Raw genomic sequence first — 57,671 nt, 5'->3', positions numbered from 1 at the left:
ATTTATTCCATTTGGGAACATGCCGCCATGTTTCCAAAGATTCGTGAAACTGGAAGGTCCAGAGCTAGTAGAAAAGCCTTTAAAAATCATGAAAATACCAACTACAATCAATCCGATGATGGCGATGACCTTAATTAAGGCAAACCAAAATTCCATTTCTCCAAAAAGTTTTACGGTCGTAAGGTTCATAATCAACAGGATAACCAAAGCTATTAATCCCGGCATCCACTGTGGTACACTTGGAAACCAAAACTGAAAATAGAGACCGACTGCAGTTAGATCAGCCATTGCAATCGAAATCCAGCAAAACCAGTAGGTCCAGCCAGTAATAAATGCAGCCATATCCCCTAAATAGTCTCTAACAAAATCAACAAATGAATGATAGTTTAAATTGGTTAAGAGCAGTTCGCCAAGTGCACGCATAATTAAAAAGCAAATGGCCCCTGTAATCATATAGGCAAATAAAATTGAAGGTCCTGCCAAATGAATTGATTTTCCTGCACCAAGAAATAATCCAGTTCCAATCGCACCGCCAATAGCAATAAGCTGCACGTGCCTGTTTTTCAGGCCTCTCATCAATTTCTCTTCCTGCAAATGGTTCCCCTCTTTTCCCAAATTTTTTGCTTAATTCTTGAACTAGACCATATAAACTCAGCAATTTTTACATCGTTTCTTTACTAATTTGCGCTCCTCCTTTTTGAAAATGCGCTAATACACAATCAGAGATAAAAGCTATTAACATCTCAAAAATAGAAATCTCTTTTTTTATGACTTAATGGTGTGCTGGATTACAGGTATTTGTTTTCAAACAAAAAAAGGACAGAAGAAGGCAATTGTTTCTACCCTCTCTGTCCTTTTACCTGAAAGTTTATCCCACGAAAAAATGGATCCCCTTTGGTGGCATATAAAGAAATATGCGCTCTCCAGAGTTACGTCATGTACTGGTTCTTTTTACCTGAGAGATTTATTCCAAGGGTTTTATGGAATTTGCTCCTTCGGCGGTGACATCTGTCACTCTCTCCCAATACAATCAACCGTACAATATTTGATTGTTTTTATGTAGAGATATTTAATAACTTTGTAAAACATATACAATAATCTCAAGTTAATAATGAAAGCGCATTCATAATATTATATTCTCACAAGCTCACTTTTTTGTCAATTAAATTGTAAAAAATATTTAGAATTTTCTCCTTGTGGAATTATAAATGAAGATTCTACAAAAAAAGCACCCGAAGAAAAATTCAAAAGAATTAAACTCAGAATGCTTGTTAACATATGTTTATTTAAAATTATCTATCTTAGCCGCAATTTTCTTAGTCTTCGTCAGCAATCTTTAATACCATTTTACCCTTAGCTTTACTGTTTAAAATCTGAATCTGTGCTTGGGCTGCTTCTTCCAGCGGCAGTATGGTTCCAACGAATGGCTGCAAACCTCCATTTTTCAGGGCAGCTTCAATGGCAGTTAAACTTTCATTAAATTCATCCATTGGGGCATTCCATACAGCCATGCCGAGAATATCTGCTTCTTTTGCCATTGTCAGACGGGGATTGAAATCCAATGATCCGCGGTTGCCGATGACTACTATGCGGCCGTACTTATTAAGCATTTTTAAATCTTCTTCAAGATTTACATTTGCCAGCATCTCAATAACCACATCAACGCCTCCGCCATCTGTTATGGCAGAAATCTGTTCCAAATAGCCTGTTTGATTGTGATTAAGTACAGCATCTGCACCAAATTTCTTTACCAATTCCATGCTCTCTTCTGTCCCGGCAGTTCCGATGACCTGTGCCCCTGCATATTTAGCCAGCTGAACAGCTAAAATTCCTACACCGCCGGAAGCTCCATGGACTAATACGGTTTCTCCTGGTTTTAAATGAGCACGGTGAAAAAGTGCCCGGTAGGCAGCCGTAACCGGAACACCCAGTGCAGCTCCTTGCTCGAAGCTTATGGATTCTGGTAATTTATGTACAGCTTCGGCATCACAAACCACTTTTTCTGCATATGTTCCAGTTTTTCTTTTGGCTAAATTGGAAGCGACGAATACACGATCACCCATTTTAAGCCTCGTGACACCCGGTCCAACCTTATCTACCACACCTGCGCCGTCAAATCCAGGGACATATGGAAATTCTGGAGTGAAGAATGCGTAACCGCCTGCACGGATATAAGTTTCAGCAGGATTTACCCCAGCATAATAAAGCTTAACCCGCACCTCATTTTCTGCTGGTACAGGCTCTTCTATTTCTGCCAGCTTTAATACTTCCGGTCCTCCAAAGGACGACATTTGAATAGCTTTCATTGGACTTCCCCCTTTTAAAATTTTATTCACTTCATCTTTATCATAAAACAGTTCTGCAGGTTAATAAAGTGCCAGGCACTCCCCAGTATGACCCCTGGAGACTGGAGCAATCGATAGGCATTTTGGGGAGATAAGTAAACAAAAAGAGAGCCCCAAGAGTAATAATTTCGGGGCTCCCTCCATTTTTATTCAGGCTTTTATGACCATCATTAAATCACCTTTGATTCATATGATTTATAAAGATAGCGCTCAATAAACTCGGCTAATCCATCATTTTCGTGGTGTCCTGTAACAAAATCAGCTGCGGCTTTGACCTTTTCACCAGCGTTCTCCATTGCCACACCAGTACCGATATGTCGAAGCATCTCGATATCATTGGGTCCGTCTCCAATAGCTGCCGCTTCATTTGGGCTGATTCGATATGCGCGAAGTAAGTTTTTTATAGCAGACCATTTGGAGACATTAGGGGCAATAAGTTCAAACCCGTTATTCCAATTGATGATTTCTGCTTCCTTTTCAAACAGAGCGGAAAATTCTGGACTCGGTACACCTGTTAGAACACAATATTTAAGAACATCTTGATAATTTGCCTGTCTTAAATCCCCAATATACCGCGGCGGCATTTGCCCAACTTTTGTCCAATAATCGATTTCTTCATTTGTTTTCTTACAATAGATTCCATTTGCAGTATGAATAATAACATTACAAGGATTTTCAGCAGTCAGATGGTGGAAGCGTTCTTCGTTCAATCGCACGGGTTTCATTTGTATAGTTCTTCCTGTCTCTGCGTCGTGAATAGAGGCACCATTCAAACAAATCATTGGGGTTTTTAATCCAAGTTCTTTATGGTAAGGAACCGTTACTTCGTAGTGCCGGCCAGTGGCCAGAAATACTTTAACACCCTGATTCATGAGTTTATAAATGGCTTCCATGTTTCGGCGGGAAATAGTGTTTGAGGCTTTCAGGAGTGTACCATCCATATCAATAAATACTGCACGCACATTCATTTTTACTGCCCCCTCATTTGTTGGTAAAGCAATCATATCATCTGAATGTTAAAGCCTTGTAAATTCAATGTGCAAATTAAATAAATTTTATTAGATGAACAAATAAAAAATGACTTCATTGATAAGACGGGATAACTGTTGCGTCAGTCTTTTAAGCTGGCACAGCAGAGCACTTTTTCACATTTCGAGTCCGTTTTTGGTATAAACTTAGGTTAGTAACTATTTTTACAAAGGCGGGGGAATTGATGGAAATCGTTCAAGCTGCAATGGAAGATGTAGATGGTGTTTCAAGTTTATTTAATTTGTATCGGATGTTCTACCAACAAGAATCAGATTTAGAAGGTGCCAGAACTTATATAAAACAACGGATGGAAAATAAAGATTCCGTCATTTTTGCAGTGAAAGACAGCCAAAATTATGTTGGTTTTACTCAGCTTTATCCTGCATTTTCCTCTATATCTATGAAAAGAGCTTGGATATTGAATGATTTATATGTAGTGACAGAAGCCAGAAAACAGGGTATAGGAGAAATGCTCTTAAACAAAGCAAAAGAATATGCGATTGAAACAGGTGCTAAAAGTCTTAGTCTAAGTACAGCCTTAGATAATGATTCTGCTCAAAGATTATATGAAAAACTGGGATATAAAAGAGACTCGCAGTTTTATCATTATGAATTAGTTTTAACTGAATAGCCCTTGAAATTGCTTCTCCGGGGAGCCGGCTGCCGGTTGCAGCCGGTTTTTCTCACTAAACCACAAATTCCATAACAGGAACAAGGTCACAAATGATGCCCCACATGTTACAGGGGACGGCTAATCATACCTTACCTGCTCTTCCCCCTCAATAATTAACTCAAGTTCATTATAAAAATTGAGTTCCAGCGGTGCTGGCAGCTGTTCCATTATTTCTTTAATTTCCGTAAGAGTTTCTGCCTCTTCGATTGTCGTCGGCGGCTGCTCTAAATGCTGATACCAAACTTTTAATTCATCAATAAACTCATAAAAATGCCTTTCAAACCGTTCGGCACATTCCTCGCTATCCTCTTCTGAAGCTGTCTTCATTATTTCCCAATCTCGAAGGGCCGTTTTCAGTTTTTCTTTCACATGATTGATCACATAATCACTTCCTCTTTTATTTAATGTTTGTTTTATTCATTTTAAACAAAACATTACTTAATTTAATAGGGATATGCAATCCTTTATTAGAAGGAATGTCCTTATACGCTTTTTTAACCATCCTGTTCAGCAAAAAAAGCATACATAAAAAAAAGACCGTCAATCCTACATGGTTAACCCCTTCTTAATAACAAAGGATAATATAATCATGAATCAAGAGAACCCACCGTTACTTAACCAAGCACTTCTCCCCTTTTTCGTCAAACGGGTGCTTAAAATCAAATGCAAAAGGAGTAGTCCCATTCTTACTATAATAGTTGTATCTCTTGAAAGCCTCCTCCCAAGATATATCCTGGAGTTTCTCTGTCCACCATAGTACATATGAAAGGTGTTTCTCTTGATAAGGCTCCATCCATTTGCTTCTATCTCTCAATGCTTCCCTATGCTTTCCCGAATAAGTAAAACGATATAAAGATTGAAGGCTTTTCCAAACCGTTAGTGTAAGAACAGGGAACCCCTCACCCTTTTTTGCTTCTTCAGGAATAGGGATTCCTTCAGGTGAAAAGGCCTCTATAAGCTGCCCAGACTTCATTGCCTGACGAAATACTTCATTTCCTACATCAAAAAATTCACGAGAAGCTGGGTGATCATAGGGGTGATTCAGCCTGCCAACAGTATAGATTGAAACTAATGCCATAAATGACCCTCCACTTTCGGTTTTTACTATTTATATTCAAATCAGCTGGGATTTCATAACTAATTCTTAATCAAGTAAAAATCCATATTATTTGAATATATTTAGATAATAGTTTTGGCATAGTACTATTCTTCAATTTTTATAGTTAAATCCAATAGGTTCCAAAGAAAAAATGTTACAATAATTCTAAAAAAGGAGCGAAGATAAAATGAAATTAAAAATTTTAGATCCCATTTTTTCGATTGTGAAAATTCCCCCAACAGAGGCGATACCTTCTTGGGCAGCCTCAAGTGATGTCTTTTCGATCACCCGAACAAGCGAAGAACTTTCTATTGTATGCCCAGCGGAATGCTTACCGGCTGATGAAGAATTTAAAGAAGTAGAAGGTGGTTGGAAGTGTATAAAAGTAGAGGGTGTTTTAGATTTTGGATTAACCGGCATATTAGCCTCTTTAGCTAATCCTCTAGCGGAAAATCAGATAAGTATTTTTGCCCTTTCTACTTATAATACCGATTACTTGCTTGTTAAAAATCATTCGATTGAAAAAGCAAAGTTCGTGTTAGAAAAGGAAGGACATTCTTTTAATAATATTTAATGGTATAACCTGATGGAGTCAATTTTAAGGTGATACTTAAAATAAGCAAAAATCACCTCCAAAAGTGGACATACAAAAGTCCCCTAAACTACGAATAAAAACTTCTTTATAGTTGAACCCAAATACAAAAAAGGGTACAGAAAATCCCTAAGTTATATTTCCTAATCCCACAACTTAGGGATTCACTTTAAATAATGGGTTTTTTTCAAACCAATTTTAGTTCAAAATTTTTAGACACTCTTTTCTCCAAGGGGGCATTTTGATTTCCAGTTCCTTACAGAATACAGCCTGGATACTCTTTTCTTCATAAGCTGTCATCCGTTTATATGCATATCCAAGCTGGTTCTCAGCTTAAAACCTGCCTGCCAATGTATTTCATTTATTTTTATACCCTTCCATTCTTCTTTGTCATATTTTGATTTTATGGCAATAAAAGACGGCGGATTGCAGCGGCTGCGCCTGCTTCGTTATTCGTGGTTGTTACCTGATCTGCAATGTGCCTAACTTCTTCCGGTGCGTTCCCCATCGCAATTCCCATCCCGGCATGGGCAAGCATCTGGAAATCGTTATAGTTATCACCAATAGCAGCAACCTGTTGCATGGATAGCCCCAATTTTTCCGTTACTTTTACTAGGGCAGCGGCTTTTGATGTATCTTTCGTGGAAATTTCTAAGTTAAAATAATTGAAACTGCTGCTAACCTCCATATTTCCTACCTGTTCCATTATTTTTTCGGCAAAATCATGGAGCGGCTTTTCACTAAAGACAGCAATTTTTGTGATTTTCGGGTTATAGTTTTGAAAATAATGATCAAAATCATCAACAACCTTGATTTCGCATTGATTCCGGTAACTTCTGCAAAGCTCTATTTTCTCTTCTGACTTTTCAAAGATAGGAATATTGTTTTCAATCCAATGCTGATTCCATTTATTCTGTTCGGGGATCAACAGTGTATCCATTTCATAGAAATGGGCGTATATACCTTCCTCATAGCATAGTTTCCAAAACGACCTTAATGTGTTCTGTGGAATGGCTCTATGTTCTACTACTTTTCTATTTTCATCAAGGATTACGGCACCATTGTATGCGACAATCGGTTCACCTGCCAAACCAAGGGTCCTGGAAATCCAAATAGTTGAAAGCGGCGAGCGCCCGCTGCAAATGACCACTTTCCCGCCTTGACGGCGGTACTCCTGAATTGCTTCGATAGTTTCTGCACCGATCTGTTTCTGACTTGTTAATAATGTTCCGTCTAAATCTGTTGCTAATAGGGGATACTTCATTTTTCCCATCTCTCCTTATTTCAGATTTCTCCTCCATTCTAAAAGAAGGATTCTAGCGTAAAATAATCCGAAAATCCAGCCGCTGGATTTATAAAACTTTGTCTGCCGAAAATACTGGATTTTTCTACTCTATTTTTCTATTCAAACATGGTCTTCACTTATTGCATTTTTTTGAAATTTTTCTTACCGCAATCCTGAAGAACAGCTGCTTAAAGCTACCAATTTTTTACGCTAATACAGAAAAGAACCGGCTTATCCCGGTTCTTTTTTTCAATTGGACTTAACTCTCATGACCGTTTTTTCAGTGAAAAGCGCCTAGCTATCTCACTTCGCAATCAAGCAAACTATCTTTTCCATTTATTACGACGCACTTAGCTCTTTCCTTAGATACTTAAAGAAAACATCCGTTACAAATTAGGCAAGAACCAAATTTAGTAATTCTGATTCGGCTCTTTTCACTTCACCCTCGGAAACTGCGTCCATCTGCTTCACAATATCATAATTCGTAATCACAACAGGGATAATGGTGCTTACCGCTTTTTGCTTAATCAATTCAAGGGAAAAACTGGTGAGTTTGGTTCCTGCCGAAACTTTGTCCCCCTCTTGAACATACGTTTCAAATCCTTCTCCCTTCATATTGACCGTTTCAAGACCGATATGGATCAATATTTCCAAGCCCTGTTTGGATCGAATTCCGATGGCATGCTTCGAAGGGAATACAGAAATAATTTCTCCGTCAACCGGTGCAGCTACCACACCTTCTGCAGGTTCAATTGCAATCCCTTCACCTAACATTTTTTCAGCAAATGTAGGATCCGGCACTTGTTCGAGAGGGACGACTCTGCCAGTGACTGGAGCTATTATAGTCTCCTGTTTTTTAGACTGTGAACCAAATAATTTTTTAAACATCTAAGTAACCCCTTTACTTTACTGAGTTTTCCTGTTTCATAAGAGAAGGATACTGGTTGGAGGAACCGTATCCTTCTTGTTTCTATATTCTGTCCGTTCTTTGGATTTCTTGGACCTGCCTATATTTAAATTATTCGCTTTTTGCGTTTTTCTACTTGAAGCAGTCCTGTTACCCTCCCCAAAACCCTTCTCACAAGCTAGTTTAGTCTGTAAAAGGGTTTCCAGCATCCATTTTTTTCGATTTTATACTCAATTATGGACGTGGATGAATTTGATTTGATGACACGGTTTCAGATACGTAAGCAAGGGAAGATCTTCTTCTACTACTTTTCCGACAACATTGACCCTTGGGTCTGCAGGCAAGTCACGCAGTGTAATTTGTACCTCGCCACGGTACCTGCCATAGAGGTCATTATCCCTGGTAATTGTACCTTTGAACCGGGCATCTGTTTGTTCAGGTGGCACATGTGCTGAACTCCGGGTATTCATAAGACGAAGTACATCCCTAGAAAGATCAGGGCGAAGCTGAAACTCACCTTCTTGAAATCCCTCAATCCGGATCACGGCACAATTTTGGCTATATTCCATCAGCCGTTCAAGGAGAGCTTCGCTAAAACCCGGATCACCTATATAAACATCCTTAACTCCTGCGTGAAATATTTCAACCGCTGCGAGAAATGGATTAGCAGCCCGGTGTTTTTCTAAAGTTGGCAGTCCGCTGAACAGCGGACCACGTTTTTCAGTATTTCCTGGAATATAGGCGCTGACAGGAATTCCATACTTGTTAAAAAGGTCTGTCTGACTTTGAAAGAAAGCTTCCGAAAGACCGGTGTCTGGTCTCGGGTAAAAATTATGCCAGGCTATCAGCTGTCCGGGTTTCAAGCCGGCAGCAAAAAGCCTTTGAAGTTCATCCTCGAATAGGACGCTGGCGTTCAAGGCAATCTTAAATTGTTTTGCCAAGCTGATAATTTGATCCTCATCAAAACCATCATCTAATCGAAGACCCATAACACCTAATTTTTTTAGATAAAATAAGTTTTCAATTCCTAAATGGTCGGGAGTTCTTCTCGAGACATCGGCATAGACCTCGATACCGGCTTCCTTCGCTGCCTGCAGCAGAAGTTTGGCACGTTCCGCCAAATCTCCTGACTCCTCTGGAATGTGAAGCGAGGTAAACGCCCGCTTCACACCTTTTTTTCCGGCAAGTGCAATTCTTTCCTTGGCTAATGGATCATTTAAATAAAAGGAAATCCCGATCAATCAAACTCACCGGCCATATCATCTTTGAAGCCAAACAGATAAGTAAACGCGAAACCGGCAGCATAAGCAATTAACACCCCTAATAAATACGGAAGCACTCCACCAGCCTTAACTAAGAATGCCAGCGGTAAACCAGAAACGCCTATTGCCAGTGTGGCAACATGAAATGCCGCTTGGAAGGCCCCGCCGACGCCGGCTCCAAGGCAGGCTGTCAAGAATGGACGCCCTAATGGAAGGGTAACGCCAAAGATAAGCGGTTCTCCAATACCGAGGATACCGGATGGCAGCCCGCCGCCGATAGCTCTTTTTAAACCTTTTTTCTTCGTTTTGAAGTATATTGCAAACGCTGCGCCGACTTGTCCTGCACCGCCCATTGCCAGTATTGGCAGCAGCGGATCATCACCAAGCCGATTAATTAACTCAAGGTGAACCGGTGTTAATCCCTGATGCAGCCCGGTAACAACGAGAGGCAGGAACGTTGCTCCAAGAACAAATCCTGAAACGATACCACCTGCGTTAAGCAAAGCAGTTAAGCCTTGGGTAATAATATCCGAAATGAAACCTCCGATTGGCATGAAAACAAGATAAGTGACAATACCGGTAACCAATAATGCAACCGTTGGCGTTACAATAATATCAAGTGACTGCGGCACGTATTTGCGAACACGTTTTTCAACCATGGCAATAAAGATGGCCGCAAATAATGTCCCAATCAATCCCCCGCGCCCCGGTACTAAAGCGTTTCCAAACAACTCAATGGTGGAAACAGCTGGATTCAAGATCAAGATTCCGGCAAGTGCCCCTAGTGCCGGGGAACCGCCGAATTCTTTGGCCGCATTGATTCCGACGATAATACCAAGATAGCCGAACAACCCTCCGCCGATGACCGTTAAAATTACAGCCAGCTGTGAATCAGCTGCCAGCCAGCCTGCTTGAATGACGGCTTTTGAAATACCAGTAATCAATCCTGATGCCACAAGGGCCGGTATCAATGGAATAAAAATACTAGAAATTTTACGTAAAAACAGTTTAAATGGTGTGGCATTCTTTTTATTAATCTCAGCTTTGGTTTCTGCCGCTTTCTCTTTTAAATTAAGACCGCCGGAAGCATCCACTAATTGCCCGAACTCATCGGTTACCTTGTTCACTTTTCCAGGACCAATAATAATCTGCAGTGTATCCGCTTCCACCAATCCCATGACTCCGTCAATTTTCTTAATTCCCGCCTTATCAACAATGGACTCGTCTTTAGGTTTAATCCGAAGCCTTGTCATACAATGGTAGTAATTGTCAACATTATCCGGCCCACCTAATTTTTCAAGAATCTTTTCAGCTAAAACTTTATTTTCTCCAGCCATTACATTTCCCCTCTTTTCTGTTGTTACGTTTGTAAAAGCTATTTATAATAAAAACCTGAGACAGAGAAATAACTCTAAAGAAACAGGATTGATTTTTCCGCCGGTTATTTCCCTTCTTTTAAAAATTGAATAGCCTCTCTAGTTTTATCAATATGACTGACCGTTTCTTTATATTTCACAGTAGCCATTGCTAAAAATAAAATGTCAATCATATAAAGCTGTGCCAAACGAGATGCGGTGGCTGCACTCCGGAACGGTGCCTCCGCTGAATCCGATGTAAACAGATTAATATCGGCCAAAGATGAAACCGTTGACTGCCCATATTTCGTCAAACTAATGGTTTTCACACCGTACTCTTTGGCAAGTGACATGACTTTAATGACTTCCGGTGTTTCTCCAGAATGGGAAATACAAAAAACAACATCATTCTGATCAGCATTTGCAATCAAAGTTGCGACAAGGTGGGCATCTGTAAATGCTGTTGCACCTTTATGAATTCTGATTAATTTTTGTTGAGCATCCATAGCGGTAATATTGGAAGCACCGATGCCAAAGAAATGGACATTTTGTGCATCCAGCAGAGCATCAACCGCCCGTTTCAGCTCATTGTAATTAATAAGTTCTTCAGAATCACGCAAACTTTGTATACTATTGCTCGTCGTCTTATTGACGATGGAAAAAAAGGTCTCATCCGGTTCGATATCACGATAGCCTTGTTCGGTTGGTTTCACCATGTCGCCGGCAATTCGTACCTTCAAATCCTGAAATCCGTTTAATCCCAATGATTTACATAGCCGGATTACCGCCGCCCCGCTGGTACCTGCCTGGAGCCCAATATCATTGGCGGTACGGTTTAATACACTTTGAGGATGATTAAGGATGTACTCCGCAATTTTTCGTTCGGATGCGGGGAGATCCGCTATCATGCTTTGAATCATTTTTAAACCGCCTGCTGCCATATCAACACCAACTTTTTCATTTCATTTTTTTCTTATTTTTCGATGATTATCAGCAGTTTCCTGACATTCTGCATATTTTTCGACCATTGGAAGGGGATCCGTTTAGATGGAGCCCACAGGTCATTCTACCTCAATTTGAATGGCCTTTTTGACATAGCCATCTGTTTTGTCCAATAATGCGGCCGCTGCTTCTTTGTTGATTCCACGTTTAATCATGACGATAGCCACTTTCACCTGTAAATCGGCATTTTCCAGTGCTTCCTTTGCCACTTCATAAGTCACCCCGGTAATTTGCCGGATGATACCAATCGCCCTTTCTTTCAATTTTTCGTTGCTGACATGAACATCAACCATTAGATTTTCGTACGCTTTTCCTAATAAAATCATTGAGGTCGTGCTAATCATATTTAAAATCATCTTTTGGGCTGTTCCGGCCTTCATCCTGGTTGAACCTGTCAGTGCTTCCGCCCCGACAATCACCTCAATGCTATGGTCGGCTTCCTTACTAATAGCAGCATTCTTATTACAAGATAAAGCAACTGTTTTGGCACCAATACTCCTTGCATACCGCAGACCGCCTATGACATAGGGTGTCCGACCGCTAGCTGCAATGCCAACTACTGTATCCTTTTCAGTCAGCCCAATTTTCTTTAAATCCTCTTCACCAAACTCGTTACGATCCTCTGCCCCTTCGACAGCTTTTAAAAATGCTCTATCTCCGCCGGCAATCATTCCTTGAACCATCTCAGGATCCGTACTAAAAGTCGGTGGACATTCGACCGCATCTAATATTCCTAAGCGACCACTTGTACCTGCTCCCAAGTAAACAAGCCTTCCGCCTTTTTTGAACGAATCAACGGCAAACCCTATAGCCGCCTCAACATCTGAAAGAACTTCCTTTACTGCTAAAGCAACCTTTTGATCTTCTTCATTAATCATGCGTAAGATTTCTAAAGGAGTCGCTGTGTCGATCTGCATCGTATGATTATTGCGTGTCTCCGTTGTTAATAATGCGAGATTTTCATCCATCCTATCGTCCTCCTGTTTATGCTAAACAATGAAAGCGCCTTCTATAGTTAGAAGTATACCCTATTTGAAATAATAATTCAATATTTATAGCAAAAAATTAAAATATCATTTCAAATCTATTAGAATCATTTTAAAATAAAACATGCAGCTGATGATAGACTAAAAGGTAGGTGCAGGTTGTTATAATAAATAATCAACTATATAACGTGGTGTGTCTGTATGGGAAGAGGCAGAAATTTGAAAAGGCAGTTTAATTAGAACTGTAAAGTATATTAGTGAAAACAATATGTCCGCAGCTCAAGCCGCTAAAGAAGCGGGCGTAATCAAGAATACCTTACATGGCTGGGTGAAGAAGTATGGGTAACAGCCATAAAGGCAGTAAAGCCCTATCTTTCAGACGAAAATTCGTGATCTCCAGAAGGAGAATGAAATCTAAAAAAGACGATGCACTATTTCTAAAAAAGTCCTCGGTAAGATACGAATTCACTTATGAACACCCCTCCCAATTCCGAGTAAAAAAAATGTGCAAAGTCCTGAGAGTTATTAAGATCACCAAGCAACAGCGTGATAGAAAAAATCTGTATCTATTTTAGTAGTATCAAACTTTAAGGGGTAAATCGAAATGGAAATGAATGAGGAAAAGGTCATCTCACTTATTAAGGAAGATAGTTGGATGATGGATATATTAAAATCAGCAAAATCATTGAATTTGCCTGATTGGTGGATTTATGCCGGTTTTGTTCGTTCAAAAATATGGGATACATTACATAATTTCAATGAGAGAACCCCTATACCAGATATAGACGTGATTTATTTTGACCCTGCAAATATGGATGAGGCAGAGGAGAAGCTGCTTGAAGAGAAACTCAAGGCCCTTCCTAGATTACCACTGTTATTCTTTTTCTTGTTCAACAGGCGCTATCCTTGAACAAGGAAAAGCTCCCATTTTTCATTTAAGGGCCAGATTCTTGAACAGCAAATTGTGTAAATATTGGAAATTTGGGATGATTGTTATTAAGTTAATAAAATGGTTTAATAGCATCAGTAACTTTATTCAGAAATAAATGCAGAGAATAATGAAGATATAAAAAAACTTGGATAGAGAAACAATATCCAAATGCTTAAAGGGTGGGAAATTATGTCCAATAACGCAAGGGCAAGAAAAGTAATTTTAGACTTAGCAGTTACTTTAGATGGTTTTATTGAAGGAAAAAATGGGGAAGTTGATTGGTGCATCATGGACTCCGAGATGGGATTTATTAATTTCTTAAATCAAATTGATACTATTTTATATGGAAGAAAAAGCTACGATTTATGGGGACAATTTACTCCAAAAATTGAAGATACTAATACAGAAAAAGGAATTTGGAATTTAGTTCATAGTAAAGAAAAATATGTGTTTTCTAGAACGCAAAAGGGGACTGATAATAAAGCAATATTCATAAATGATAATATTCTTGAGGAAGTAAATAAATTAAAAAATAAGTCTGGTAAAGACATCTGGCTATATGGTGGAGCAAGTCTTATTACAACTTTTATCAATTTAGGGCTTGTTGATGAATTTAGATTATCTGTTCACCCTGTTATTTTGGGAGAAGGAAAACCGCTGTTTATTGATTTAAAACAGAGGTTAAATTTAAAACTGGTTAATACCAGAACGTTCTCAACTGGCGTTGTGCAACTAATCTATCACTTGAATAATATTGCACATTCCAAAGTTAAAATACAATTAGGAAATACTCGATAGTAATTGCCACTTCTTCAGCAATCGGGCGCGATTGTTGAATATGATAAGCCTAATTCTTCGCTAATAAGCCTTAGTGGTTAGGCTTTTTTATCTTTCTTAACGATACACATTAGTAACGAGTTAGCGACAATTGGTAAATATCGCGGTTTATCTGAAAAAAAAGGAATAAGTGGTACATTCATATAGCTGTAATTAATAGTGGCTCACCTTTTCGCATTTACTGGCTCATTCGTCCGCAAATTGTGGCTCAAAACTCCGCACAATTGGCTCAATCTATCCGCAATACTCACCTTCCCCCTCATATCCCATGGTCTGTAAAAAATGAAGCACGAATGCACATAAAGAATAATATATCTCCTTATTCATCTTCTGTTGACGCTATTTCTAAATTTCCGGAAACCGTAACAGCTTTAGGTGTTAAATTAGAGAAAAAGGACAATGTAATCCTTACTGCCCCTTACGGAATAGAGGATGTTGTTAATTTGGAGGTTAAACCTACTCCTTTTTTTACAAAGAGCGAAGAACGGATTAACATTTATCAAGACCGCATTACTAGAAAGAATTGGAAGTCAAACTGGAATCATTTAAAAATCCATTAAAGGATAAAATTTCATCCTTTCCTCCTCCTGGCTTATTTAACTTCTTTTTATACATCCTGAAAAATCTTGAGTCATCTTTTCGGATTCCACTTTAATGTGGATTACTTTATTTAGATTTCTATTAATCTTTTGGTTTGAGGTTGTTTTTATATTTTATGTAATTTTTATAATGATTTAAAGCAGCGCTATACATATTATTACCTCTTTTATTTTTCTCCAAGAACGCTGGATTTTTTAGAATATTGTCAATTACCATTTCAGGGACATCGTGATATAGATTTATTTCATGCAAACCATAATTCCCTAATTCATCAGATAATGTATCAATGGCATTAGCGTATCTTCGTATTGAATAAGAGGACAATTTAGTAGTATTCTCAAGCCAATTAACAAAACCAGTCTTCCCCATTTTGAATTCCCCCTTTAATTGTTTACTTTTCTGACTTTCAATACCATTTTACAACAATTTTTCAAAAATATTTAAAAAAAACCAGTGGATAGCTGCACCATTGATATAGTTTATAAGTTAAATCATCGAGTATCAGTACCGTTTTTTTCTTTTGTTATCCATTTTCAAATTCGAATAATAAACCTTTTTAAAAAATGATATCATTATAATAGTAATAATCTTATGGAGGCTATAATGAAAAAAACAGTAAAAGTTGTTGCTGCAATTATCGAAAATGATCGACAAGAAATTCTTTGCGCTCTTAGATCACCAGAAATGTCTATCCCAAACAGATGGGAATTTCCTGGCGGTAAAGTGGAAGCTAACGAAGACATTTATTCTGCACTTGAAAGAGAAATTTCTGAGGAACTAGACTGTAGGGTTGAAACATTTAAAGACGTATTTAATGATAATACTCATGAATACGATACGTTTATTATTAATTTAATATCAATAAAATGCAGAGTTGTTGAAGGAAGTCCCGAAGCAAGTGAGCATTCAAAACTAATCTGGCTGAAGAGAGAAAATTTAGATTCGCTTAAATGGTCCCCAGCCGATATCCCTGCAGTTGAACAATTAATCCATGAAAAATAGTCTTCTCAAAATGAGAAGACTAGACTTTTTTCGTAAACTCTGTATATATAGTCGAAGGAATTTCGTTTTCTAATTCTAATTGGACAGTAATTGGTCTTTCTCCTTTAAAATGTACGGTGTTTCCTTTTCCAATATAAATAAAAGGCTCATTTTTCCCATCAATTTCTCTGTACTTCCTTACAAAGAGATGAAGGTTGATTCCCCGACGTTCATTATAAATGATGTTTTGCCCACGTTCTGTATTTTGGGAAGTGCTGTTTGGAGTTTGCCACTGAAAATATCGCTCATCAATAAATTTATCCTTATAATTAATACTTTCCTTGATATCCTCTTCTTTATGAAGATCAATAAACAAGAAATATTCATTGCCATTCGTAAGAAGGCCTGATCCTCTAAAAGAGCTATGGATTTTACGATAATTAGATAATAATGCAGCATCTACCATTTGATATTGCTCATATAACTTAAAGTGTGGGAGACCGTAATATTCTGCTTTAAATTCCTTTTCATATCGAAAAATCCCGTAATTTATGATATCTTCAATAAACTTACGATAATCCTCATTTTCTAATAACCTTCCAAACAATGCTGTCTTAATCAACTTATTCCTACTGTATTGGACAAGTTTAGGTTTATTCTTTAGCTGGACACTGTCATAATAGTTTTGATTCAGGGTTTCAAAGGCATGCAACACGCTATCATCATCTACATCATGAATCAACTTTAAAATTTGATGAGTTGCGGTTTCTAAATTTATTTCGTCATGTTCTAATAAATAGCGTATAATCACAAATTCATAAATCCGCTTTAGTGGCAGTTTACTGGACAATTCTTTTAAGGTACCCTCAAATTCTTCATTAAGTAAAAGGCCCTTTAATTGATCGTCCTTTTCAATTTTAGCCACAAACTGCAGATATGTTTTTTCTCGATTTATAAATTTAACGGGATTAGGAGCACCATCATATTTCATATAATCCATTAGTAATAGAGGAATTCTACCCTGATTTAGTTTTTTAAATTCAAAGTACTCTTCTTTTAAATATTTCATGGAATTGAAGTTTTCTTCATCAATCTGAGCTAAAATTCTTTCCTGTGAAATTTTATCCATTTGTATATGGGTACACCCAGGAATATTTGCAAATCCTGTAGCAATCGCAACTTTTAGACTCTCCTTATCATAATAACGACTACCATTTAACGCTAATGCAATTAAAAATGTTTTATTATGATTACCGATAAAATCGAGAACGGTTAAGAATTCCTTACCTTCATGCTTCCGCAAACCTCTTCCCAGTTGCTGAATAAACACAATTGGGGAATTGGTTGGTCGTAACATGAGAACCGTGTTAACAGAAGGGATATCCACTCCCTCATTAAAAATATCAACGGTAAAAATAAATTCTAATTCGTCCTTTTCGTTTTCTAAACGGTTAATATATTGTTCCCGTATTCCTGACGAGTCTCTTCCAGTTAAACATACACTTTTATAGCCTCTTTTATTAAATTCACTAGCCATATACTGAGCATGTTCAATGCTTACACAGAACCCGAGGCCTTTTCTTTTCTCCCCATCATAACCATAGAAGTCCATTTTTTCGATAATAAAATCAACACGTTCATTTACCTTTAACCTTTTTGTGATTTCCTGTATATCATCAATATCAACATCACTTAAATCAATACCTTCAATATCAGTTATTCCAAAATAGTGAAAAGGAATAACCAACTCATCCTCTAAAGCTTCATGTAAACGAACTTCAAGTGCAACATTATTATCAAACAAATCAAATACATTATAGCCATCACTTCGTTCCGGCGTAGCCGTCATTCCGAGAGTAAACTTTGGTTCAAAATAATTTAGTACCATTTGATATGTTGGACTTGTTGCGTGATGTGCTTCATCAATTATCAGATATTCAAACTCATCCCTTTCAAATTCTTGGAAACATTTAGAAATAGTTTGAATCGTAGCAAACACATAATCAACATGTTTCTGCTTATGATTACCGGTAAGTAACCCAAAAGTTAAATCCTCATTTGGTAAAAGTAGTTCAAAAGTATCCTTGGCTTTCTTTAAAATTTCTTCCCGATGAACAATAAAAAGAAGCTTTTTGGGTTTCACATTCTTTACATCGAACGCGGACATATAAGTTTTACCAGTACCAGTCGCAGCAATGACAAGCGCTTTTTTCTCACCAAAACTTCGGAGTCTTTCTAAGTTTTCAGTGGCCCGCTTTTGCATTCTATTCGGTACAATATATTGCTTATTTTCATAAATCAATTGATGAGAAATTTGAGTCTTTTTGAAACTTCTCAAAAAATCCTCATATCTATTAATAAAATCTTCATCCGCTTCTTCACTCATATTCCAAAGATATTCATATTCCTTTAAAACATCTTGAATAAATCGGCCATCCTCTTTTGTGATAATTTCAACATTCCACTCAATATTGCTTTTCAACGCACTTTGGGTGATATTAGATGACCCAATAATGACTTTGTAGCTGTCCTGGTACTCAAATATGTATGCCTTTGTATGAAAACCTACCTCTTTATCAGTTACAAAAACCTTTAAGTCTACATTTTTAAACTCTCTTATTTTTTCTAATGCTTTAGCATCAGTAAAGTTAAGATACGTAGAAGTAATGACTTCTCCTTTTATACCTTTATTGCAAGCTTCTTTCAAGGGATCCAAAAGTAGCTGTAGGCCACTGAAATTAATGAATGCAACACTAAAATAAAAACGTTGACATTCAGCCATTGACCTTACTAATTCTCTTAATAAATTCCCCTTTTCAGAGTTAACGATTAGTCTCTTTTCAACCGATTCCATTGAATTACTCCTACCCCTGAATTTACTATCAGTATCAGTAATGTTATATATTGATTATGTGAAAATTGTACTATATTCTGGGGGATTAAAAAAGATCTTCTATTTAGGTGTGCTAATAGGAAGATCTTTTAAAATGGTAGTATACATAAACTTTTAGACCAATCCAACCTTTTTCTAAGTAGAGCATCATAAATCCAAATCATCAATAAACATCACAATTTGTAACAAACCCAATATCCTCTTTTGGCAAAAACAGAAACAAAAAAATAGTGCCTTTCCCGCCACCTTAACACCTTAAGCGTTAATACGTTGGGGGTCAGGCGCCAGTTCCTAGTAAAAGACTTAACACTTGACGAAATTGAATGATAAGGGAGTTCCAGGGTAAAAAAATCTAAACATCCTTGCACTTTCTTTAGTGTGGTGACCAGCCAAGAGTATCTTTTAATATTGTTACCTTTTTAACATCTTCCCTTAACCACGGCTTCATGTTTCCTTAATATGCATAAGTTACAATTGCATTGTTACATTATTTCTTATAAGGGAAGGGATTTTGATGTTTTTGAAAAAATTGGCTATGCGGAAACCAGTTACAGTCGTCTATGATAAAAATGGCAGCATACAAACCGTTAAAGGCCGTGTCTATCGCCTTAGTTTGCGCGAACAAATCCTCTCGCTGATAGATGAACAGCAAAAAATTTTCTCTATCCAATTATCCAGTATTAGAGAAGCTTATTGAGTCTATAATACTGGTATTTTTGTGAAAAAAGTCTCATCTTTTCATTTCACGAATAGTAAAATTTACATAATTTCAACAAGTCTTTACATTCCGTTAATACTCCATTAATAATTAATGATTATTCTTAAACATGCAGCAACTACATAATCCATAGGAGGATATCAAAGATGAAAGGTTTAAAAAACTTTAGCCTGTTCGCCATTCTAGCAGCGTTCATGGTCATCATGGCAGCATGTGGAGGTTCAAATACCACAGCAAAATCAGAAAAGACAGGTGACAATACCACACCAAAAACAGAAGAAAAGAAGGAACTTTCCGGTTCATTAGTTATATCAGGCTCCTCAGCTATGCAGCCGTTAGTGGCAGCAGCAGCCGAAGAATTCATGGCTAAAAATCCTAAAGCAGATATTCAAGTCAATGCCGGCGGATCTGGAACAGGCCTTTCACAGGTAGCAGAAGGATCTGTACAAATCGGTAACTCAGACGTATTTGCGGAAGAAAAAGAAGGGATTCCAGCAGATCAGCTGAAAGACCATAAAGTAGCAGTAGTGGGTATGACAGCAGCCGTTAACCCTAAAGTCGGAATCAAAGATATTAAGAAAGAAGATTTAATTAAAGTATTCACTGGCAAAATCACAAACTGGAAAGAACTTGGCGGAGCAGATCAAAAAATCGTTCTAGTCAACCGTCCTGATTCATCTGGTACTCGTGCAGTATTTAATAAATTTGCTCTTGATGGTGCAACTCCAGCCGAAGGAATCACGGAAGATTCTTCAAACACAGTTAAAAAGATTATTAGCGAAACAGATGGCGCAATCGGATATCTAGCATTCTCTTATTTCACTGATAATGCGGTAACACCTCTTGCACTTGACGGTGTAGAAGCTACAGCTGAAAACGTACAAACTGGAGATTTCCCAGTCTGGGCTTACGAGCATTCTTATACAAAAGGGGAACCAGACGAATTATCTCAAGCATTCTTTGACTTCCTCATGTCGGATGATGTTCAAAACAATCTTTTAAAAGAACAAGGATATCTTCCTGTAACGAAAATGCAAGTAGAACGTGACGCACAAGGAAATCAAAAAAATCTTTAATAAAGAAGGCAGCAACCTAAAAAGCACAACCAGCTGGTTGTGCTTTTGTGTTATAAATGGGAGATGGTCGGCGCCTGGAGCCAACCATCTCCCTCGCTCTTTTTTTAATCAATGATCTCAAATAGAATTTTAGCTATATCACTGTTTTCTATTCTCCCGCTGAATAAGTGTCGATTTAACCCATAGGCATAAATGGGAACATCCTCTCCCGTATGCCCTTTGGTGGTCCATCCTGTACTGGAGTAATCATTAATAAGATGAATCAGCATTTGCCTGGTATCTTCTACTTCCATTTCTAATGTCGATTCCACCATTTTTACATCTTCATCATCCAGTGGAAAACACATATAGTGCTTTAAGGGGACAATACTCTTTGTTTCGTGCAATCTTCTGGCAATGACAAGAGGTGTAGCTGAAATTGATTTAATCACACCTGGATTCCATTTGTGGTTGCCATCTCGATCAATGCTCATCCCTCCTGTAGAGTGATCAGCTGTTGCAATAACAATTGTATCATCCCGATTGGCGGCAAACTGAATGGCTGTATTAAACGCTGCTTCAAAATCTTTCACTTCACTCATTGCCGCTACAATATCATTGTCATGCCCCGCCCAATCAATTTGACTTCCTTCCACTAATAAAAAGAAACCATCTGGATTTTGCTGCAATCGTTTGAGTGCTGCGTTTGTCATTTGGAGAAGTGAGGGAACAGACAACTTACGATCAATACTTTTCGGTAATTCTACCGGCGCGAATAGCCCCAGCACCTGCTCGTTTTTATCTGCAGCCAGCTCCAGTACGTTTGTCACGCACCCAAACCCGCTTTTAAAAAACTCTTCTACTAAATTGCGATCATTTCTCATGAAATAGGAGGTTCCCCCTCCAAGAATGACATCTATTTTATGTTTACCTTCAATCATTTCATCAAAATAATCATCAGCAATTTGATCATATTGTTCTCGTGATTCAATATGAGAGGCAAATGCCGCTAGGGTCGCATGGTTAACCTGGCTTGTACCCACTAAACCGGTAGATTTACCAAGGAATTTTGCATATTCTAAAATGGTTGGAACTGCTTGTTTATCAATGTTTAAACCAAGAACACCATTATAGGTTTTATACCCCGTTGCTAATGCAGTTCCAGCAGCGGCAGAATCCGTTATATTACTCTCTCTATCTAGTGAATAAGTTGATTGGGATCCAATAAAGTATTGGTCAAATATAGTGGGATTCATGAATCCTTTCCGGGAGTCGTGATTAAAATAGCGAAGACCAGTGGTATAAGAAAAACCCATCCCATCTCCAATGAGTAAAATGACATTTTTTACTTTCCTTGTTTCATTGTATTTCGTTATAGGATGAAATAAATTCAGATTATGATCTTGCTGAAGGACCGTGGAATTGAACAAAGTTTAAAAACACCCTCTCTTTTTAAGGTAGTCATTTTAACTAAAGCCTCATGTTCGCACTTCTTTTATAACATAAAAACAAACTCCCTTTACAGATAATACAATATTTTTACAAACATTATAAAAATTCTTAAAAGAGGTACACCCTCAACATACAGAGTCTTTACAATGGTTTAACAGCAACTTTAGAAAATACACAACTGTTATCTAATAGAATAAAGAGGAAGGAAATTTAAATTGAGAACTCTTTAGAAGAATGAATAGCCGCTGCAGCGGAATTTTAACTGATGGGGAGGAAAATGATGATGAAAATTGCTATTTTCACGGATACCTATTATCCGGATATTAATGGAGTGGCGAGAACACTTAAGCACTTTACCAATTATCTTGAGAAACAAAACATCTCCTTCAAAGTCTTTGCACCACATTCTGATTCACATGAATACATTTCGTCCAATATCCACCGCTTTAAAAGCTGGTCCTTTTTCTTATATCCAGAATGCCGCTTGGCTTTGCCTAACATTTTCCGAATGAAAGCAGAGTTAGAGGACTTCTCCCCTGATATTATTCATGTGGCGACACCATTTAACATGGGACTTTGCGGCATTTATCTTGCAAAAAAATTAGCAATTCCCCTCGCAGGTTCCTATCACACCGATTTCGATCATTACTTACAATTCTATGACCTGCAATTTCTTTCCAGCATTTTATGGAAATACATGAAATGGTTCCATAAGCCTTTTAAAAAAATTTTCGTCCCTTCACATGAAACATTAACCCAGCTTACCCGCCATGGATTTGCAAATTTAGAAATTTGGCCCCACGGAGTAGATTGCGAGCTTTTTCACCCTTATTACGATATACAGGCGGTTCGTGAGCAAAGAAGCATCACCAAGAAGTACCTTCTAACCTTTGTAGGAAGGCTGGCTCCAGAAAAGGATGTCAAAACACTTATGTCTGTGGCAAATGCCCTGCCAGATGAGGTCAATGAGCAGATTCAATGGTTAATCGTTGGGGACGGTCCGCTTAAAGAAGAAATGCAGGTTCACTCCCCTGCCAATATGTCATTTACAGGATATGTAACCGGAACAAAATTAGCAGAAATTTATTCCGCATCTGACTTATTTGTTTTTCCGTCCCCTACTGAAACCTTTGGAAATGTAGTAATAGAAGCTTTAGCAAGCGGAACTCCTGCTGTTACAGCTGATTCCGGAGGCGTAAAAAATATAATCAAGCACGGGGAGACTGGTTTTTTATGTGAAACGGGAAATGCAGCAGAGTTTACAGAAGCCATCGTCAAATTAATAAGCAATGACAGCATGAGAAAGCAATTTGGAATGAAAGGAAGAGAGTATGCTCTCACACAAAACTGGGATACGATATTCGACCATTTACTTTGGCAGTACGAATCTGTTCTCGAAGGCGCCGCCATTCAAAAATTCGCCTGATTTTCGAATAGGTCATTCATTCCTTAAGCAGTAAATGGCCCTTTTCCGCTCATTCACCTAAGATGTTAGGGCACCTTTTGAATAGTGGTGCCCTGATTCCACTTTTACTCCGGTATCCACAGCATCTTCCCCAAAATCAACGACATGATCAATTAAAATAATGAATAAACATGACAATTTTGTGAACGGAACAGCATGCTTTTTAGACAAAAAAACGTCAACTGAAATATGTATCATTTCAACTATGTAAATAGTAGAAACCCTCTTCATCTCAGGGTTTTTTAAGCATTTACTTTCTTAGAAGAACAATGTTAGATCTACCGCAATTAGGTGATGGCCGCTATTTATAGCAGGATTTTCAAGTCCTTATGTGACAAATATCTACTTAAATATGTGAGGTATATCACAAAATCCATTTCCCTATCTCGTTAAAATCTAAATCGAACAACAATATGAGAGAGGTGATTGATATGGAAGCTTACAAACTAAAACCTTCAAAGCCGGAACCGAAGGCAACATCAAAAAATAGTTTCCTAAAATCAGTTTTAATAGCAACACTTATTTTATCATTCACAGTTTTATTAGTCGGGGGTTATGGGATTTTCAAAGATTTAGCTCCAAGACCGGTAAAAATTATGAATAACGCGGGGGATGTACTCCTTTCAAAAGAATCAATCGTTGGCGGTCAGGCAGTCTTCCAAAAGTATGCCCTGATGGATTATGGAACGGTATTAGGTGATGGCTCTTATATGGGTCCAGACTATACCGCAGAAGCTTTAAAAGTTTATACAGAAGGTATGCAGGATTATAAAGCAAACCAACAATACCATAAATCTTTTAAACAATTAACAAAAGATGAACAATCTGGAATTCGTGATGAAGTTATTAAAGAAATGCGGAAAAATCGCTATGAAAAAGACAAAGATATTCTTACATTGACGGCTGCTCAAGCAGCAGGATACACCAAAGTGCAGGATTATTACCGCCATGTCTTTAAATATGGTGATGGCTGGGGTTTAAAACCGGGTCTTATTAAATCAAAAGATATGCCAAAAGCTGACCGTGCCTGGGTTGGAACAGGAGATCAAGTAAAACAAATTTCCGACTTCTTCTTCTGGACAGCATGGCTGTCCAGCACCAAACGGCCTGGAGATACCATAACATATACCAATAACTGGCCATATTATGAGGATGCCGGAAATACCATGTCCTTCTCTGCAATATGGTGGAGCGGGGCTAGTGTAACGTTATTGATTTTATTCCTTGGCTTAATATTATTCTTATTCCATCGTTATAAACTAAGTATGCAAGAGGCATACACTGAAGGGAATTTCCCTGTTATTGATATTCGCAAACAGCCTGTCACATTATCACAAATTAAAACAGGAAAATATTTTACAGTTGTATCCTTATTATTCTTTATACAATGTATGTTTGGGGCATTGCTCGCCCATTATTACGTAGAACCAACAAGTTTCTTTGGAATTAAGTGGATTCATGATCTTTTGCCATTTAGCATAACAAAAGGCTACCACTTGCAGCTCGCCATTTTCTGGATTGCAACCTCATGGCTGGGTCTTGGTATTTTTGTGGCCCCATTAGTTGGCGGACGGGAACCAAAACACCAAGGCTTGCTCGTTGATATTCTTTTCTGGGCATTAGTTGTTCTGGTCGGCGGCAGCATGATTGGTGAATGGCTGGGTGCAAACGGCAAACTCGGAAATGGATGGTTCTTATTTGGACACCAAGGATGGGAATACCTAGAGTTAGGACGATTCTGGCAATATATTTTAATCGCGGGAATGCTTATTTGGCTGTTCATTGTCTTTAGAGGTATTAAACGAGGTCTTCATAATGAAACAGACAAAGGCGGCTTAATTCACTTACTATTCTATGCATCCCTTGCTGTGCCATTATTCTATGTATTCGCCTTGTTCTTTAACCCTAGTTCCAACTTTACGATGGCGGACTTCTGGCGCTGGTGGATTATCCACTTATGGGTAGAGGCTATTTTTGAAGTATTTGCAGTGGTTGTCATTGGTTTCCTATTAGTACAATTAAAATTAGTAACGAAGAAGTCTACCGTTCGTTCATTGTACTTCCAAATCATCATCCTGCTTGGCAGCGGCGTTATAGGAATTGGACACCACTATTATTACCAAGGTTCATCTGAAGTTTGGATTGGTTTGGGGGCTGTTTTCTCAGCATTAGAGGTTATTCCATTAACATTATTGATTTTAGAAGCATATGAACAATACAAGATGATGAAATCAGGCGGAATTGAGTTCCCATATAAGGCTTCCTTCTGGTTCTTGATTTCAACAGCGATTTGGAACTTATTAGGCGCCGGCGTATTAGGATTTTTAATCAACTTGCCAGCTGTCAGCTTCTTCGAACATGGACAATTCTTAACCCCTGCACATGGACATGGTTCCATGATGGGTGTGTATGGTATGTTCGCGATTGCAGTTGTACTCTACTCCATGCGCAATATTGTCAAACCTGAAGCATGGAATGATAAGCTGCTAAAATTCTCATGCATTATGTTAAACATTGGTTTAGCGGGTATGATTTTGATTTCATTGCTTCCTGTCGGGTATTTACAGCTGAAAACAGCATTTGAAAAAGGATACTGGGCTTCACGTGTTCCAGAATTCCTGCAAAATGATACTATTGTTAAATTATTAGATATTCGTGCTCTTCCAGATAGTATTTTCTTAATTGGGGTAATCGCCTTTGTATGGTTCTGTGTGAAAGCATTGTTTAACTTACGCAAACCAACACATGGCGAACTTGAGCCATTACCAGTAAAAGACTTAACACTTGATGAAGACGAATAATAAGGGAGTGCCAGGGTGAAAATCTAATCATCCTGGCACTTTTTTCATGCAATGCCCAGCATATAGAACCGTGAAAAGGTAATTCCCCTTTTATTTCCCCTTAAGATAAATAATCAATTCCGACCGGCTTTTTAATTCTAATTTATCCAGTATACGAGAAACATAGTTTTTTACTGTTCCTTCAGTTAAAAATAATGTAGTACTGATGGTCTTGTTACTTTTTCCCTGCATGATTTGTTCAACGACTTCCATTTCTCTTGGTGTCAGCAGTTTTGATAAATCTTTCGTTTCCACAGAAGATGGAGAAGGGTATTCTGGGATATTCTGCAAGGCATTGATCAGCTTGCTTGTGACCTGCGAATGCAGCATAAGTGTGCCCTCATAGGCTGCTTTGATAGACTTAATGATTTCTTCCAGGTCAGAGTCTTTCAACATAAAACCATCTGCCCCATTTTTCAGCCCATTGAAAATATACTCATCCTCATTAAAGGTCGTTAAAATGATGACTTTCACTTTTGGATATTGAGCCTTAACAGCCTTTGTTGCCTCAATACCATTCATCACCGGCATTCTTATATCCATTAAAATTACATCCGGGACCTTTGTTTTAAGCAGGCTGAGGAGCTCCTCACCATTTGCCGCCTCTCCGATGACCTGGATTTCTTCATTTAAACTTAATAGCATTTTTAAACCGTCTCTTACAATGCCTTGGTCATCTACAATGATAATTTCAATCAATTTCATCACTCCATACTGGCCGCAAATGGGATCTCCGCTTCAACAGCAAAGCCATTACCATTGGCCGACACAAACTGAATTTTTCCGTCTAAAGAATGGATTCTTTCTTCCATTCCACGTAAGCCGTGAGATTTTTTTATATCAGCGCATCCGGCCCCGTCATCCTCTACTTTTACATGGAGCTTATTGCCGTGTACAAAAATATCAATATGAAATCCCTGTGCATTTCCATGCTTAATCCCATTTGTTACAGCCTCTCTGACCGTTTCGTAAATTCCCTTCCGGATTTCCTTGCTTGCATGCTCAGCTGTGTCATCGAAAAATAATTCAAATTCTAATCTCCCGGTCATTTGCAGGCTCTCAATCAGATCATCAAGAGAATCGCGCAGTTTGATCTTGTTTCTCCAGCCTTGATCATCTTTTAACACATCTACCGCCTTGCGAAGATCTGTAATAGAAGTCTGCGAGATTCCGAGGGCCTTTCCTAACACTTCTTTTGCCTTCAGGGAATCCGTTTCCATCATTTTCTCGGCAAATTCCAAGTGCATTTTTAAAGCTATCAAGGCATGACCAATGGAATCATGAAGTTCCTGGGCAATTCTCGTCCGTTCTTTTACAATGGTGATTTCCTTTAGCTTTGCATTTGCCTCCATTAATTCAGCATTCAGCAGATTTCCCTTTTCCCTTTCCCGGCTGTTGCTGCGAAACAGATAGATGAGCAGCAGCATGGCCAGATACGGGAATAAAGCTTCCTGAATCCCTGCCTTTAGGACAAATACAGCGGTTATAAAAACGAACAAATGGAGAATGAGCATTCCGATTTGAATCCTAGGGCGGTAGAGAAAAATCTCGACAATCGGAAATATAAAATAAAAGTTGATTGGCAGGCTATCGAATCGAATCAAGTACAACCCTGTACCAATAATACTTGCCGTCATGGATACATAATAAATTATACGATGATTTTCAAATAATTGGTAACGATTTCTCAAATGATCATTTACGTGCAAAAGGATGATTCCGAAAACGAAAGCCGCCTTCAGCATAATGGGTATTTGGGGACGTAAACTGATATCAATGGAAATCGTCACGATCAAAATGATTCTAAAAATCACTAAAATCTTAGGCGGTTTATGTTTATTCAAGAGATCACATCCATTGTTTTTACTAGCATTATACTATTTTGCCAAAAAACAGAATAGATAGCTAAAGTCATCTCAAAATGGTAACTAAAGTCATATACACCTGGTTACTTTAGTTTCTTTTAAGAATATCAGCAAAATATTACCATGAAACCATAAGAAATTCTCAAGGGAGTGACCACTTATGGTTCAAAAAAATAACGGTTTGCTTTACGCGTTCACGGTTCTGTTCATTACCTGGAGCGTCACCGCCGCTCTGTTTATCCAGCCGAATATAGGACTAAAAACATTTCCCATCATTATGTTTATTCCAGCAGCTGCTGCCATTATCTTTTCTATTTTTACAGGGGAGAGATTTAATGGGTTTAAACCAAAAATGAATGGAAAAGCATTGTTGTTCGGCATTTTATATCCGCTTGTCTTCATTTTGCTTTGCGCTGTCCTGGCCCAGATTCTTGGAATCGGAACCTGGAATGCCGATAAATTCCCCAATGGTAAAATGATCGTCACAATCGTGATAACGATTTTGCTTAATTTGTTTACAGTTTTAGGGGAGGAATACGGCTGGAGAGGTTATCTGCTTCCGAAGCTTACGATGCACTGGGGAAAAACAAAAGCCACTATCATTCTCGGAATCATATGGGCCTTGTTCCATGCACCTGCCGTTTTATTCTTAGCTAAGACAACAGGTATCAGCCATCCATGGCTGCTTTGCTTGATTCAAGCAGGCTGTGTGTTTGTCATCAGCTTCGCATTTTCCTACTGCTATTATTTATCGGGGAACATCATCCCTGTCCTGTTTCTTCATTCTGTTTGGAATGTCATTAATACACATGTACTGGGCAGTATTTACACAAACGAGCACGGAATGATGGATGGCAGCATTGTTTTATTTAACGGAGAAGGATTGCTAGGCCTCGTTTTAGGAGGAGTTTTCATGTTTTGGTTCATACATCAATTCCAGAAGGAATGCCAACTGGTAAAACCTGGTTATACAAAGATGATGAAGGGGGAAGAACTTAATGGAAATTAATTTGTTTGCAGAGATTACATTTTATTTATGGGTATTGTCTGAGATTGCAATTTTAATAAAAACCAAACTGCAGCGAAAAAACACGGTATCAGAAAACAAAGATAAGGGTTCGATTCGGATGATTATGATTGGCATATTCCTCTGTCTTTTCGTGACCCAGCTATGTAATGTTTTGAAACTAGGGATTGTCCCTCCAACACTTTCATATGCGGGAACGTTCATCATCATCATCGGCATCTGTATTCGTCTTTGGGCTGTCGCAGTATTAGGCAGACATTTTTCGCTGGTCGTCTCCGTTGACGCTGAGCAAAAAATCATCCAAAAAGGCCCTTTCCGAGTGATCCGGCATCCCTCTTATACTGGTGAATTATTGAGTTTTATTGGAATTGGGCTTGCTTTCCATACATGGGTTGGGTCTCTCATTATGGTTGGATTCTTCATCATTGTATTCGGTTATCGTATGCGTATAGAAGAAAAAGCCTTAATGGAAAGTTTTCCAGATGACTATCCGAGATATATTCAAAAGACATCCAAAATCATTCCTTTTGTCTGGTGAAGGGCCATTTAAGGGAACATTTTTAGAAGAAAAGGGCACCACTTATATTATAATGCGGTGCCCTGATAAACTATCATAAGATGCTTTCTCAACATTGAGCTAATTTTTATATAACTCATTTCGATCTATTGTTTGTGGAGGCTGTTCCATCCATCCCCGCTTAACCATAAGTTTAAGCCCTTCTTCGCTGTACCTGATTACATTTGTTAAGAATAGGGAATAATGTGCTGCGATATCTTTTCTCATTGAGACTGACAAAGCATCCCCTAATGTAGAAATAGCAGCTTGGTTGGAAGAACTTATAAAAAACAGGATTAACTTTTCGGAAAATGGAGAAATTGTTGAATTTGTTACCTCCATAGTTACAGGTGTTCCTGAAAAATGATGATTTACTTTCAACAGCTTTTCAAATGTCTCTATTTGGTCTTCAGCTAATTTTTTCCCTTTTAATAAATAGTCCTTTATTTCTTTATCCTTTGTAACCTGTAATAATCCCATCAAAGCGACTAAACCAATTGCATTTCTTTCGATGTCTTGATAAAGTTCGGCAATTTCTAAGCAGTTTAGTGGTCTTTTTTCACCAAGCCACGTATTTAATAAGGAGGGATGCTGTTTTACATACTCAACGCTTACTGGATATTCCATCTTTGGCGGCCGATCATTTAATCCTTTTGAGAGCATCAAAGCTAATGCCTTTTTATGTAATTCAGTCTCATTATGAAGACACGCTTTAAAAAAGTCATATATGTCGAGACGGGTCGCTTTTGTAAGGACATTGGTGTAATGAGGCATCGTCACTTGCCCCACGCGATAAGCATAACTTAATGCAAATAAGTCTGTATATAGTGCAGGGGCGGATAAATCAACATCTTTATCTGAAAATCCATTGGGCATGGGGAAGTTTTCCTCTTCAAAAATGGTTTTAACCTTTCCAATAATGGTTTCAACAAGAATCATAAATTCTTCAACGATTGATTGAATCTCCGTATCTTGAAGATGTTGAAGGAAATGTTTGTAAAAACATCTCACTGCAGTGCTTTGTATATAAGTTTTCCAGAGGGATGCGATTTCAGCAGCGGTTAATTTTATATTGTTTTTTTCCAAATCACCAACATCCTTGTCCATCCATTAACTACAGTGTCCCCATAAAATTGAAAAATATAGAGTATACTTGAATTCTAACGATAGTTCTGCAACGAAATGCAGTCTCATCAAAGGTATGTTTAAAGAGAAATAGCCTTCTTAAAAAGCTCCCTAAACTGCTCCCTGTCTTCCTGAGTAAAAGGCTTGGGTCCTTTTGTCCGCTTGCCGCCTTTTCGGGCCATGGCACTTAAATAGCGGGTCTGCAGTAATTGATCAATGTTTTCGTTTGTATAGGTAAATCCTTTGTGGTGAAGCACCATGCATCCTTTTGCCAATCCCAGTGAGGCAAGTCCGTAATCTTGAGTGACAATCATATCTCCTGATGCCGCTAACTTCATAATCCGGTAATCCGCAGCATCTGCCCCGGAATCAACGTAAATGGTCTCCACCCCTGAAGGCTTCTCTACATTCGAAAAATGAGAGAAACTTGTCACCAAAATGACAGGCATCTTCACTTTTGCCGCTTCTGAAATAATAATATCTTTAACCGGGCAGGCATCTGCATCCACATAAATTTTCATTTTTCTCTCCTAAAAATAAATTCGAAATAGGCAACGGCATAGGCTGTCCTTCAGAATACGTTACTATTCCCTCTAGTTTATTCTATATATTAGATTTTATTTACGGCGGCTATATCATTAATGGTAAAATATGGTTTATCATTATTTTATCATGTAAAGATTGGATAGGATATAATGGAGACTATCAACACTAATAAAGATTATGGAAGGGATTGGCTCCCTCCCATAATCTTTATTAGTCTATTTTCTTAGATTTCATTTCTTTCCTGACCTTATGTGTATAAATATCCGCAAATCTCGTAGGGAGGGGAAGACGGCTGTCCTTCTCAATAAAATGCAGGACAATTTCTGTTGTAGTATCTACATCGATCCAATTACCACATGATACAAATATCGGCTTAACATCTTTTCTCGATCGCAGGGCTCTTCCATAGACTTCATCATGAATAACAATGTCGGTATATGCCCCTTCTCGATTTTCCGGCATAATAAAATCGACATCTTTTATTTTTAAATAATTTTTTGCCACACCAATTGTTGGCTTATTTAAAAAAATGGAAGCATGTGTGGCAATTCCCATATGGCGATAATGCAGATATCCATTGCCATCAAACATAAACATATCAGGCTTTGATTTCAGCTTTTTCACCGTTTCCAACACCAAAGGAAGTTCCCGAAATGCCAGAAACCCAGATATATAAGGCACCTTGACCACATCACTATGATGAACTTCTTCAATTACTTGCTTTGTAACGTAATCTATAATAACAATACAGCAGACAGCATAATCTACGTTATCTTCATTCCAATAGGCCAAATCTACGCCCGCAATTAGTTTGATTTCTCCTATTAAAAAATTGTTCTTTAAATTTACCTTTTTAAGTAATTCCTGTTGTGTTTTAATAAATTCCTGTTGAAGTTCTGAACTTACATTTGGGACAGCCATGATTCATTTTTACCTGCCTAATTGTCAAACTTTTTGACATACTCTAAATCAAATTTAGTTGGTTCCGTCTTTTGTTCAATTATTTCTCCAGTTTCATTCCATTTTGTATAGGTTAAACGTCTGCCGACTCGTGATTCACCTTCATACGCTTTCTGACCATTTTCAAACCACATGATTTCTTTCCCTTTAACTGTGCCGCCGTCCATAATTCGATAACCTTTTATTTTTCCGCTTGGGTAAAACTCAACAAAAGGACCTTCTTTCAGACCATTACGGTAATATCCATAATAAGCTAAATTTCCATTGTCATACAATTCGAATGCTAAACCGCTAAATGGTTTTCCGCCTTTATCTTCCGGATTATCGATTACCTCATCACTATAAGAAGTAAACCACAGTTTTTCATCAAAATTAACACCATTGATTAGCACTTCATCTTTACTTAATAGTTGAATTTCCAAATTGATTACCTCCAAGTAAACTCAAATCCATCTGAAATATATTTACAATGGGAACATCTAGGCATAGCCATTCCCGCCGGTTTCAATTTCTTTCCTGACCTTACTACATGCACTAAGAAATTATCAATATTGGCATTGGGGTTTGCTAATAATGCCTCATTTAACGCATAAATCTCAGCATGTGAACCCGCTCCCTTAGTAAAAGTATACCCTTCATTTATATCAGGAGGCATGTTCATTATTCTTTCTTCTATAAGAGGATGTAAATTCTCAGGAAGATAGCCCAAATCATTATTTATGCCGAAATAGTACTTGCCGGTTGTTTTATCCAAAACACCAGCTAATGCAGGACCTGCCTGTTTGTTGGTAATATTGGACTGCCCAAGTTTATCCACTTCTTTTGCAACTGCATCTCTTAGATTAATTCTTTGGTGAAGTTCTTCTGAAGAAAATGTCCCATATTTATCTCTTAACTGTTCAATTCTACTTTTTTCAACTATATTTTCCTTCTTCGTTAATTCCTTTCCACTATTTACACCATATTTAACCTTAACTCCGCCAACTTCTTCTATTACCTTTGTACCCTTACTTAGCTTAACCGCCTTATCAACACCCTTTGTACCGACTAACGCCAGCGCTGCTTCGCCAAATGCACGGCCAAACCAATGGGATGCACTTTCCACATCACCATTGACAACATCCTTATTCCAGGAATCTTTGATCGTTTTCCATATGGCTTTCCCAGCAGTAATTGGATGCTTGACGACATAAACAAGACCTTTGGCGGTTTTAATCGGGTGCCTAATCACCTGCCAGAGACCTTCCACAGTAGAAACCACAGTATCGGCTAATCCTGTGACAAACCCCTTCGCTCCATCAAAAACACTTCCAAAGCCATCCGCTATCTTTGCCCAAATTGACTTTTCTTTTGAAAATGGCCTAGAAGCAGCTTTTGTATCTGCCTGAACATATTTTTCCATTGAATCATCAATAAAGATATTCATTTCGTTCACCTTTGTCTCCAGCTCATTTAGAGACGTAAGTGTTTGATTCAAACGTGAACCAATATGGCTTCTTTGGACAACTTTAGAATCTAGGCTGTTCCTAACGGAGGATAAGGAAGATTCTATATATCTTAGTTCAGACGATATGTATTTGAGACGATGATTAGTAGATTTTATATGATTTACTTTAATTTTAATCGATTCCACCAAACGGAAGTACCTCCTATCCATGAAAATCCTGCTAAATGAGTGCCTTCCTCTTTTTCATATTCAAGTCTCTCAGCAGGCATAAATGAGGTTGGAATCAAATAGTTCATGCCAAATCGGCATTACCATCCCTTTTCTTATTATAAGGTAATAATTGTAAATCATTAACATGCTATTTTCCTATATATGGCGTTTAAGGACAATGTTTTCTTTTACATTCATAGGTCAAATAGACCATTGGAAATTCATTAAAAACACAGCTGTTGAGGGGGGCCCTTTTTAGAAGAGATTATCACCCATGTTGTTTGTTTTGTTACTTGCTTTTTTTCACCTGCTTTTAACAACCACTTCACACTCTCTCAATATGGTTAATTTACAATAATCATTGTTAAAACTATTTCACACGAAAGAAGGAATTTTCATGTTTCTTAAAATTGCTGCTATGCGTAAAGTTGTCACCATTGTTTATGATAAAAACGGCATCGTCCAAACCATTAAAGGCCGTGTTCTTTCCCTCAATCTGCGCGAACAATTCCTTTCTATCATAGATGAGCAGAAAAGAACTTTTTCTATCCGTTTATCCAGTATTAGAGAGGTTTACTAACTTTCTCATACGACTTTTTAAGGATTTCTTCTGATAATGCAGCTGACCTTTTATAATCCTCTTATTTTTCCTTTGAAATCAGGAACTTTTCACACTCAATCTATTACCCTGATTTCACCAAACAAGATGTTGAACCTTCCTGGCCCTATAAAAAAGATGCTCCGCTGGCTGGACAATCCTTTCTATGTATAAAAAAAGGCGGACTTAAACTGTTCGCCTTTTTGTAATTGCTATAGTTTACTAGTATTAGCCATATCCGCTTCAATCCTGCTCATGAACTCTTCTGCTGCACTATACCCTTGCTGCCTTAAATACCAGTTATTCGCTGCCGCTTCAATCAATCCCGCTACATCACGTCCGGGCTGGAGCTGGATTTCAAGCGATGGAACTTTGACCCCCATGTATTCGATATATTCAGGTTTCTGCTCCAATTCGTTATTCAAATCATCTTTCTGCCATTTTGTTAAATGAATATCAAGAGCAATCCGCGTTTCATCTTGAAACGCTTTACGGCCATACAGCCTAACTACATTCAGCAGTCCAATACTGCGAAGTGCCAAAAATTCCTTGGTTTTCTCATCATGAGTACCAAGAATGGTTTGCTGGCTGAGTTTCTTCAGGACCACGACATCATCCGCAACCAAGCGGTGGCCCCGGCGGATTAACGTGTGTGCCGTCTCACTTTTTCCAACTCCGGAATTACCACGAAGTAATATTCCCATGCCGGATACATTAACACAAACTCCATGTACACTTATTTCTGGTGCCAGTTCCTTCATTAAATAACCATCTAATTTGGGAATAAACTCTGAAGTGACTTCAGGCTTTGTGGTCACTAAAAGAGGAATCCCCTCTTCATTGCAGTGGTGTATTAAATATGGAAGTGCCTCTTTACCTGCATTTAAAATAAAACACGGCGGATGATATTTTACGATATTTCCTATTCTTATCTTACGTTCATCTTCACTTATTTTATCTAGATAGGTTATTTCCTTTCTTCCCAGGATTTGAACCCGTTCAGTTGGAAAAAAATCAAAATGGCCGACAAATTCTAAGCCCGGACGATGAACGCGTGATTGTGTAATGGTTTTCTGCAGTTGGCTTTCACCAGCTGCTACTTTCAATGAAAACTTTTGGGCTAAGTTTTCCACTGTAATTTTTTTCACCTTAATCTCACCGTCCTAGCATTCTTATTATATGAATTATACTGAAAAATTGTAAAATAGTCATCCGTTTACGACCGAATCTAAGCAGGATGATTCTGACCCGCAATGTTTTTACCAGTATTTTAACAAAAATAAATCTACAAGATTTCATTTTTGTTAAAATTATTACAAACTTGCTGTAAAATCTAGTAAAATGATAGTGATAAATTAAGTATAATAAGGTAAACTATTCAAGAGTTTAGTACATTAGCATGATGTTATTGTCGTTGAACGTTGATAGATAAGTAATTGGTAAAACGGGGGGATCAATTCATGAGCAGCACCGAAAGAGAAACAGTGGAAGAAGTAAGCCGAAGTCAAAGGAATTCAGTCAAATGGTTTAAGAACCCGAAGATTATTACATCCGGGGTTGTGGTGATTGTACTTCTTCTTGCAGGACTAAGCTATTATCAGGCCACCCGATTCAATTCACATGTGATGATTAATGATACACAAGTGGGCGGTCTGACAGTTGAAAAGGCGATCAAAAAGCTAAAAACAGCAGTTTTAAATAACAGTGTCTACGTCGGGCAGGAGAAAATTTTAGATGAAGAAGATACCAAGCTGGGTTTTTCAGAAAAAGATTTGCCTGAAATTAAGAAATTACTAAAAAAACAGTGGACCTTTTTCCCTTCGACAAAAGAAAAGAATTATTGGCTGATTCCAGAAGAAGCAGACCAATATCGAAACCAGACAATGAAAAAGCATGTTAAAGATAAACTTCTATCTATGAATAAGAGTTTAAAAGCTCCGGTTGATGCTCAAGCAACTCTAAAGGATGGTCAAATAGTTATTACGAAAAGCATGGACGGTAAACAATATGACATTGCCAGTCTAATGAAGGATTACGAGAAACAGGTATATAGGAGTGAGATTCATTTAAAACCTGTGCTTCTACAGCCTGTTAAAGAGGACAGCGAAATTGTTAAAAAGGAAGAGAAAAAGCTGCAGGAAATCCAGCAGCAATCTATTGATTATAAGGTACAAGATAAGGTCTATTCCTTAGCAGCTAATGAATTAGTTAAAAATGCCGCTGTTTCAAAGGAGATGAAGGTGACCATTGACCCAAGCGGTATTCAAGACAAAATAGATGAAATTAATCGTACTCAATCTACATTAGATAAAGATTTCACTTTTAAGACCCATTCAGGAAGAGTCATATCTGTCAAAGGAAAAGGCTATGGCTGGGCTTTAGATACTGAAAAGGAAGCAGCGCGGATTCAAAAGGCGTTTGAAAAAGGGGAAGCAAAGCCGCTGTCCGCTTCTAATATTCGCGGACATGGCTGGAACGGCGAAGGCTACGGCTATGAAACAACAACGAATAACGGTATTGGTGACACGTATGCAGAAGTATCTATTGCCGAGCAGCGGGCTTGGATTTATAAAAATGGAAAACTGGCCGTAACAACACATGTGGTGACTGGAAAACATATTACTGGTGAAGATACATCAAAAGGTGTTTGGTACATTCTTTACAAACGACAACAGTACACGCTTAGGGGCTCTTCTGCAGGGTCACCAGGGTCCTATGCTATAAAAGTGAATTACTGGGCTCCGTTTACGAACAGCGGGCAAGGATTCCACGATGCCAGCTGGCGGTCAAACTGGAGAAGCAGCGCCTATATTGCTGCTGGATCAGGCGGCTGTGTCAACACACCTCCTAGTATTATGGGAACTGTGTATAATACTCTTAGCACTTATGATCCAGTGGTCATTTACTAATAAACGGAATTTCAAAATGAAGCAGGAAATCTTACGGGATTCCCTGCTTCATTTATTTTCTATAAAGGGAAACTTTTCATTACCTCCATACCTCTTTAAGCGTGTTCCTAAATAATAAATCCAACTGTGGTGTGGAATCCGGTAAGGAAATGTGAAGACTTTTGGCATATTCTCGGATACGGTCCATTTCTTCTTGTAAAAAATCATTTAATTCCGGAATCGGGGTTATCAATTTTAGCCCTTCACCAGCTGATTTTCTTTTTAACAAGATTTGAATTTCCTTTTTCCGTTCTCCCTCAGATACTAATTCCTCCAATAAAGCAGGAAATTCCAATGGTGGAAATTCATTGAACTTTTCAATCCAGCTGGCAGCCAAAAATGGCCTTAGGACATTAAAATACTGTTTGATTAGGACGGTATCTGTCTGCAAATAATCCCGAAAATTTTTATCAGCCATATTTAAGTAGTGATACAGGCAGGAATGGGGTGCAAAGATAGCTTTACTCAGCTCCTTCATTTTCTCAATGGAAGAAAAAGCCTGGTAGTATACCAGACCAGACCAAAGCCATTCCAGTAAGGGCGGATTGGACTTTCGAAACAACCTCAGTGCTTTCGACAACTCCCAGCCGGACACATCCAGCAAATCATTAATTGGAAGTTCAATCACATCCCGCTTTTTCCCTATCCCAACCGGATCAATAGTTAGATACTCTTCTATTGTATGTACATAAATAAATCGGACATCATAATCACTCTCTTTGGACGAATATCCCCAAGCCCTGCTTCCTGATTCGCAGGCATAAAGAATTTTGACTTGATGTTCATCTTCAATTTTTTTGAGGGTTGTTAAAATGGTTTCTTTCAATTCGGCCGCCTCCCCGAAGTCTATTGAAAAATGAGGCAAGGAATGTTTCTTTCCTTGCCTCACTTTACCGAATTACATCAACTGAAGTGTTGTAATACATGTAGGATCTTTTTCAAATGTAGAGAGCTCTGACTCTGCCTTTTTACCGTCTTGCTCTATAGTGATTTGATACTTTTTGTCACGCGGCAGCCACAAATCAATAAACCCATTAGATTGGGACTTAACGGTTTTGTTAAGTACCACATTTCCATTTTGATCTTCTATGTGTACGTTAAAATCTTTATTTACCAATTCACCTTGACAACCTGTCAAGCTATGAGTCATTCAAGGATGGGTATTTTTGATATAAGGGGCCATAGAAACAAAGAATTCACCTTTAGGCAGATCGTAGGCCTTTTCACTTCCGCCGTTGTCTATCACAATCAGTTGTTTAGACGTAATGGAAGCATTTTGAGCCTTTTTGGCACCTGAACTATAATCCTGTACCAATTGCTTTACGTTACTTGTGTCCTCTTTCGCAGCAGACGACTGTCCGTCATCCGTATTAGCACTGCTGCAGGCAGCCAGTACTACGGCACTGAAAAAGGCAGCTAAAATGAGTTTTAATTTCATGTATTTGTTTACACTCCTTGTCCCATTCTCATCCCTATTTTACCTTGTTCTCACATTTTTTGCTTCTATCTGCTGCATTTGACACAATTTTGACAACTTTATCACTACCACTTTTTCCAATATAAAAAAATATAAAACAAAAAGGCCATAACTTTATGACCTTTTGTTCAATAGAATTCATATTAAGAAGCATGGGGGTGATCCTGCATTTCCCATTCCAAATCCTTTTTTGGTTGTTTTTTTTGGTTGTTGATAAGGTATATACTGACAAGGATGAGGATCATGCCGCCAAATAGTGTTGCTGTAAACGGTTCCCCCAGCATAAAAGTCCCTATTAGAACACTAATCATAGGGACTAAGAATGTGTAAGACCCTACCTTGCTTGCTTCGCCAGAACTCATTAGTTTTAAATAAACGGCCGTTGCCAGTGTCACACCAAAAATCCCCGAATACAGGAGACTCCAAATAAATGAAAGATTCCACTGAATGGCATGTACCTCTTCGGTGGCCAAGCCGCTTCCTACTATCAGTAATCCTCCAATAATGTTTTGAATTGCCACAAGCCAGAGATTGTGAACTAAAGCACTTGTTTTCTTTACATAGACTGTACCGATGGCCCAGCCAACTCCGGTAATGATTGCCAATGTCAGCCCCAGATACGAAATATTTCCAGATATCCCCTCAAGGCTGACCACGACGACCCCAAGAAATCCGATGACCATGCCGGCAACTTTCTTTCCAGACAAGGATTCGTTCAGCCACATCCATGCCAGGAGCACTACGAGTACAGGCTGCAAATAAACAATCACACTAAATAGGCCAGAAGGAAGATACTGCAAACCAATCATTTGAACTCCACTAAAAATAATAATATTAAAAAAGGTGGAAATCAGATAAATAGACCAGTTTTTGCTCCATTGAATTTTTCGCCATTGTGGAATTAAAATCAGTGCCAAAAAAACACCCCCAATAACTGCGCGGAGCCCTGCAAAAATCAGTGGCGGCGAGTAGCTAAGAGACACCTTGTAGACAGGCCAGATCGTACCCCAAATAATGACAACAAAAGCAATGCCCATGGCTGTCTTTGTTTTTGATAATTTCTCCATCCACTTTTGCCTCCATCTATGAGTTTCCCGATAACTAATGTCAGAATAAAATCCATTCTACCACTTTTTTTGATTCATGGTGATGAATCCGCACCTCCAAAAAATGGAACCCTTGTTTATGGCAGTTTTCCATGTAAATGGGAAACTTAATAGTAAACGCTTAACTAGCAATGGATAAAGAAGCTGGAAGTTTTTGTTATAAACAGGAAGGAAAATTTACATGAATTTAAGGTTATTTTAATTGTCTTTCACTCAGAAACGGATGTATAATTCTTTTTCAGAGCCCTTTTTTAGGGACACGAAATAAATTAGAAAGAGAGATTCACATGAAAACGTCAAAAAAAATGGCATTATATATACTAATGTTTGATATGTTTATAACCTTTAGTGCGGTTGGGCTGATTGTCCCAATTATGCCAACCTACTTAAAAACCTTTGGGGCAGCTGGGCAGGCACTTGGTTTTATTATCGCCATCATTGCGTTTGCCCAATTTATTTTCTCACCGGTTGCAGGAAATTTATCAGACCGTCACGGGCGTAAAAATTTAATCATTTTCGGTCTTTTCGTTAACGGCATTTCCCAAATTGCATTTGGACTGTCATCCCACCTTTGGATGCTTTACTTATGCCGCTTTTTTACAGGTGTAGGATCTGCTTTTATTGTCCCGCCTGTTATGGCCTATGCCGCTGATATTACTACAAATAAAGAACGCGGAAAGGCGATGGGCTGGCTGGGTGCCGCTATTTCATTGGGCTTTATGATTGGCCCGGGTATTGGCGGTTTCTTATCCAATATCAGCCTCCGCTTTCCTTTTTATTCTGCCGGAACAGTCACAATAGCCGCCGGAATTTTATCTTTTATTATTCTGCCGGCGATTCAACCTGCCATAAAAGAAATGACAAAAGGGGAAAACTTAATCCAGCAAATGGTTCGCTCCTTTAAAACAAGCTATTTTGTTTTATTAATCGTTGTATTTGTATTTTCTTTTGGAATTGCCAATTTCCAATCTACTCTAACCATGTTTTTAACTTATAAATTTAACTACACTCCGAATGATATAGCAATTGTGATGACAGTCGGCGGCCTTGCCGGGGTCATTGTTCAAGGGTTTGCTCTTAATAAGCTATTTACTATATTCGGTGAAATGAGGATTATCTTATTCGGTTTGCTAGTCGCATCTCTTAGCTTGTATGGCATGCTTTTTGTCAACGGCTTTTACATTATTCTATTGGTCGCAACTCTATTTTCAACAGCTGTCACTTTAATTCGGCCGGCCGTTAATACGTTAATATCCAAAACTGCCGGTGATGAGCAAGGCTACGCTGCCGGGATGAACAACTCTTACATGAGTTTAGGCAATATGATTGGCCCCGCATTAGCAGGTACATTATTTGACTGGCATATGGATATTCCTTTCACATTCGGCGCCATCATCTTACTTGGCTGCTTCTTCCTGACCTTTGTTTGGGCTAAAAAGAAGAAAACAGCTGTAAAGCAGCAAGCCTGATAAATGGAGGTTCAATCAGCCGCGGTCTTACTTCCCTTTTTAAAAAGTATATTTTTTTAATACAGATTTAACGTTTTATTCATAATTTGTTCATGAATATAGGGTAAGATGAATACATGAAACGGACATGATCTCTTTCATAGCCTTTCTAACCCCCTTTATAATATAAGGAATTTATCCGGCCTAGGGCCGGATATTTTTTTGATTTTTGGCCGTTCCTGTTCTGGAGAAATGGATTTTCATTGCCCGGTGGAGCGTTTTTTTTATTTTTGCGGGCAATCCAGTTCGTTTTCATTGACCGTGGCTTCGCTTTTTTCTCCTGTGCGGGTAATCCAGCTCACTCACTTTCATCGACCGTGTCTGCACTTTTTTCTCCTTTGCGGGTAATCCAGCTCTTTTCCATTGACCGTAACTGCCCTTTTTTCTCCTTTGCGGGTAATCCAGCTCGTTTCCTTTGACCGCGACTTCGCTTTTTTCTCCTTTGCGAGCAATCCAGACTCTCTCCATCGACCGCGTCGACTCATTTTTCGCCTTTGCGGGTAATCCAGACTCTCTCCATGGACCGCGTCGACTTATATTTCGCCTTTGCGGGCAATCCAGCTCGTTTCCTTTGACCGTGTCTGCACTTTTTTCTCCTTTGCGGGCAATCCAGTTCACTTCCTTTGACCGTGTCTGCGCTTTTTTCTCCTTTGCGGGCAATCCAGACTCTCTCCATCGACCGCGTCGACCCATTTTTCGCCTTTGCGGGCAATCCAGTCTCTCTCCATCGACCACATCGACTTATTTTTCTCCTTTGCGGGTAATCCAGACTCTCTCCATCGACCGCGTCGACTTATATTTCTCCTTTGCGGGCAATCCAGACTCTCTCCATCGACCGCGTCGACTTATATTTCGCCTTTGCGGGTAATCCAGACTCTCTCCATCGACCGCGTCGACCCATTTTTTACCTTTGAGGGCAATCCAGCTCGTTTCCTTTGACCGTGTCCGCACTTTTTTCTCCTTTGCGGGCAATCCAGTTCACTTCCTTTGACCGTGTCTGCGCTTTTTTCTCCTTTGCGGGTAATCCAGACTCTCTCCATCGACCGCGTCGACCCATTTTTCGCCTTTGCGGGCAATCCAGCTCTTTTCCATTGACCGTGTCTGCACTTTTTTCTCCTTTGCGGGTAATCCAGACTCTCTCCATCGACCGCATCGACTTATATTTCGCCTTTGCGGGCAATCCAGTTTACTTCCTTTGACCGTGTCTGCGCTTTTTTCTCCTTTGCGGGTAATCCAGACTCTCTCCATCGACCGCGTCGACTCATTTTTCGCCTTTGCGGTCAGTCCAGCTCTTTTCCATTGACCGTAACTGCGCTTTTTTCTCCTTTGCGGGTAATCCAGACTCTCTCCATCGACCGCGTCGACTCATTTTTCGCCTTTGCGGGCAGTCCAGCTCTTTTCCATTGACCGTAACTGCCCTTTTTTTTCCTTTGCGGGTAATCCAGACTCAGAGATCTCTTAATCCACCATCTGCTGAATCAGATATACCTTGGAAAAGAAATCACTCTTAACCAGCGGTATAGTTAAACCAATCTTCATTAACTCATCTCCCAAATACAGCCGTTCGTCGTTATTTATTTGATATTTTGCTAAAGAGTTCAATCCACGCAGTTTAAGACGCAAAAAAGGCGGATTCGGCATTGCTAAAGTTTTATAGTAAAAAACTACAGCTCGGGTTTGATCAGACGCAGCATACATGATCGCTGAGTCCGTCCCTTTAAACGGATCTAACAGCCTGTATAAATCACCGAAGCAGACAAGATCCATAATTTGGCGATAAAAACCAATTTCCCTTTTAATGATCATTTTCTCTTTCTTATTAAGCCGGGCTAAATTCATTTCAAAGCCTAAATTTGCTGCCATTGCCACATGACATCTCATTTGCAACGGTGTAATTCTGCCGACTTGATGGTTTGGTACATCCGATACATGGGCACCCATTGTAATTGCCGGGTATACCATGCTGGTTCCATATTGAATTTTCACCCTTTCAACAGCATCCGTATCATCACTCGTCCAAGTCTGCGGCATGTAATACAGCATTCCTGGGTCAAACCTCCCGCCCCCGCCCGAACAGCTTTCAAATAGAATCTTAGGAAATCGTTTCATTAACGTTTCTAAAACCCTGTATATGCCGAGCATATAGCGATGGGCAGTTTCCTTTTGTCTTTCCGGCGGCAGTTTTGCAGACGCCGCCTCCGTCATATTTCTATTCATATCCCATTTGACATAAGAAATCGATGCACTGTTGAACACTTTTGTAAAAGTATCAATCAACCAATTACAAACATCTTCACGGCTTAAATCGAGAACAAGCTGATTTCGTGACAGCGTCCGGCCCCGTCCGGGTACATGCAGGCACCAATCTGGATGTTTGCGATACAAATCACTGTCAGGCGAGACCATTTCCGGCTCGACCCACAGCCCAAACTTCATCCCTTTTGATTGAATATATTCCGCCAATCCGTTTAATCCTTGAGGCAGTTTTTTGCGATCTGCCACCCAATCACCCAGCGAGCTTTTAGCATTATTCCGATGGCCGAACCAACCGTCATCAAGGACAAAAAGTTCTATACCAAGATTAGCTGCAATTACCGCAAGATCTTTCAGCTTGTTTTCGGTAAAATCAAAACGGGTCGCTTCCCAATTATTAAAAAGGATCGGACGAGTTTTATCACGATACATACCGCGGCATAACCTGGTTCTTAATAATCGATGAAATGTTCTCGACATCCCGCCAAGTCCATCTGCCGAATAAACCATTAAGGCCTCCGGTGTTTGAAAAGTCTCACCCGGCTTTAATAACCAGGAAAAATGAAAGGGATTTATTCCAATGGAAAGCCTTGTCGTTTCAAAAGAATCCACCTCAATGGATGCTTGAAAATTCCCGCTATATACCAAACTAACTCCGTAAGTTTCACCATATTCCTCCGTAGCATTTTCTGAAAGCAAAGCAAAAAAAGGATTATGCTGGTGGCTGCTTGCTCCTCTTGCGGATGAAATGGATTGTTTTCCATGGATTAACGGCTTTCGCTCGATATAGCGTTCCCTTGCCCATGTTCCATGAAGATGCAGCCAGTCCCAATCAGAATGGTGGAAGTCAACAGACATACTCATACATTTATGTATTTCTACCTCATTGGACCCAAGATGTTCAAAGGAAGCGGATCTCGCAATCACATCAAGTTCCCGGTAAATGGTGTAATAGAGATGCAGCCCAATCCCAAGCTTGGAATCAACCATCGTGATCACTAAAGTTTCCGCTTCATGATCCTCTTCTACATAAGCAGCCGGCAGCCCCTTTAATTGGGGCTTTCCTTGAAAAATTTCGTGCGAATCATAATTAAACCCCGTTATAGTCGTCCCATCATTTGTCTTGATCTGGTATGCTGGAGACCTAAAATCGCCATTCCCAAAAGCAGGATATTCCTGCGGCAGAGTATCAAGTGAAAACGATGGATCCTTTGATTCTGTCATAGGTGAAAAAGCTCTACCTTTAAAAGAAAGGATAGAATTTGGCTGTATTGTGTGAACCCGTTTCCCCCAATATAAATGGGCCAGATATTTCCCATGAACAATTTGAATCAAATAACTAACCCGTTGATTGTATAAATGAAAAACTCCGTCCTGTTCTTTCCATTCAATTGGTATAACCATCCACCCCTAACAAAATTTTATTTTTACTTATAATTTATTTTTGATAGGGGCAGAACAGCACAATTACATGACAAATTTTCGGATTGGGATTAATTGGTAAAAATTGAAACAATAATGCTCGTTGGCATCTAGACCTCCTCTTCTTGACCCAATTCGTCCATACAATAACAATAATAAGGAACAGCCTCTTTTACCCGCTAGTGTAGAAAAAAGTGTCGGACGGTAAATAGGAACGGTTTCTTTTGCCCGCAAGTGTGGAAAAAAGGTCCAGACGGTAAAAAGGGCTTCGTTCGAGCACCTAGACAGCCTCTACTATTCGAAGTCGCAAGTCTTAGCCCCATTCGGGCAGACAGAAACCCAATCCCTTCCATCCCTCGTCTAAATAACCGGATAATAAGGCTCATACCGTGGATTAGTATAATAAGGCGGGCGCTCCCCAATTAGTGGTAATCGATAAGGATGTGAATCCGAATTATAAAAAACCTCAACTTTTTCTTCCGAATGATCCACTAACAATAACTGTGCTTCACGGCTGAATTGATAATAATATGGCACTGCCATAACCTCCCTTTTCCTTTTCCTCTAGATTATTCCTATTCCTCCCATAATGCCCCCATCACCATTCAGATGACAGGCACTCCATCCGCCCATATAACATAGAGTAACTCGAATAGTCTTTTCTAGGAGGATTGCCATGACAAACGATGAATACAAACTTCCGCCGAATCAAGAATATCCGATGTATCCCCACTACGGAAAAATCACGCGATATGAAGATATCCCGATTACAGTTCCCGAGCAGCGTCAGCTACGCCAGCCCGGTGTTGAAAAACTAATGGTTCCTAGGCCACTCGTTGAGAATCCGAATTATAAAGGAAGTGGAAAATTAGAAGGGAAAGTTGCCCTAATCACTGGCGGCGACAGTGGAATGGGGGCAGCCGCTGCAATTGCTTTTGCGAAAGAAGGAGCAGATGTAGCCATTGCCTATTTAGATGAACATGAGGATGCAAATCGTACAAAAACAAGAATTGAAGAATTAGGTCAGCGCTGCTTATTGCTGCCTGGAGACCTTAGAGAAAAACAGCAATGTGTTCACATTGTTGAAAAAACAATTGAAACGTTCGGCAAACTAGATGTGCTCTGCAACCATGTAGGTATTCAGTTCCAGCAAAAAAGTCTGCTTGATATTACAGACGAACAATTCGATAATACCTTCAAGGTCAATATCTACTCTCACTTTTACACCACCCGGGCCGCACTTCCATACTTAAAGCCAGGCAGTTCCATTATTAATACTGCGTCCGTTGTCACGTACTATGGGAATGATCAGCTGCTGGACTACACGGCAACAAAAGGCGCAAATGTTGGATTCACCCGAGCATTGGCGCGTAATCTTGTTGACAAAGGAATCAGGGTAAATGCCATTGCCCCAGGCCGTATTTGGACACCGCTAATTCCATCAAGCTTTTCTGCTGACCTGGTCTCACTCGCTGAAAATCCCATGAAACGCCAGGGCCAGCCGTTTGAGGTTGCTCCAACTTTTGTCTATCTTGCATCTGATGACTCCCGTTTTGTAACAGGACAAACACTCCACGTGAATGGCGGACAGATGATGTCTTCCTAGTATTCTTCTTAACCGGTGCCTGAATATAAAGCTGGTAAGGCTTAACACCACCAGCCGGGCACCGTTAAAAAAGCGGACAAGTTTTCTCATTTTTAAAGTTTATTTTTCCCGCACGATTAAATCAATTGTCTTATATGCAACAAGGAAGGTCGCTAATGAGAATATGGCTGCCTTTAAACCGTATATGAAGATTGCACTTCCGAAAATAAAAAAATTACATATGAGAACACATTGTCCAATCGTGATTCTGGATCGTCTGCTAAATAAAATGGCCATGACTTCAGTTCCATCGAGGCTGCCGCCATAGAGAATGGTAGTCCCTACTCCAAGGCCCAATGTAATCCCTCCAAAGATAATCACTAAGATAGGGTTGTCGGTTATCGGAGGAAACGGTTCGAGCAGGTTTGTTGCGAATGTGAGAACAAAAATAGCATAGAAGCTCAAAATGACAAATCTTTTTCCAAGAAAGGTGTAACCCAGAATGAAAAATGGAATATTCAAAACCAGTAACAGAAGTCCTACTTGAAGACCAGTAATATGAGAAAGAATAATGCCAATTCCGATGATTCCACCATCAATTACATAATTTTTTATTAAAAATAATTGCAAGGAAACGGCAACAAGTAGTGCCCCTAAGCAAATAAAGCAGCTGCGTTTGTAAATGGAAATGTCACTTTCGCGGTAATCATTAATGTAGTGTCTATACCTTTTCCAATACATGATGTCCCCCTTCAACCAACCTTTGTCCTAGTAAAATATATTCGTTAATACGAGAAAAATTCGCTAAGGCCTCCAAAGAGTGGTTAAGCAGGAAACGGTGAATATCTTGTTTGTAAAAAAACTCAGGCGGTCTCAGAATTTCCTGAAACCGCCTGTTTTAATCCTTCCTAGATTTTAAATCTTTAATCTTATCAACCCAATCCTTTAAACTGGTAAATTCACTGGTATTAAATCCAAAATGATTCTTGATTATATCGACTATTTGGCTTTCTTCATCTTGAAAAACTCCATCTGCGTAGATTAATTGAAATAGTTCCGTCAACACAATATTTTTGGAACGGTCGCTTTTAAATATCTTAAGAATCTCTTCAATTGCCAGACCCTTTACTTCATAATCCTCAAGTTCCATTTCCTTTTGATACTTACTTAGAACGGAAGTTTCATAAATAGATACATTCCCGTCAATTTTAGCAATAAGAGCAGCCAGTTCTAAAAAGGCCTTTTTTTCCTCTTGCTGAAGTTCAGCTAGAAACATAAAATTAAACAACTCCTTATCAACCTGTACTATTTATACGCATGAAGACAAATTAAGTTTCATTCGAAAGTATGATAACTTTTCTTGTAACATCAGGATTTCATTTTTACCAACCGTATCCTGTTCATACTTGTACGGGTAAAATCATGCACTCTTTTTTACTGCCAGCAACTGTTTCATCCCTCTTCGGGTAAAATCATGGCTCTTTTTTTACCGTCCACATCTTTTCCAGCCTCCTGCGGGTAGAATCACGGCTCCTTTCTTACCGCCTGCTATTGTCCCATCCTTCTTCGGGCAAAATCATAGCTTCTTTTTTACCGTCCGCACCTATTCCAACCTTCTGCGGGTAAAATCGTGATTCCATTTTTACCGCTCGCACCTGTTTTATCCCTCTTCGGGTAAAATTATGGCTCTTTTTTTACCGTCCACACCTACTTCCAGCCTCCTGCGGGTAGAATCACGGCTTCTTTCTTACCATCAGCATCTTTTCCAGCCTCCTGCGGGTAAAATCATGGCTCTCTTTTTACCGTCAGCATCTTTTCCAGCCTTCGTCGGGTAAAATCGTGATTCCATTTTTACCGCTCGCAACTGTTTCATCCCTTTTCGGGTAAAATCATGGCTCTTTTTTTACCATCCGCACCTATTCCAGCCTTCCTTGGGAAGAATCACGGCTCCTTTCTTACCGCCTGCTATTGTCCCATCCTTCTTCGGGCAAAATAATAGCTTCTTTTTTACCGTCCGCACCTATTCCAGCCTCCTGCGGGAAGAATCACGGCTTTTTTTGTACCATCAGCATCTTTTTCAGCCTTCTGAGGGGAAAAATCATGCTCCCATTTTTCCGCCAGCACCTACTTCCAGCCTACTGCAGGTAAAATCACATCCCAAAATTCCACCATAAAACTCCATCTAATCTCTGTCTGGTTCAAATATCTACTTTATAGTCAAAAGCAAATTTCCCATTTCCAAAATAGGAACGGCCCATTACCATACAAAACAGGCTCTCTTCAAAAAGCATTGAATAAAATAAATAGCATCCTTACTATTGCCAGCAATGGAAAGATGAATAAACCAATGGGAGGTTTTACGGGTGCAACAACATTTTCCGACACCGCCAAACGTAAATCATATGCACGGGTACCAAGGTTACACGCCGCATGATCCTCGGCTTTACTACTATCCTTACCATTACTATCCATATTATCAGCCCTATTATTATCCTGTGCCAGGACCTTACTATCCACAGCATGGGTACTATTATAATAATAACAATGAAAATGGTTATGATTATGACTATGATTACGATTATGATTTTAACCATGATTAATCAGCCTGGCTAAAAAATTAATCATCATAAAAAAACCGCCCGATTCTATAACCAAAATACGAGGGCGGTTTTTCTATTTTTGCAACCATTGGGCAAATGACTCCATTCCATTATAGTTTCTCTTTTTCCAAAATATCTGTTACTACATCTTTAATAGTTACTGTTTCAAGAGCTTTTTCCATGGCACTTTGTGCGGTAGAGAAAACGGAGGATACTGTATCTTGGATGTTTCTCCCGACGAGGCATGCGGGGTTTGGGTTTTCGTGTATGCTGAACAATTCATTTTCCTGTACAACATTGACAGCTTTATAAACATCAAGCAAGGTAATCTCGGATAAATCCTTTGCCAGCTCAGCACCTGCTATACCCGGCCGCACATTGACCAGCCCGGCATTTTTTAGCATCCCCATAATTTTTCTAATCACAGCAGGATTTGTGTTCACACTTCCCGCTATAAATTCAGATGTACAAACTCTGTCTTTATTCACTTCTATTAGGGTTAATATATGAATTCCAACCGCAAATCGGCTGCTGATTGACATCTTTATTCACCTTCCGGAATCTCTTTTGTAATTAATTCGATTACAAGTATTATACACCAAATTGAATTTCAACATATAACTGGTCATTTTTAGAAAGCAGTGTTAGATATAGAATCAAACTTTTTAATTGCCTCTACTCCTTGCATAATATCCTCCCATACAAATCATACTATTATTGAGAAAATTTGGGGAATGATTACATGATAAAGAAAGATTCCTTATCCATAGATTTAGCAGAAAATATAAAAGTTCTAGAATCGATTTATGCAGATTGTTCGGATGTTATATTTCGGCATTTTTCTATTGGTAATCGAATAAAAGCTATCCTTATATATATTGAGGGTATGTCTGATATGGAGGAAATGGATAAAAATGTTCTGACTCCACTAATGCTGCGGGAAATAGGGCGGCAATTTGATATTCAAACAATACTTGAAAAGAATCTTGCCGTTTCTGCCGTAAAAGAAGTATCGACCTTTAAGGATGTTACAAATGAAGTATCCTCAGGCAATCCTGTTGTTCTCATTAATCATCAATCCCAAGGGGTCTCTGTTGGTTTTGCAAAAAGTGAAAAACGTTCAATTCAAGAGCCAACCTCTGAATCTGTTGTCCGCGGCCCCAGAGATGGATTTATCGAAACATTAAGTACCAACATTGTTCTCCTAAGGCAAAAAATTAAAAGCACGGACTTAAAAACGAAATCTATACAAATAGGACGATACAGCCAAACCAAAGTTGTCATTATGTATATTGAAGGACTGGCAGATCATGCTCTTATTCAAGAGGTTGAAAATCGGCTGAATCGAATTGATATTGACGGTGTTTTAGAAAGCGGATATATCGAGGAATTTATCAAAGATCATCCTTATTCCCCCTTTCCGCAGATTTTAAATACAGAACGGCCGGATGTTACAGCGGCTAGCCTGCTTGAAGGAAATGTGGTCATACTTACAGACGGTACACCTTTTGTCTTGATTGCCCCTACCACCTTTTATTCCCTGCTCCAATCAGCAGAAGATTATTACGGAGGCTTCATTATCGGGACATTCCTTCGCTGGCTGCGATATGCCTTTTTACTGGTAGCCTTGCTGCTGCCTTCTGTTTATGTTGCCATTCTTACGTATCATCAAGAAATGGTTCCGACTAGTCTGTTAATCAGTGTCGCAAAATCCCGGGAACAAATTCCCTTCCCAGCACTTGTCGAAGCCCTTCTTATGGAAGGGTCATTTGAAGCACTAAGGGAAGCAGGGATTCGCCTGCCCAAGAATATCGGTTCGGCAATCAGCATCGTGGGTGCATTGGTAATCGGACAGGCTGCAGTATCAGCTGGCCTTGTATCAGCGCCAATGGTTATGGTTGTGGCGATTACCGGGATTGCATCCTTTATGATCCCGCGTTACAGTGCAGCCATTACCCTTCGAATCCTTCGCTTCCCGATCATGTTTCTGGCAGGGACACTAGGACTCGTTGGTATTATGCTGGGGATTCTTACAATTATTGTCCATATGTGTACCATACGTTCTTTTGGCGTACCGTATCTTCAGCCATTGGCTCCTATTAGAAATACGGAATTGAAAGATTCCATTATCCGGGCACCATGGTGGTCTCTTAAAAACCGCCCTCATTGGACCTCTGATTACAATAAAGTCCGGCAGCCAAATGGTCAAAAGCCATCTCCTTCAAAAGGAAAGGAATAGGAGTTGTTTCTATTATGTTGGAACGCGGGAAAATCTCACCAGTCCAAATGGCCTTATTCATGAACCCAGCCATTTCGGCAACAGCACTATTATTAGTCCCATCCATTACAGCCAAACATGCCCATCAAGACCTATGGCTGTCACCCATTTGGGCATCTTTTATTGGATATTTCATCGTGTTCGTAAGCTATCAATTAAACAAGCTGTTTCCAAATCAAACCATCATTGAATACAGCCAGCAAATTGTTGGAAAGTTTTTTGGAAAAATAATAGGAGTGATTTTACTATTATTTTATTTACATATTACAGGGGTTATTGTACGAGAATATGGTGAATTTGTCTCAGGAGCCTCATTGTTCCATACACCCATGGCTGTCATTATTGGAACAATGGTTCTGGTTTGTTCTTTAGCCGTGCGAGGCGGAATCGAGGTTATCGGGCGTGCCGGTGAAATCATTGTGCCCGTTGTGCTTCTTCTCTATGTTATTATTTTCATCCTGCTCATCAAAGACTTAGAAATTAAAAACATGTTTCCGATTATGGAAAAAGGAATCACCCCTTCTCTAATGGGATCTGTTTCCCCGCAAAGCTGGTTTAGCGAATTTATTCTTATTTCATTTCTCCTTCCTTATGTTACGGATCGAAAAAGAGGAATGAAATGGGGAATGATATCAGTATTTAGTGTCACCGTATTACTAGTCCTGACCAATATAATGGATCTCTTATTATTTGGAAATATGACGGCTTCCCTGACATACCCAGTCATGGTGGCAGCACGTTATATCAGTATCGCGGACTTCCTGGAGCATTTGGAATCCATTGTAATGGCAATATGGATTTCTGGCACCTTCATTAAAATTACCGTTTTTTATTATGCTATCACCCTGGGCACCGCACAATTGTTAAAGCTTTCTGATTTTCGCCCGCTTATATTACCAATTGGCTTTCTGATTCTTTTATTTGGTCTTTGGTCATCCAATAATTTAGAAGAATTGTCTCTTTTTCTAGGAACATCAGGTGCGATTTATATTCTATCAATCCAGATTATAATTCCTGTTTTTCTATTGTTGACAGGATTTATCCGAAATAAAGTTCAGCAAGGGAAAGGAAACAATGAGAATGAAGCTCCAGTCAATCATTAAGAAGTATCTATTGCTTCTTTTTCTTGTTTTTTCTGTTGTCTTTCTGTCAGGGTGCTGGGACCGGAATGAAGTAAATGATTTAGCTTTAATTATGGCCGCCGGATTTGATAAAAAATCAGATAATACGATTGAACTAAGTGTCCTTCTTTATATTCCAAAAGGCGGCGGAAATCAGCAGGATATGAACAGCGCGGGAGGCGGCGGGTATGAAACAATGGTAAGGTCAGCTGCAGGAATTACCGTTGCCGACGCAATGGCTAGACTGCAGGAAAAGCTGCCCCGGCAAATTTTTTGGGGACACACTGATATTTTCCTATTTAATGAGAAGCTGGCAAAGGAAGGGATTTTTGAGCATGTGGACTTTATTATGAGACACCCGCAGCTTCGTGAACGTGCACAAATTTTTGTCAGCAAGCAGCCGGCAAAAGAAGTTTTAAGCCTAATGCCGCCGCTGGAGCGTGACTTATCAGAGGTTTTAAGAGAACTTGGAGAGCATGAAATAGGAATGAGTATTACCACTAAAGAATTGGCACAAATGCTAATCAGTGATTCAGGGGATTGTGCTTTACCTTGGATTCAAATCCTGCCTCCCGATGATAAAAATAAACCAAAACGAACGATTGCGTATATTACAGGAACTGCCGTTTTCAAAAAAGATAAAATGATAGGTAAAATTGATGACATGTTAACAAGAGGGATTCTTTGGATAAGAGATGAAATAAGGCTGGCAGTGGTTACGGTAAAACTGCCTCAAACAAAAGGTTATATCTCCGTCAATTTATCACAGGCCCATTCAAAATTAGTCCCAACAATAGAAAATGGCAAATGGAAAATCACTCTTAAATCAGAAACCTATAGTGACATCGTCCAAAATTCGACCCATTTAAACGTATCTGACCCTGCTGTTGTGAAATCACTGGAGCGCCAAATAGAGCAGGTAATAAATAACAGGATTGAGCTTGCCAGAAAAAAGGTTCAAAAAGAAATGAAGGCAGATATTTTAGGATTTGCCGACGCTTTTCACCGTTACTATCCTAAGGTTTGGAATAAAGAGAAAAAACGCTGGGAAGAAATTTTTCCGGATGTAGAAGTAAAATACGAAACTAAATGCAAAATTCGGAGGCAGGGACTGCACTCTTAAAGTGTAAGGAGGTACTCACATGAAGTGGAGTTCTGTATTTCTATGTATTTTTATTATCTTCCTTATGATTCTATATCAATGGCCGCAACTGAAAAAAAGTCAGAAAAGGGATAAAGCAGCGTTTTTATCCCTTTCATTTGCCGGATTGCTTTTAGCTATTTTACTCATCATGTTTCCTGATATATCGGGCCCTACCCAAATGATTGATTGGCTGTACAAACCGTTAGGAAAGTTCTTAGAGAAATAAATGATATATTAAGCTGTAAATTCTATTCATACAGTCTTTACCGATTCACTGTTTCCTCCATGTACCAAAGAAGATGCTCCTTCCTTTATATATCCATATTCACATTTTTACAGATATAGGAATATAACTATTTTACTAAGCATATATATTAAAATATCTCTTTACAGAAAGGAGCTTCTTTTATGGATATCTGTATTTCTTGTGGAACAGAATTATCAATATTGGAGAGGACTCGAACAGAATGCTGGGAGTGCAGAGACACAACAACAGAAGCTTATGAGGAAGAGTAATTCCCTAAAGTCTCTAATAATTTTCTCTCCTTTCAAATGCCTCTGTTTCATTATGACAGCCGGCAAACTCAAGTCTTCATGGCAAAATGGATGATAATATCCTTCCATTCCTTCCCGTTCAACCCGTATTTTTTTGCATTTCTAAGTTTCATTCAATTAAAACCCTTCTTCCATGTTCACAAGATTAAATGAAGGGTTCCTTTTCCAAAACTTATGTCGTCCCCCAATGCCTATAATGGTGCCCAATTAAGCCCGTCAATATCTTTTTTAGCTTGATGTCCTCGCCCGCAGTTCTTGACAGAAATAGGTCAAAAGAAGCAAATTAGTCTTATAAAAAGAAAGAGACATCAATCAAATGATGTCTCTTTCTTTTTGTGCCACTGACCATAATAATGGTTATTTCGTAAACTTTTTAAAGATTAAGGTCGCATTATGACCGCCGAAGCCTAAGGAGTTGGATAAAACAACCTGAACATCCTTCTTCTTTGCCACGTTTGGCACATAATCCAAATCAAGCTCCTCATCAGGTGTTTCATAGTTAATCGTTGGCGGGATAATGCCTTCTTTGATGGCTAAAACAGAAAAAATAGCTTCAATGGCACCTGTAGCCCCCAGCATATGCCCTGTCATAGATTTTGTGGAACTGATTGATAACTTATAAGCATGTTCTTTGAAAACTTCTTTTACAGCCAATGTTTCATATAAATCATTGTAATAAGTAGAAGTTCCATGTGCATTAATATAATCGACCTGATCTGGAGTGATTCCGGCATCTTCTATTGCTAAATTCATGGCACGCTGGGCGCCTTCTCCTTCAGGGGCAGGTGTTGTAATATGATGGGCGTCGCCAGTAGCTCCATACCCAATGAGTTCTCCGTAGATGTGTGCCCCCCTGGCTAAAGCATGCTCCAGCTCTTCCAGTATTACAATACCGCAGCCTTCACCGATGACAAACCCATCACGATTCTTATCAAAAGGGCGGCTTGCCGTTTTCGGATCCGGGTTCTTTGAAAGGGCGGTCATATTTGAAAAACCAGTAACGGTCATCTCTGTAATGGTTGCCTCTGTTCCGCCTGCAATCATCATATCCGTATCCCCTTTTTGGATCACACGAAACGCATCCCCAATGGAATTCGCACCTGAAGCACAGGCTGTCACCGAACAATTATTAATCCCCTTTGCTCCAAGTTCAATTGAAACCTGCCCTGCTGCCATATCTGGAATAAACATCGGGATGGTAAACGGATTGACTCTTCTTTGCCCTTTTTCAAGAAATCTTTTATGCTGTTCCTCAAACTCACCTAATCCGCCAATGCCGGAGCCAATCCAAACGCCGACCCGTTCAGGGTTAATATCCTCTCCTATTTGAATACCGGCATCTTTTACAGCCATTTTACTGGCGGCTACCGCAAATTGGCTGTATCGCCCCATTCTTCTGGATTCTTTCCGATCCATATACTCTTCCGGCACAAATCCTTTTACCTCTGCAGCAATTTTGACATCCACTTTGTCTGTATCATAAATTGTTGCCGGTCCAATACCTGACACGCCGTTTTTAATATTCTCCCATGTGGTATAGGCATCATTTCCTACTGGCGTGACTGCTCCAATACCTGTAATTACTACTCTTTTTCCCATATATGAGTTCTCTCCTGCTCATTTTATAATCTATACAGTTTGTCCTTTTATCTATTTTACCGAATTCAAGGATGTTGGACAAATAACCTGTATGATTATATGAAAATGGATGGGACATAATATCATCTTTGGCTTTAAAAAAGCAAAAAGTAAGCAAAAAAACACTCCCTTGCTTACCTTTGTAATACCTATTCAGTTCAATTCCCCATCAACCAGCATCCTATACTCATCCGGCGTATCGATATCAGGTATTGCCTTTCGATTCATATTAGAATAAAAAACCTGCTGTTTACATTTTTTTATAACGGATTTTCCACCCTCATCACCGCTAATGTCTAGTAATTGATGAAACATGTGTTTTTTAAATAAGACAGGGTGCCCAGGGTTGTCCAAATATCTAGCTTGGATAATCGAAAAATCCGGGTGATTGTGGTAATCTTCAATGATTCTATTAATTTCTGCTGATGACATGGATGGCTGGTCACCCAATAAGAAAACAGCAGCCTGCGCTGTTTCTGGCAGTGATTGCACTCCCATTTTAACGGAGGTAGACATCCCTTCATGTGATTGATGATTCAATAGGATTCTATCAATTCCTTCCATATTTACCGCTTCAGCCAAGTTGTTGATTTGTGGATTTACGACAACCATGATTCCATCTAATTGGGATTTTAAGCACTCCTCAATCGCATGCTGGATCAACGGCTTGCCTTTATAGGGAAGCATCATTTTCGGTTCGCCCATTCTTCTGGAAAATCCAGCGGCTAAGATAATTCCCCATACTTGTTTTTCAAAATTAGTCATATTGGCAGTCATCATGATTCCACCTTTTCTTCAACATAATGAAACATATTATTTTACAATTTGGTTATCCAGCTAAATTTCTTTTTGTAAGTTCACCTGTTTTATTAATACTAAAAAACCAAGTGTAACTATCATATCGGTGAGCACTCTTTCTACCGCCTTCACATACCACTCACGTCCTGTTATCAATGAAGGATAAATAGGAAAACTGTTAACTTCTGAGAAGTTTTCGCCGCGTAATTCATAATTGTATTTTTCCTTAGATGCATTCAGTAATAATAATATTCGGTAAATTGAACCTAATCTCCTTTACATAAAGCCCAGTAATATAATCAATCTCACATGATAATCCTTTCATTTTTAATCCCCATTATATAAAGTTCCTTCTTAAATATTTATAAAACAATAATTATTAATTTTTATTATACTTTTTTTCTAAAGGCTGTTTTCGTAAACTATGTTGTTATGCCAAGAAAAGCGGTGGTTTATTCAATTTAGGAATTAGCGGACTCTGCGAAAAAGCTGGATTACAGGATAGCCCCCTTGGAAGTAAAAAATAAGCGGAAGTTTTCCCGTTATTTGCAAAATTAAGTTTAAATAGTAAAAAATAAGCGGAGTTTTTTCCGTTAT

54 protein-coding genes, 1 pseudogene and 1 riboswitch (1 of these 56 running past the window's edge) are annotated in these 57,671 nt (G+C 39.0%); of the genes and pseudogenes, 21 read left to right on the top strand and 34 right to left on the bottom strand.

Going from position 1 to position 57,671, the window contains the following annotated elements; all coding sequences use genetic code 11:
- The 3 genes from M3183_RS17145 to M3183_RS17135 all read right to left on the bottom strand — a co-directional run.
- Positions 1–576, bottom strand: partial view of an amino acid permease gene (locus M3183_RS17145; RefSeq protein ID WP_251471728.1) — the 5' portion only. Its footprint begins 795 nt before the window's first position; 576 of the gene's 1,371 nt are visible here — the first part of the coding sequence; its start codon is at positions 574–576; the stop codon falls past the left edge of the window.
- A 356-nt stretch (positions 577–932) separates the two neighbouring features.
- Positions 933–1,034: riboswitch (glycine riboswitch) on the bottom strand.
- Between the two features lie 282 nt (positions 1,035–1,316).
- Entirely contained in the window at positions 1,317–2,306 is a 990-nt protein-coding gene (locus tag M3183_RS17140; RefSeq protein ID WP_251471707.1) for an NADPH:quinone reductase, read from the bottom strand.
- Positions 2,307–2,515: 209 nt separating this feature from the next.
- Positions 2,516–3,313: an HAD family hydrolase gene (locus tag M3183_RS17135; RefSeq protein WP_251471706.1), complete on the bottom strand. Its 798-nt coding sequence runs from the start codon at positions 3,311–3,313 to the stop codon at positions 2,516–2,518.
- Between the two features lie 245 nt (positions 3,314–3,558).
- Between M3183_RS17135 and M3183_RS17130 the strand changes: the two genes are divergently transcribed.
- Positions 3,559–4,005 carry a GNAT family N-acetyltransferase gene (locus tag M3183_RS17130; RefSeq protein WP_251471705.1) on the top strand — a complete coding sequence of 149 codons (447 nt, stop codon included), beginning with the start codon at positions 3,559–3,561 and terminating at the stop codon, positions 4,003–4,005.
- A 120-nt stretch (positions 4,006–4,125) separates the two neighbouring features.
- Here the strand turns inward: M3183_RS17130 and M3183_RS17125 are convergent, their stop codons facing one another.
- The gene (locus tag M3183_RS17125) at positions 4,126–4,428 is read right to left on the bottom strand and encodes a hypothetical protein (protein ID WP_251471704.1); all 303 of its coding nucleotides are present in this window, start codon (positions 4,426–4,428) and stop codon (positions 4,126–4,128) included.
- A gap of 229 nt (positions 4,429–4,657) precedes the next feature.
- Positions 4,658–5,125 (bottom strand): DUF3291 domain-containing protein, encoded by a 468-nt coding sequence (locus M3183_RS17120; protein WP_251471703.1) that lies wholly within the window; start codon positions 5,123–5,125, stop codon positions 4,658–4,660.
- A 208-nt stretch (positions 5,126–5,333) separates the two neighbouring features.
- Between M3183_RS17120 and M3183_RS17115 the strand changes: the two genes are divergently transcribed.
- The gene (locus M3183_RS17115; RefSeq protein WP_251471702.1) at positions 5,334–5,720 is read left to right on the top strand and encodes an ACT domain-containing protein; all 387 of its coding nucleotides are present in this window, start codon (positions 5,334–5,336) and stop codon (positions 5,718–5,720) included.
- A 421-nt stretch (positions 5,721–6,141) separates the two neighbouring features.
- Here M3183_RS17115 and M3183_RS17110 read toward each other — a convergent pair whose 3' ends face one another.
- The 6 genes from M3183_RS17110 to murQ all read right to left on the bottom strand — a co-directional run bounded on the left by M3183_RS17110 (position 6,142) and on the right by murQ (position 12,517).
- Positions 6,142–7,002: a Cof-type HAD-IIB family hydrolase gene (locus M3183_RS17110; RefSeq protein WP_251471701.1), complete on the bottom strand. Its 861-nt coding sequence runs from the start codon at positions 7,000–7,002 to the stop codon at positions 6,142–6,144.
- Between the two features lie 414 nt (positions 7,003–7,416).
- Positions 7,417–7,911: a PTS sugar transporter subunit IIA gene (locus tag M3183_RS17105; protein ID WP_251471700.1), complete on the bottom strand. Its 495-nt coding sequence runs from the start codon at positions 7,909–7,911 to the stop codon at positions 7,417–7,419.
- A 249-nt stretch (positions 7,912–8,160) separates the two neighbouring features.
- Positions 8,161–9,171, bottom strand: a complete 1,011-nt coding sequence (locus M3183_RS17100) for a MupG family TIM beta-alpha barrel fold protein (protein ID WP_251471699.1) — start codon at positions 9,169–9,171, stop codon at positions 8,161–8,163.
- Positions 9,168–10,529 carry a PTS transporter subunit EIIC gene (locus tag M3183_RS17095; RefSeq protein ID WP_251471698.1) on the bottom strand — a complete coding sequence of 454 codons (1,362 nt, stop codon included), beginning with the start codon at positions 10,527–10,529 and terminating at the stop codon, positions 9,168–9,170. Before M3183_RS17095 ends, M3183_RS17100 begins: the two co-directional genes overlap by 4 nt.
- 104 nt (positions 10,530–10,633) lie before the next feature.
- Positions 10,634–11,488, bottom strand: a complete 855-nt coding sequence (locus M3183_RS17090) for a MurR/RpiR family transcriptional regulator (protein ID WP_251471697.1) — start codon at positions 11,486–11,488, stop codon at positions 10,634–10,636.
- Positions 11,489–11,608: 120 nt separating this feature from the next.
- Positions 11,609–12,517 (bottom strand): N-acetylmuramic acid 6-phosphate etherase, encoded by a 909-nt coding sequence (gene murQ, locus M3183_RS17085; RefSeq protein ID WP_251471696.1) that lies wholly within the window; start codon positions 12,515–12,517, stop codon positions 11,609–11,611.
- A gap of 622 nt (positions 12,518–13,139) precedes the next feature.
- Between murQ and M3183_RS17080 the strand changes: the two are divergent.
- The 3 genes and pseudogenes from M3183_RS17080 to M3183_RS17070 all read left to right on the top strand — a co-directional run.
- A pseudogene (locus M3183_RS17080) lies at positions 13,140–13,406 on the top strand (nucleotidyltransferase family protein); the annotation flags it as partial.
- Between the two features lie 249 nt (positions 13,407–13,655).
- Entirely contained in the window at positions 13,656–14,264 is a 609-nt protein-coding gene (locus M3183_RS17075; RefSeq protein ID WP_251471695.1) for a dihydrofolate reductase family protein, read from the top strand.
- Between the two features lie 239 nt (positions 14,265–14,503).
- A complete protein-coding gene (locus tag M3183_RS17070; protein WP_311315380.1) occupies positions 14,504–14,863 on the top strand; it encodes a nucleotidyltransferase family protein in 360 nt (119 codons plus the stop codon).
- 121 nt (positions 14,864–14,984) lie between these two features.
- On the opposite strand, the gene M3183_RS17065 is transcribed toward M3183_RS17070, so the two are convergent.
- Positions 14,985–15,272: a hypothetical protein gene (locus tag M3183_RS17065; RefSeq protein ID WP_251471694.1), complete on the bottom strand. Its 288-nt coding sequence runs from the start codon at positions 15,270–15,272 to the stop codon at positions 14,985–14,987.
- Positions 15,273–15,506: 234 nt separating this feature from the next.
- Here M3183_RS17065 and M3183_RS17060 point away from each other — a divergent pair, with 234 nt between their 5' ends.
- On the top strand, positions 15,507–15,905 hold the full coding sequence (locus tag M3183_RS17060; protein ID WP_251471693.1) for a (deoxy)nucleoside triphosphate pyrophosphohydrolase: 399 nt from the start codon (positions 15,507–15,509) through the stop codon (positions 15,903–15,905).
- Positions 15,906–15,924: 19 nt separating this feature from the next.
- Here M3183_RS17060 and M3183_RS17055 read toward each other — a convergent pair whose 3' ends face one another.
- Positions 15,925–18,738: a DEAD/DEAH box helicase gene (locus M3183_RS17055; protein WP_251471692.1), complete on the bottom strand. Its 2,814-nt coding sequence runs from the start codon at positions 18,736–18,738 to the stop codon at positions 15,925–15,927.
- A gap of 553 nt (positions 18,739–19,291) precedes the next feature.
- Between M3183_RS17055 and M3183_RS17050 the strand changes: the two genes are divergently transcribed.
- Positions 19,292–19,474: a YolD-like family protein gene (locus tag M3183_RS17050; RefSeq protein ID WP_251471691.1), complete on the top strand. Its 183-nt coding sequence runs from the start codon at positions 19,292–19,294 to the stop codon at positions 19,472–19,474.
- Between the two features lie 167 nt (positions 19,475–19,641).
- Positions 19,642–20,571 carry a phosphate ABC transporter substrate-binding protein gene (locus tag M3183_RS17045; RefSeq protein ID WP_251471690.1) on the top strand — a complete coding sequence of 310 codons (930 nt, stop codon included), beginning with the start codon at positions 19,642–19,644 and terminating at the stop codon, positions 20,569–20,571.
- A gap of 104 nt (positions 20,572–20,675) precedes the next feature.
- On the opposite strand, the gene M3183_RS17040 is transcribed toward M3183_RS17045, so the two are convergent.
- Positions 20,676–21,980, bottom strand: a complete 1,305-nt coding sequence (locus M3183_RS17040; protein WP_251471689.1) for an alkaline phosphatase — start codon at positions 21,978–21,980, stop codon at positions 20,676–20,678.
- 305 nt (positions 21,981–22,285) lie between these two features.
- Here M3183_RS17040 and M3183_RS17035 point away from each other — a divergent pair, with 305 nt between their 5' ends.
- The gene (locus M3183_RS17035; protein WP_251471727.1) at positions 22,286–23,428 is read left to right on the top strand and encodes a glycosyltransferase family 4 protein; all 1,143 of its coding nucleotides are present in this window, start codon (positions 22,286–22,288) and stop codon (positions 23,426–23,428) included.
- Positions 23,429–23,898: 470 nt separating this feature from the next.
- On the top strand, positions 23,899–26,268 hold the full coding sequence (locus M3183_RS17030) for a nitric-oxide reductase large subunit (RefSeq protein WP_251471688.1): 2,370 nt from the start codon (positions 23,899–23,901) through the stop codon (positions 26,266–26,268).
- A gap of 90 nt (positions 26,269–26,358) precedes the next feature.
- Here M3183_RS17030 and M3183_RS17025 read toward each other — a convergent pair whose 3' ends face one another.
- Positions 26,359–27,003 carry a response regulator gene (locus M3183_RS17025; protein WP_251471726.1) on the bottom strand — a complete coding sequence of 215 codons (645 nt, stop codon included), beginning with the start codon at positions 27,001–27,003 and terminating at the stop codon, positions 26,359–26,361.
- Positions 27,004–27,011: 8 nt separating this feature from the next.
- Complete coding sequence (locus M3183_RS17020; RefSeq protein ID WP_251471687.1) at positions 27,012–28,151, bottom strand: sensor histidine kinase; 1,140 nt, start codon at positions 28,149–28,151, stop codon at positions 27,012–27,014.
- Positions 28,152–28,332: 181 nt separating this feature from the next.
- Between M3183_RS17020 and M3183_RS17015 the strand changes: the two genes are divergently transcribed.
- Both M3183_RS17015 and M3183_RS17010 read left to right on the top strand, forming a co-directional pair.
- On the top strand, positions 28,333–29,181 hold the full coding sequence (locus M3183_RS17015; RefSeq protein WP_251471686.1) for a CPBP family intramembrane glutamic endopeptidase: 849 nt from the start codon (positions 28,333–28,335) through the stop codon (positions 29,179–29,181).
- The gene (locus M3183_RS17010) at positions 29,171–29,737 is read left to right on the top strand and encodes a methyltransferase family protein (RefSeq protein ID WP_251471685.1); all 567 of its coding nucleotides are present in this window, start codon (positions 29,171–29,173) and stop codon (positions 29,735–29,737) included. Before M3183_RS17015 ends, M3183_RS17010 begins: the two co-directional genes overlap by 11 nt.
- Before the next feature lie 99 nt (positions 29,738–29,836).
- Here the strand turns inward: M3183_RS17010 and M3183_RS17005 are convergent, their stop codons facing one another.
- From M3183_RS17005 to M3183_RS16985, 5 genes are all read right to left on the bottom strand, one after another.
- Entirely contained in the window at positions 29,837–30,841 is a 1,005-nt protein-coding gene (locus M3183_RS17005) for a DUF3231 family protein (protein WP_251471684.1), read from the bottom strand.
- Positions 30,842–30,960: 119 nt separating this feature from the next.
- Entirely contained in the window at positions 30,961–31,401 is a 441-nt protein-coding gene (locus M3183_RS17000) for a YaiI/YqxD family protein (RefSeq protein WP_251471683.1), read from the bottom strand.
- A 235-nt stretch (positions 31,402–31,636) separates the two neighbouring features.
- On the bottom strand, positions 31,637–32,347 hold the full coding sequence (locus M3183_RS16995) for an endonuclease V (protein WP_251471682.1): 711 nt from the start codon (positions 32,345–32,347) through the stop codon (positions 31,637–31,639).
- Positions 32,348–32,364: 17 nt separating this feature from the next.
- A complete protein-coding gene (locus tag M3183_RS16990; protein WP_251471725.1) occupies positions 32,365–32,814 on the bottom strand; it encodes a toxin-antitoxin system YwqK family antitoxin in 450 nt (149 codons plus the stop codon).
- A complete protein-coding gene (locus M3183_RS16985; protein WP_251471724.1) occupies positions 32,814–34,019 on the bottom strand; it encodes a YwqJ-related putative deaminase in 1,206 nt (401 codons plus the stop codon). Before M3183_RS16985 ends, M3183_RS16990 begins: the two co-directional genes overlap by 1 nt.
- 421 nt (positions 34,020–34,440) lie before the next feature.
- Between M3183_RS16985 and M3183_RS16980 the strand changes: the two genes are divergently transcribed.
- Entirely contained in the window at positions 34,441–34,623 is a 183-nt protein-coding gene (locus tag M3183_RS16980; protein WP_251471681.1) for a hypothetical protein, read from the top strand.
- 230 nt (positions 34,624–34,853) lie between these two features.
- Here M3183_RS16980 and hprK read toward each other — a convergent pair whose 3' ends face one another.
- Positions 34,854–35,789, bottom strand: coding sequence for an HPr(Ser) kinase/phosphatase (gene hprK, locus M3183_RS16975; RefSeq protein WP_251471680.1), 936 nt, complete (start codon positions 35,787–35,789; stop codon positions 34,854–34,856).
- Positions 35,790–36,101: 312 nt separating this feature from the next.
- Here hprK and M3183_RS16970 point away from each other — a divergent pair, with 312 nt between their 5' ends.
- A complete protein-coding gene (locus tag M3183_RS16970) occupies positions 36,102–37,550 on the top strand; it encodes a L,D-transpeptidase family protein (RefSeq protein ID WP_251471679.1) in 1,449 nt (482 codons plus the stop codon).
- Between the two features lie 79 nt (positions 37,551–37,629).
- Here M3183_RS16970 and M3183_RS16965 read toward each other — a convergent pair whose 3' ends face one another.
- The 3 genes from M3183_RS16965 to M3183_RS16955 all read right to left on the bottom strand — a co-directional run bounded on the left by M3183_RS16965 (position 37,630) and on the right by M3183_RS16955 (position 40,133).
- Positions 37,630–38,415: a nucleotidyltransferase domain-containing protein gene (locus tag M3183_RS16965; protein ID WP_251471678.1), complete on the bottom strand. Its 786-nt coding sequence runs from the start codon at positions 38,413–38,415 to the stop codon at positions 37,630–37,632.
- Positions 38,416–38,487: 72 nt separating this feature from the next.
- Complete coding sequence (locus tag M3183_RS16960; protein WP_251471677.1) at positions 38,488–39,027, bottom strand: CueP family metal-binding protein; 540 nt, start codon at positions 39,025–39,027, stop codon at positions 38,488–38,490.
- Between the two features lie 182 nt (positions 39,028–39,209).
- Entirely contained in the window at positions 39,210–40,133 is a 924-nt protein-coding gene (locus M3183_RS16955) for a DMT family transporter (RefSeq protein WP_251471676.1), read from the bottom strand.
- A 326-nt stretch (positions 40,134–40,459) separates the two neighbouring features.
- On the opposite strand from M3183_RS16955, the gene M3183_RS16950 reads away from it, so the two are divergent.
- Positions 40,460–41,641, top strand: a complete 1,182-nt coding sequence (locus M3183_RS16950; RefSeq protein ID WP_251471675.1) for an MFS transporter — start codon at positions 40,460–40,462, stop codon at positions 41,639–41,641.
- A gap of 291 nt (positions 41,642–41,932) precedes the next feature.
- Here the strand turns inward: M3183_RS16950 and M3183_RS16945 are convergent, their stop codons facing one another.
- The 4 genes from M3183_RS16945 to M3183_RS16930 all read right to left on the bottom strand — a co-directional run bounded on the left by M3183_RS16945 (position 41,933) and on the right by M3183_RS16930 (position 45,892).
- Positions 41,933–42,415: a hypothetical protein gene (locus tag M3183_RS16945; RefSeq protein WP_251471674.1), complete on the bottom strand. Its 483-nt coding sequence runs from the start codon at positions 42,413–42,415 to the stop codon at positions 41,933–41,935.
- A 169-nt stretch (positions 42,416–42,584) separates the two neighbouring features.
- The gene (locus tag M3183_RS16940) at positions 42,585–42,860 is read right to left on the bottom strand and encodes a hypothetical protein (RefSeq protein WP_251471673.1); all 276 of its coding nucleotides are present in this window, start codon (positions 42,858–42,860) and stop codon (positions 42,585–42,587) included.
- Between the two features lie 278 nt (positions 42,861–43,138).
- Complete coding sequence (locus tag M3183_RS16935; protein ID WP_396953733.1) at positions 43,139–45,331, bottom strand: alpha-galactosidase; 2,193 nt, start codon at positions 45,329–45,331, stop codon at positions 43,139–43,141.
- A gap of 384 nt (positions 45,332–45,715) precedes the next feature.
- A complete protein-coding gene (locus tag M3183_RS16930) occupies positions 45,716–45,892 on the bottom strand; it encodes a hypothetical protein (RefSeq protein ID WP_396953732.1) in 177 nt (58 codons plus the stop codon).
- A 139-nt stretch (positions 45,893–46,031) separates the two neighbouring features.
- Here M3183_RS16930 and M3183_RS16925 point away from each other — a divergent pair, with 139 nt between their 5' ends.
- Positions 46,032–46,961: an SDR family oxidoreductase gene (locus M3183_RS16925; protein ID WP_251471670.1), complete on the top strand. Its 930-nt coding sequence runs from the start codon at positions 46,032–46,034 to the stop codon at positions 46,959–46,961.
- Positions 46,962–47,060: 99 nt separating this feature from the next.
- Here the strand turns inward: M3183_RS16925 and M3183_RS16920 are convergent, their stop codons facing one another.
- The gene (locus M3183_RS16920; protein WP_251471669.1) at positions 47,061–47,681 is read right to left on the bottom strand and encodes a YitT family protein; all 621 of its coding nucleotides are present in this window, start codon (positions 47,679–47,681) and stop codon (positions 47,061–47,063) included.
- Between the two features lie 157 nt (positions 47,682–47,838).
- Complete coding sequence (locus M3183_RS16915) at positions 47,839–48,216, bottom strand: hypothetical protein (protein ID WP_251471668.1); 378 nt, start codon at positions 48,214–48,216, stop codon at positions 47,839–47,841.
- A gap of 1,087 nt (positions 48,217–49,303) precedes the next feature.
- Between M3183_RS16915 and M3183_RS16910 the strand changes: the two genes are divergently transcribed.
- A complete protein-coding gene (locus M3183_RS16910) occupies positions 49,304–49,540 on the top strand; it encodes a hypothetical protein (RefSeq protein ID WP_251471667.1) in 237 nt (78 codons plus the stop codon).
- A 110-nt stretch (positions 49,541–49,650) separates the two neighbouring features.
- Here M3183_RS16910 and M3183_RS16905 read toward each other — a convergent pair whose 3' ends face one another.
- Positions 49,651–50,082, bottom strand: a complete 432-nt coding sequence (locus M3183_RS16905) for an Rrf2 family transcriptional regulator (RefSeq protein ID WP_251471665.1) — start codon at positions 50,080–50,082, stop codon at positions 49,651–49,653.
- 200 nt (positions 50,083–50,282) lie between these two features.
- On the opposite strand from M3183_RS16905, the gene M3183_RS16900 reads away from it, so the two are divergent.
- The 4 genes from M3183_RS16900 to M3183_RS16885 are packed head-to-tail and all read left to right on the top strand — an operon-like array spanning position 50,283 to position 54,309.
- Complete coding sequence (locus M3183_RS16900) at positions 50,283–51,779, top strand: spore germination protein (RefSeq protein ID WP_251471663.1); 1,497 nt, start codon at positions 50,283–50,285, stop codon at positions 51,777–51,779.
- 14 nt (positions 51,780–51,793) lie between these two features.
- Positions 51,794–52,921: a GerAB/ArcD/ProY family transporter gene (locus M3183_RS16895; protein WP_251471661.1), complete on the top strand. Its 1,128-nt coding sequence runs from the start codon at positions 51,794–51,796 to the stop codon at positions 52,919–52,921.
- A complete protein-coding gene (locus M3183_RS16890) occupies positions 52,893–54,062 on the top strand; it encodes a Ger(x)C family spore germination protein (protein ID WP_251471660.1) in 1,170 nt (389 codons plus the stop codon). The genes M3183_RS16895 and M3183_RS16890 overlap by 29 nt, the downstream gene beginning before the upstream one ends.
- Positions 54,063–54,081: 19 nt before the next feature.
- On the top strand, positions 54,082–54,309 hold the full coding sequence (locus tag M3183_RS16885) for a hypothetical protein (RefSeq protein WP_251471658.1): 228 nt from the start codon (positions 54,082–54,084) through the stop codon (positions 54,307–54,309).
- 686 nt (positions 54,310–54,995) lie between these two features.
- On the opposite strand, the gene fabF is transcribed toward M3183_RS16885, so the two are convergent.
- A complete protein-coding gene (fabF, locus tag M3183_RS16880; RefSeq protein WP_251471657.1) occupies positions 54,996–56,237 on the bottom strand; it encodes a beta-ketoacyl-ACP synthase II in 1,242 nt (413 codons plus the stop codon).
- 192 nt (positions 56,238–56,429) lie between these two features.
- A complete protein-coding gene (locus M3183_RS16875; RefSeq protein WP_251471654.1) occupies positions 56,430–57,056 on the bottom strand; it encodes a nucleotidyltransferase family protein in 627 nt (208 codons plus the stop codon).
- Positions 57,057–57,671 lie beyond the last annotated feature (615 nt).

The organism is Neobacillus mesonae (assembly GCF_023715155.1).
Lineage (GTDB): Bacteria > Bacillota > Bacilli > Bacillales > Cytobacillaceae > Neobacillus > Neobacillus mesonae_A.
The sequence above is the reverse complement of the archived record's forward strand: the minus strand, read 5'-3'. Positions and strand labels throughout refer to the sequence as shown.

Excerpts from the sequence above, each read along its gene's own strand:
- M3183_RS17140 (WP_251471707.1), bottom strand. The coding sequence starts at position 2,306 with ATGAAAGCTATTCAAATGTCGTCCTTTGGAGGACCGGAAGTATTAAAG.
- M3183_RS17135 (WP_251471706.1), bottom strand. The coding sequence starts at position 3,313 with ATGAATGTGCGTGCAGTATTTATTGATATGGATGGTACACTCCTGAAA.
- M3183_RS17130 (WP_251471705.1), top strand. The coding sequence starts at position 3,559 with ATGGAAATCGTTCAAGCTGCAATGGAAGATGTAGATGGTGTTTCAAGT.
- M3183_RS17120 (WP_251471703.1), bottom strand. The coding sequence starts at position 5,125 with ATGGCATTAGTTTCAATCTATACTGTTGGCAGGCTGAATCACCCCTAT.
- M3183_RS17115 (WP_251471702.1), top strand. The coding sequence starts at position 5,334 with ATGAAATTAAAAATTTTAGATCCCATTTTTTCGATTGTGAAAATTCCC.
- M3183_RS17110 (WP_251471701.1), bottom strand. The coding sequence starts at position 7,002 with ATGAAGTATCCCCTATTAGCAACAGATTTAGACGGAACATTATTAACA.
- M3183_RS17105 (WP_251471700.1), bottom strand. The coding sequence starts at position 7,911 with ATGTTTAAAAAATTATTTGGTTCACAGTCTAAAAAACAGGAGACTATA.
- M3183_RS17095 (WP_251471698.1), bottom strand. The coding sequence starts at position 10,529 with ATGGCTGGAGAAAATAAAGTTTTAGCTGAAAAGATTCTTGAAAAATTA.
- M3183_RS17090 (WP_251471697.1), bottom strand. The coding sequence starts at position 11,488 with ATGGCAGCAGGCGGTTTAAAAATGATTCAAAGCATGATAGCGGATCTC.
- murQ (WP_251471696.1), bottom strand. The coding sequence starts at position 12,517 with ATGGATGAAAATCTCGCATTATTAACAACGGAGACACGCAATAATCAT.
- M3183_RS17075 (WP_251471695.1), top strand. The coding sequence starts at position 13,656 with ATGTCCAATAACGCAAGGGCAAGAAAAGTAATTTTAGACTTAGCAGTT.
- M3183_RS17065 (WP_251471694.1), bottom strand. The coding sequence starts at position 15,272 with ATGGGGAAGACTGGTTTTGTTAATTGGCTTGAGAATACTACTAAATTG.
- M3183_RS17060 (WP_251471693.1), top strand. The coding sequence starts at position 15,507 with ATGAAAAAAACAGTAAAAGTTGTTGCTGCAATTATCGAAAATGATCGA.
- M3183_RS17055 (WP_251471692.1), bottom strand. The coding sequence starts at position 18,738 with ATGGAATCGGTTGAAAAGAGACTAATCGTTAACTCTGAAAAGGGGAAT.
- M3183_RS17050 (WP_251471691.1), top strand. The coding sequence starts at position 19,292 with ATGTTTTTGAAAAAATTGGCTATGCGGAAACCAGTTACAGTCGTCTAT.
- M3183_RS17045 (WP_251471690.1), top strand. The coding sequence starts at position 19,642 with ATGAAAGGTTTAAAAAACTTTAGCCTGTTCGCCATTCTAGCAGCGTTC.
- M3183_RS17035 (WP_251471727.1), top strand. The coding sequence starts at position 22,286 with ATGAAAATTGCTATTTTCACGGATACCTATTATCCGGATATTAATGGA.
- M3183_RS17030 (WP_251471688.1), top strand. The coding sequence starts at position 23,899 with ATGGAAGCTTACAAACTAAAACCTTCAAAGCCGGAACCGAAGGCAACA.
- M3183_RS17015 (WP_251471686.1), top strand. The coding sequence starts at position 28,333 with ATGGTTCAAAAAAATAACGGTTTGCTTTACGCGTTCACGGTTCTGTTC.
- M3183_RS17010 (WP_251471685.1), top strand. The coding sequence starts at position 29,171 with ATGGAAATTAATTTGTTTGCAGAGATTACATTTTATTTATGGGTATTG.
- M3183_RS17000 (WP_251471683.1), bottom strand. The coding sequence starts at position 31,401 with ATGAAAATTTATGTGGATGCAGATGCCTGCCCGGTTAAAGATATTATT.
- M3183_RS16995 (WP_251471682.1), bottom strand. The coding sequence starts at position 32,347 with ATGGCTGTCCCAAATGTAAGTTCAGAACTTCAACAGGAATTTATTAAA.
- M3183_RS16980 (WP_251471681.1), top strand. The coding sequence starts at position 34,441 with ATGTTTCTTAAAATTGCTGCTATGCGTAAAGTTGTCACCATTGTTTAT.
- M3183_RS16970 (WP_251471679.1), top strand. The coding sequence starts at position 36,102 with ATGAGCAGCACCGAAAGAGAAACAGTGGAAGAAGTAAGCCGAAGTCAA.
- M3183_RS16955 (WP_251471676.1), bottom strand. The coding sequence starts at position 40,133 with ATGGAGAAATTATCAAAAACAAAGACAGCCATGGGCATTGCTTTTGTT.
- M3183_RS16950 (WP_251471675.1), top strand. The coding sequence starts at position 40,460 with ATGAAAACGTCAAAAAAAATGGCATTATATATACTAATGTTTGATATG.
- M3183_RS16925 (WP_251471670.1), top strand. The coding sequence starts at position 46,032 with ATGACAAACGATGAATACAAACTTCCGCCGAATCAAGAATATCCGATG.
- M3183_RS16920 (WP_251471669.1), bottom strand. The coding sequence starts at position 47,681 with ATGTATTGGAAAAGGTATAGACACTACATTAATGATTACCGCGAAAGT.
- M3183_RS16915 (WP_251471668.1), bottom strand. The coding sequence starts at position 48,216 with ATGTTTCTAGCTGAACTTCAGCAAGAGGAAAAAAAGGCCTTTTTAGAA.
- M3183_RS16905 (WP_251471665.1), bottom strand. The coding sequence starts at position 50,082 with ATGTCAATCAGCAGCCGATTTGCGGTTGGAATTCATATATTAACCCTA.
- M3183_RS16900 (WP_251471663.1), top strand. The coding sequence starts at position 50,283 with ATGATAAAGAAAGATTCCTTATCCATAGATTTAGCAGAAAATATAAAA.
- M3183_RS16895 (WP_251471661.1), top strand. The coding sequence starts at position 51,794 with ATGTTGGAACGCGGGAAAATCTCACCAGTCCAAATGGCCTTATTCATG.
- M3183_RS16890 (WP_251471660.1), top strand. The coding sequence starts at position 52,893 with ATGAGAATGAAGCTCCAGTCAATCATTAAGAAGTATCTATTGCTTCTT.
- M3183_RS16885 (WP_251471658.1), top strand. The coding sequence starts at position 54,082 with ATGAAGTGGAGTTCTGTATTTCTATGTATTTTTATTATCTTCCTTATG.
- fabF (WP_251471657.1), bottom strand. The coding sequence starts at position 56,237 with ATGGGAAAAAGAGTAGTAATTACAGGTATTGGAGCAGTCACGCCAGTA.
- M3183_RS16875 (WP_251471654.1), bottom strand. The coding sequence starts at position 57,056 with ATGATGACTGCCAATATGACTAATTTTGAAAAACAAGTATGGGGAATT.